48 protein-coding genes (2 of these 48 running past the window's edge) are annotated in these 57,671 nt (G+C 66.2%); 29 read left to right on the forward strand and 19 right to left on the reverse strand.

Translation table 11 applies throughout. The features are described 5' to 3' along the window. The 4 genes in view from LDL21_RS06210 to gatB are tightly spaced (at most 56 nt apart) and all read left to right on the forward strand, a layout consistent with a single transcriptional unit that may run on beyond the window. Positions 1–144: the end of an LPS-assembly lipoprotein LptE gene (locus LDL21_RS06210; RefSeq protein WP_225279122.1), read on the forward strand. The gene continues 744 nt to the left of window position 1, outside the view; only the last 144 of its 888 coding nucleotides appear in the window; its start codon lies off the left edge, out of view; the stop codon is at positions 142–144. Between the two features lie 28 nt (positions 145–172). Beyond that, positions 173–1,207: an ATP-dependent 6-phosphofructokinase gene (locus LDL21_RS06215; RefSeq protein ID WP_067493464.1), complete on the forward strand. Its 1,035-nt coding sequence runs from the start codon at positions 173–175 to the stop codon at positions 1,205–1,207. Between the two features lie 56 nt (positions 1,208–1,263). After that, entirely contained in the window at positions 1,264–2,643 is a 1,380-nt protein-coding gene (locus tag LDL21_RS06220; RefSeq protein ID WP_181698405.1) for an alpha/beta hydrolase family protein, read from the forward strand. Positions 2,644–2,687: 44 nt separating this feature from the next. Beyond that, positions 2,688–4,193, forward strand: coding sequence for an Asp-tRNA(Asn)/Glu-tRNA(Gln) amidotransferase subunit GatB (gene gatB, locus LDL21_RS06225; protein ID WP_181698406.1), 1,506 nt, complete (start codon positions 2,688–2,690; stop codon positions 4,191–4,193). Between the two features lie 126 nt (positions 4,194–4,319). On the opposite strand, the gene LDL21_RS06230 is transcribed toward gatB, so the two are convergent. After that, positions 4,320–5,441, reverse strand: coding sequence for a PQQ-dependent sugar dehydrogenase (locus LDL21_RS06230; protein WP_181698407.1), 1,122 nt, complete (start codon positions 5,439–5,441; stop codon positions 4,320–4,322). A 90-nt stretch (positions 5,442–5,531) separates the two neighbouring features. Here LDL21_RS06230 and LDL21_RS06235 point away from each other — a divergent pair, with 90 nt between their 5' ends. Next, positions 5,532–6,377 carry a DoxX family protein gene (locus LDL21_RS06235; protein WP_225279123.1) on the forward strand — a complete coding sequence of 282 codons (846 nt, stop codon included), beginning with the start codon at positions 5,532–5,534 and terminating at the stop codon, positions 6,375–6,377. 90 nt (positions 6,378–6,467) lie between these two features. On the opposite strand, the gene LDL21_RS06240 is transcribed toward LDL21_RS06235, so the two are convergent. Further along, positions 6,468–7,001, reverse strand: coding sequence for a MarR family winged helix-turn-helix transcriptional regulator (locus tag LDL21_RS06240; protein WP_225279124.1), 534 nt, complete (start codon positions 6,999–7,001; stop codon positions 6,468–6,470). 70 nt (positions 7,002–7,071) lie between these two features. Between LDL21_RS06240 and LDL21_RS06245 the strand changes: the two genes are divergently transcribed. Then, positions 7,072–8,691, forward strand: a complete 1,620-nt coding sequence (locus LDL21_RS06245) for an MFS transporter (RefSeq protein ID WP_225279125.1) — start codon at positions 7,072–7,074, stop codon at positions 8,689–8,691. Positions 8,692–8,746: 55 nt separating this feature from the next. Here LDL21_RS06245 and ilvD read toward each other — a convergent pair whose 3' ends face one another. Both ilvD and LDL21_RS06255 read right to left on the reverse strand, forming a co-directional pair. Next, positions 8,747–10,588, reverse strand: coding sequence for a dihydroxy-acid dehydratase (gene ilvD / locus LDL21_RS06250; protein ID WP_067493257.1), 1,842 nt, complete (start codon positions 10,586–10,588; stop codon positions 8,747–8,749). A 305-nt stretch (positions 10,589–10,893) separates the two neighbouring features. Beyond that, positions 10,894–11,703, reverse strand: a complete 810-nt coding sequence (locus tag LDL21_RS06255) for a PH domain-containing protein (RefSeq protein WP_225279126.1) — start codon at positions 11,701–11,703, stop codon at positions 10,894–10,896. A 304-nt stretch (positions 11,704–12,007) separates the two neighbouring features. On the opposite strand from LDL21_RS06255, the gene LDL21_RS06260 reads away from it, so the two are divergent. The 4 genes from LDL21_RS06260 (at position 12,008) to LDL21_RS06275 (ending at position 17,083) form a co-directional block, all read left to right on the forward strand. Further along, positions 12,008–13,936 (forward strand): acetolactate synthase large subunit, encoded by a 1,929-nt coding sequence (locus LDL21_RS06260; protein WP_181698412.1) that lies wholly within the window; start codon positions 12,008–12,010, stop codon positions 13,934–13,936. 76 nt (positions 13,937–14,012) lie between these two features. Further along, positions 14,013–14,516 (forward strand): acetolactate synthase small subunit, encoded by a 504-nt coding sequence (gene ilvN, locus LDL21_RS06265; protein WP_019048314.1) that lies wholly within the window; start codon positions 14,013–14,015, stop codon positions 14,514–14,516. Between the two features lie 72 nt (positions 14,517–14,588). Beyond that, on the forward strand, positions 14,589–15,590 hold the full coding sequence (ilvC, locus tag LDL21_RS06270; RefSeq protein ID WP_174550273.1) for a ketol-acid reductoisomerase: 1,002 nt from the start codon (positions 14,589–14,591) through the stop codon (positions 15,588–15,590). A 134-nt stretch (positions 15,591–15,724) separates the two neighbouring features. Continuing rightward, the gene (locus LDL21_RS06275; RefSeq protein ID WP_181698413.1) at positions 15,725–17,083 is read left to right on the forward strand and encodes a DUF2252 domain-containing protein; all 1,359 of its coding nucleotides are present in this window, start codon (positions 15,725–15,727) and stop codon (positions 17,081–17,083) included. On the opposite strand, the gene LDL21_RS06280 is transcribed toward LDL21_RS06275, so the two are convergent. After that, complete coding sequence (locus LDL21_RS06280) at positions 17,030–17,722, reverse strand: hypothetical protein (RefSeq protein WP_225279127.1); 693 nt, start codon at positions 17,720–17,722, stop codon at positions 17,030–17,032. The two genes, LDL21_RS06275 and LDL21_RS06280, sit on opposite strands and share 54 nt — an antisense overlap. A gap of 95 nt (positions 17,723–17,817) precedes the next feature. Between LDL21_RS06280 and LDL21_RS06285 the strand changes: the two genes are divergently transcribed. The 3 genes from LDL21_RS06285 to LDL21_RS06295 are packed head-to-tail and all read left to right on the forward strand — an operon-like array spanning position 17,818 to position 20,819. Continuing rightward, complete coding sequence (locus LDL21_RS06285; protein ID WP_225279128.1) at positions 17,818–18,534, forward strand: TetR/AcrR family transcriptional regulator C-terminal domain-containing protein; 717 nt, start codon at positions 17,818–17,820, stop codon at positions 18,532–18,534. A gap of 51 nt (positions 18,535–18,585) precedes the next feature. Next, a complete protein-coding gene (locus LDL21_RS06290; RefSeq protein ID WP_225279129.1) occupies positions 18,586–19,464 on the forward strand; it encodes an AAA family ATPase in 879 nt (292 codons plus the stop codon). Beyond that, positions 19,461–20,819, forward strand: coding sequence for a vWA domain-containing protein (locus tag LDL21_RS06295; protein ID WP_225279130.1), 1,359 nt, complete (start codon positions 19,461–19,463; stop codon positions 20,817–20,819). Before LDL21_RS06290 ends, LDL21_RS06295 begins: the two co-directional genes overlap by 4 nt. On the opposite strand, the gene LDL21_RS06300 is transcribed toward LDL21_RS06295, so the two are convergent. The 3 genes from LDL21_RS06300 to LDL21_RS06310 all read right to left on the reverse strand — a co-directional run bounded on the left by LDL21_RS06300 (position 20,820) and on the right by LDL21_RS06310 (position 22,493). Then, positions 20,820–21,449 (reverse strand): hypothetical protein, encoded by a 630-nt coding sequence (locus tag LDL21_RS06300; protein ID WP_225279131.1) that lies wholly within the window; start codon positions 21,447–21,449, stop codon positions 20,820–20,822. A 115-nt stretch (positions 21,450–21,564) separates the two neighbouring features. Further along, positions 21,565–22,005 (reverse strand): nitroreductase family deazaflavin-dependent oxidoreductase, encoded by a 441-nt coding sequence (locus LDL21_RS06305; protein ID WP_225279132.1) that lies wholly within the window; start codon positions 22,003–22,005, stop codon positions 21,565–21,567. Positions 22,006–22,037: 32 nt separating this feature from the next. Next, positions 22,038–22,493 (reverse strand): carboxymuconolactone decarboxylase family protein, encoded by a 456-nt coding sequence (locus tag LDL21_RS06310; RefSeq protein ID WP_181698420.1) that lies wholly within the window; start codon positions 22,491–22,493, stop codon positions 22,038–22,040. A gap of 175 nt (positions 22,494–22,668) precedes the next feature. Here LDL21_RS06310 and LDL21_RS06315 point away from each other — a divergent pair, with 175 nt between their 5' ends. Then, positions 22,669–25,140: an ATP-binding protein gene (locus tag LDL21_RS06315; protein WP_225279133.1), complete on the forward strand. Its 2,472-nt coding sequence runs from the start codon at positions 22,669–22,671 to the stop codon at positions 25,138–25,140. Here LDL21_RS06315 and LDL21_RS06320 read toward each other — a convergent pair. Continuing rightward, positions 25,124–25,648, reverse strand: a complete 525-nt coding sequence (locus LDL21_RS06320; RefSeq protein ID WP_181698422.1) for a DinB family protein — start codon at positions 25,646–25,648, stop codon at positions 25,124–25,126. The two genes, LDL21_RS06315 and LDL21_RS06320, sit on opposite strands and share 17 nt — an antisense overlap. A gap of 61 nt (positions 25,649–25,709) precedes the next feature. Here LDL21_RS06320 and LDL21_RS06325 point away from each other — a divergent pair, with 61 nt between their 5' ends. After that, complete coding sequence (locus LDL21_RS06325; RefSeq protein ID WP_225279134.1) at positions 25,710–26,690, forward strand: helix-turn-helix transcriptional regulator; 981 nt, start codon at positions 25,710–25,712, stop codon at positions 26,688–26,690. A 34-nt stretch (positions 26,691–26,724) separates the two neighbouring features. Here the strand turns inward: LDL21_RS06325 and LDL21_RS06330 are convergent, their stop codons facing one another. The 3 genes from LDL21_RS06330 to LDL21_RS06340 form a co-directional block, all read right to left on the reverse strand. Next, complete coding sequence (locus tag LDL21_RS06330; protein ID WP_181698424.1) at positions 26,725–26,964, reverse strand: hypothetical protein; 240 nt, start codon at positions 26,962–26,964, stop codon at positions 26,725–26,727. Positions 26,965–27,062: 98 nt separating this feature from the next. Further along, positions 27,063–27,740, reverse strand: coding sequence for a hypothetical protein (locus LDL21_RS06335; protein WP_225279135.1), 678 nt, complete (start codon positions 27,738–27,740; stop codon positions 27,063–27,065). Positions 27,741–27,811: 71 nt separating this feature from the next. Further along, complete coding sequence (locus LDL21_RS06340) at positions 27,812–29,083, reverse strand: hypothetical protein (protein ID WP_225279136.1); 1,272 nt, start codon at positions 29,081–29,083, stop codon at positions 27,812–27,814. Between the two features lie 460 nt (positions 29,084–29,543). On the opposite strand from LDL21_RS06340, the gene LDL21_RS06345 reads away from it, so the two are divergent. The 8 genes from LDL21_RS06345 to LDL21_RS06380 all read left to right on the forward strand — a co-directional run bounded on the left by LDL21_RS06345 (position 29,544) and on the right by LDL21_RS06380 (position 44,350). Continuing rightward, complete coding sequence (locus tag LDL21_RS06345) at positions 29,544–30,572, forward strand: DNA cytosine methyltransferase (protein WP_225279137.1); 1,029 nt, start codon at positions 29,544–29,546, stop codon at positions 30,570–30,572. Positions 30,573–30,617: 45 nt separating this feature from the next. Then, complete coding sequence (locus LDL21_RS06350) at positions 30,618–31,724, forward strand: DNA cytosine methyltransferase (RefSeq protein ID WP_225279138.1); 1,107 nt, start codon at positions 30,618–30,620, stop codon at positions 31,722–31,724. A 227-nt stretch (positions 31,725–31,951) separates the two neighbouring features. Then, positions 31,952–36,661: a DEAD/DEAH box helicase gene (locus LDL21_RS06355; protein WP_225279139.1), complete on the forward strand. Its 4,710-nt coding sequence runs from the start codon at positions 31,952–31,954 to the stop codon at positions 36,659–36,661. A gap of 6 nt (positions 36,662–36,667) precedes the next feature. Continuing rightward, positions 36,668–38,398: a UvrD-helicase domain-containing protein gene (locus LDL21_RS29995; RefSeq protein ID WP_225279140.1), complete on the forward strand. Its 1,731-nt coding sequence runs from the start codon at positions 36,668–36,670 to the stop codon at positions 38,396–38,398. Further along, positions 38,398–41,526, forward strand: coding sequence for a helicase-related protein (locus tag LDL21_RS06365; RefSeq protein WP_225279141.1), 3,129 nt, complete (start codon positions 38,398–38,400; stop codon positions 41,524–41,526). Before LDL21_RS29995 ends, LDL21_RS06365 begins: the two co-directional genes overlap by 1 nt. Before the next feature lie 3 nt (positions 41,527–41,529). Continuing rightward, positions 41,530–43,281, forward strand: a complete 1,752-nt coding sequence (gene drmB / locus LDL21_RS06370; protein ID WP_225279142.1) for a DrmB family protein — start codon at positions 41,530–41,532, stop codon at positions 43,279–43,281. 188 nt (positions 43,282–43,469) lie between these two features. Next, complete coding sequence (locus LDL21_RS06375; RefSeq protein WP_225279143.1) at positions 43,470–43,997, forward strand: nucleotidyltransferase domain-containing protein; 528 nt, start codon at positions 43,470–43,472, stop codon at positions 43,995–43,997. Further along, positions 43,994–44,350: a HepT-like ribonuclease domain-containing protein gene (locus LDL21_RS06380; RefSeq protein WP_225279144.1), complete on the forward strand. Its 357-nt coding sequence runs from the start codon at positions 43,994–43,996 to the stop codon at positions 44,348–44,350. The genes LDL21_RS06375 and LDL21_RS06380 overlap by 4 nt, the downstream gene beginning before the upstream one ends. Before the next feature lie 190 nt (positions 44,351–44,540). Here the strand turns inward: LDL21_RS06380 and LDL21_RS06385 are convergent, their stop codons facing one another. The 3 genes from LDL21_RS06385 to LDL21_RS06395 are packed head-to-tail and all read right to left on the reverse strand — an operon-like array spanning position 44,541 to position 47,217. Beyond that, positions 44,541–45,188 (reverse strand): GNAT family N-acetyltransferase, encoded by a 648-nt coding sequence (locus LDL21_RS06385; protein WP_225279145.1) that lies wholly within the window; start codon positions 45,186–45,188, stop codon positions 44,541–44,543. Between the two features lie 42 nt (positions 45,189–45,230). Beyond that, the gene (locus LDL21_RS06390; protein WP_225279146.1) at positions 45,231–45,869 is read right to left on the reverse strand and encodes a hypothetical protein; all 639 of its coding nucleotides are present in this window, start codon (positions 45,867–45,869) and stop codon (positions 45,231–45,233) included. 40 nt (positions 45,870–45,909) lie between these two features. Beyond that, positions 45,910–47,217, reverse strand: coding sequence for a hypothetical protein (locus LDL21_RS06395; protein ID WP_225279147.1), 1,308 nt, complete (start codon positions 47,215–47,217; stop codon positions 45,910–45,912). Positions 47,218–47,406: 189 nt separating this feature from the next. On the opposite strand from LDL21_RS06395, the gene LDL21_RS06400 reads away from it, so the two are divergent. Then, positions 47,407–47,613 (forward strand): cold-shock protein, encoded by a 207-nt coding sequence (locus LDL21_RS06400; protein WP_067493316.1) that lies wholly within the window; start codon positions 47,407–47,409, stop codon positions 47,611–47,613. Here LDL21_RS06400 and LDL21_RS06405 read toward each other — a convergent pair. Continuing rightward, positions 47,610–48,392 (reverse strand): MHYT domain-containing protein, encoded by a 783-nt coding sequence (locus LDL21_RS06405; RefSeq protein ID WP_067636832.1) that lies wholly within the window; start codon positions 48,390–48,392, stop codon positions 47,610–47,612. The genes LDL21_RS06400 and LDL21_RS06405 overlap by 4 nt on opposite strands. Positions 48,393–48,790: 398 nt before the next feature. Between LDL21_RS06405 and LDL21_RS06410 the strand changes: the two genes are divergently transcribed. Further along, positions 48,791–48,994: a cold-shock protein gene (locus LDL21_RS06410; protein WP_014987157.1), complete on the forward strand. Its 204-nt coding sequence runs from the start codon at positions 48,791–48,793 to the stop codon at positions 48,992–48,994. A gap of 58 nt (positions 48,995–49,052) precedes the next feature. On the opposite strand, the gene LDL21_RS06415 is transcribed toward LDL21_RS06410, so the two are convergent. Continuing rightward, on the reverse strand, positions 49,053–49,856 hold the full coding sequence (locus LDL21_RS06415; RefSeq protein ID WP_225279148.1) for a nucleotidyltransferase domain-containing protein: 804 nt from the start codon (positions 49,854–49,856) through the stop codon (positions 49,053–49,055). 133 nt (positions 49,857–49,989) lie between these two features. Here LDL21_RS06415 and serA point away from each other — a divergent pair, with 133 nt between their 5' ends. Both serA and LDL21_RS06425 read left to right on the forward strand, forming a co-directional pair. Then, positions 49,990–51,588, forward strand: a complete 1,599-nt coding sequence (serA, locus tag LDL21_RS06420; RefSeq protein WP_181698437.1) for a phosphoglycerate dehydrogenase — start codon at positions 49,990–49,992, stop codon at positions 51,586–51,588. 116 nt (positions 51,589–51,704) lie between these two features. Next, positions 51,705–52,712, forward strand: coding sequence for a 3-isopropylmalate dehydrogenase (locus LDL21_RS06425; RefSeq protein WP_225279149.1), 1,008 nt, complete (start codon positions 51,705–51,707; stop codon positions 52,710–52,712). Between the two features lie 187 nt (positions 52,713–52,899). Here the strand turns inward: LDL21_RS06425 and LDL21_RS06430 are convergent, their stop codons facing one another. Then, positions 52,900–54,915, reverse strand: coding sequence for a heavy metal translocating P-type ATPase (locus LDL21_RS06430; protein WP_372462142.1), 2,016 nt, complete (start codon positions 54,913–54,915; stop codon positions 52,900–52,902). 92 nt (positions 54,916–55,007) lie between these two features. On the opposite strand from LDL21_RS06430, the gene LDL21_RS06435 reads away from it, so the two are divergent. Then, positions 55,008–55,367, forward strand: a complete 360-nt coding sequence (locus tag LDL21_RS06435; protein WP_181698439.1) for an ArsR/SmtB family transcription factor — start codon at positions 55,008–55,010, stop codon at positions 55,365–55,367. Positions 55,368–55,450: 83 nt separating this feature from the next. On the opposite strand, the gene LDL21_RS06440 is transcribed toward LDL21_RS06435, so the two are convergent. Continuing rightward, positions 55,451–56,584: an MFS transporter gene (locus LDL21_RS06440; RefSeq protein WP_225279253.1), complete on the reverse strand. Its 1,134-nt coding sequence runs from the start codon at positions 56,582–56,584 to the stop codon at positions 55,451–55,453. Positions 56,585–56,930: 346 nt separating this feature from the next. Here LDL21_RS06440 and LDL21_RS06445 point away from each other — a divergent pair, with 346 nt between their 5' ends. Further along, positions 56,931–57,671, forward strand: partial view of a fumarylacetoacetate hydrolase family protein gene (locus tag LDL21_RS06445; protein WP_225279150.1) — the 5' portion only. Its footprint extends 33 nt past the window's final position; 741 of the gene's 774 nt are visible here — the first part of the coding sequence; the start codon lies at positions 56,931–56,933; its stop codon lies off the right edge, out of view.

A 57,671-nucleotide genomic window follows, 5' to 3' on the forward strand; every position in this document is an offset into this window, starting at 1 on the left:
GATTCGCCCTCGGGCCGCATCGCGGTTGCCTTTGCCGCCAAACCCGATTCGGGCGCTTTCGCCGACGGTATGACCATGCTCGACAAGCTGGCGACCCTGCTCTCGGGTCACCTCGACGAGCTCGCCGGAGGCCACTGCCCCTGATCCGTCCCGGTGCGGCAAGATGAACGCCATGCGCATCGGAGTCTTGACCGGAGGCGGAGACTGTCCAGGGCTGAACGCGGTGATCCGGGCGGTGGTCCGAACCGCGAACGGCCGCTACGGCGACGCGATCGTCGGGTTCCAGGACGGTTGGCGAGGCCTACTCGAGGACCGCAAGATCCGCATCCACAACGACGACCGCACCGACCGGCTGCTCACCAAGGGCGGCACCATGCTCGGTACCGCCCGCACCAACCCCGACGTCCTGCGCGCCGGGTTGCCACGCATCCAGCAGACCCTCGACGACAACGGCATCGAGGCCCTGATCCCGATCGGTGGCGAAGGCACCCTCACCGCGGCCAGCTGGTTGGCCGAGGAGGGCGTGCCGGTGGTCGGCGTGCCCAAGACCATCGACAACGACATCGACTGCACCGATGTCACCTTCGGCCACGACACGGCGCTGTCGATCGCCACCGAGGCCATCGACCGCCTGCACACCACCGCCGAATCGCATCAGCGGGTGATGCTTGTCGAGGTGATGGGACGGCACGCGGGCTGGATCGCCCTGAACTCCGGCATCGCCGCGGGTGCGCACCTGACGCTGGTACCCGAGGAGCCCTTCGATGTCGCGCAGGTGTGCGCGATGATCAAGTCCCGCTTCCAGCGCGGCGAGAAGAGCTTCATCTGTGTCGTCGCCGAAGGCGCCCACCCCGCACCGGATTCCGGGTTCACGCTGCGGGAAGGCGGGATCGACGAATTCGGGCACGAACGGTTCACCGGTGTCGCCCAGCAGTTGGGGTCCGAGATCGAGCGCCGGATCGGCAAAGAAGTCCGCACCACCGTGCTCGGCCACGTCCAGCGCGGCGGCAGCCCCACACCCTACGACCGGATCCTGGCCACCCGCTTCGGCGTGCACGCGGCAGAGGCCGTGCATGCCGGACATTTCGGGATGATGGTCGCGCTGCACGGTACGACCATCGGTCTGGTCCCGCTGTCGGAGGCGACCAAGCAGCTCAAACGGGTTCCGGCCGAACGGCTCAGCGAAGCGCAGGCCTTTTTCGGCTGAGGCTGCCTGGCGAGGCGTTGCGTGGAGTTGTCGGTGGGCGTCGGTACCGTGGTTTCATGCGCACCGGTCGAGTGTTCGTTTCGGTTCTTGCAGTCCTCACCGCCCTCGTCGGCGGATGCTCCGGGTCCACATCGGATTCCGGGGAAACCACCGTGCACGGCAACTGGAACGGCGGGATCGAGGTGCCGGGGCAGACGATCCCGATCGGGGTGAGTTTCGCCGAAGACGGTTCGGCCACCCTCGACATCCCCATCCAGGGTCTGCGTGACGCGCCGCTGAAAGATGTTGTCGCCGAGCCGGATCGAGTCGAGTTCGCCCTCCCCGACGCGCCGGGCGACCCTCGGTTCCGCGGCAAGCTCGAGGGGGAGCAGATCACCGGTGACTGGTCGCAATCGGGCCAGTCGGCGCCACTCACGCTGCGGCGCGGCAAGATCGAGAACGTCGCCCGTCCGCAGGACCCGAAGCCACCGTTTCCCTACCGCAGCGAGGACGTCACCTATCGCAGCGGCGACATCACCATCGCGGGCACGCTGACCGAACCCGAAGGGCCAGGCCCGTTCCCGGCAGTGCTGATGATCACCGGCAGCGGCCCGCAGGACCGCAACGAGGAACTGCTCGGGCACCGCCCGTTCCTGGTGCTCGCCGACACCCTCACCCGCGCGGGCTACGCCGTGCTGCGCACCGACGACCGCGGCGTCGGCGGTACCGGCGGCAAACTCGACGACGCCACCTACGACACCCTCGCCGGTGATGCCGCGGCCGGTGCGGCGTTCCTGCGCGAGCGGCCCGAGATCGACGACGCGAAGGTCGGCCTGTTCGGCCACAGCGAGGGCGGTTACCTCGCACCGCTGGTCGCGGCTCGGCCCGGCAGCGATATCGCGTTCGCGATCCTGATGGCAGGTCCGTCGGTGCCCGGCGCCGACGTGCTGATCGAACAGAACAAGGTCATCATGGCCGCCTCGGGCGCGCCCCAGGACAAGATCGATCAGCAGGTCGACTACCTCACGAAGTGGACCGCGATGCTGCGCGCCGGTGACCTCGAGGGCGCCCAGGTGTACTCCCAGCAGCACAACGAGTCCTTACCCGAGAACGAGCGCGCACCGAAGGAAGCCGTCGACTCGTTCAACACCCCCTACATGACCTCGTTCATGACCTTCGACCCGCAGCCGTCACTGCGTGCGTTGCGCGTGCCGGTGCTCGCCTTCTTCGGCGGCAAGGACCTGCAGGTTCCCGCCGCCCAGAGCGAGGGGCCCATGCGCGAGGCGCTGGCGGGCGCGCCCGACCCGACGGTGCACACCTTCCCCGGCCTCAACCACCTGATGCAGCCCACCGAGACCGGCAACCCCAGCGAATACTCGAGCATCGAAACCACCGTCGATCCGGCCGTTCTCACCTACGTCACCGATTGGCTCACCCGCCGTGTCCCGCCGCGCTAGGACCACCGGCCGCCGCCGTGAGCGGCTTACATAGACTGCTAGGCATGAGCGCACCCACGGTCGAGTTGATGGATTACGCCGATGTCATCTCCCGGTACGAGCCGGTGCTCGGCATGGAGGTCCACGTCGAGTTGTCCACGGCGACCAAGATGTTCTGCGGTTGCCCCACCGAGTTCGGCGCCGAACCCAATACCCAGGTGTGCCCGGTGTGCCTCGGGCTCCCCGGCTCGCTGCCGGTCGTGAACGAGAAGGCCGTCGAGTCGGCCATCCGCATCGGCCTGGCGCTGAACTGTTCGATCACCCCGTGGGGCCGGTTCGCGCGCAAGAACTACTTCTACCCGGATCAGCCGAAGAACTACCAGATCAGCCAGTACGACGAGCCCATCGCCACCGAAGGTTTCCTCGACGTGGTGCTCGACGACGGCAGCACCTTCCGCGTCGACATCGAGCGCGCGCACATGGAGGAGGACACCGGCAAGTCGCTGCACGTGGGCGGTGCCACCGGCCGCATCCACGGCGCGAGCCACTCGCTGCTCGACTTCAACCGGGCGGGTGTGCCGCTGATCGAGATCGTCACCAAGCCGATCACCGGTGCGGGCGAACGCGCCCCCGAGGTGGCTCGCGCCTACGTCACCGCGCTGCGCGAGGTGCTGCGTTCGCTCAACGTGTCCGACGTGAAGATGGAGCAGGGCTCGCTGCGCTGCGACGCCAACGTGTCGCTGATGGCGATCGGTGCCAAGGAATTCGGCACCCGCACCGAGACCAAGAACGTGAACTCGCTCAAGAGCGTCGAGGTCGCGGTGCGCTACGAGATGCGCCGTCAGGCCGCCGTGCTCACCGCGGGCGGGGAGATCGTGCAGGAGACCCGCCACTTCAACGAGGCCGACGGGTCAACGTCGGCGGGTCGCCGCAAGGAAACCGCCGAGGACTACCGCTACTTCCCCGAACCCGACCTCGAGCCCGTCGCCCCGGCCGCCGAGTGGATCGAGGAACTGCGCGCCACCATCCCCGAGTACCCGTGGCTGGTCCGCGCGCGCATCCAGGCCGATTGGGGCCTGTCCGACGAGGTGATGCGCGACCTGGTGAATGCCGGTGCGCTCGACCTGATCATCGCCACCGTCGAGGCTGGTGCCCCGGCCAACGAGGCGCGCTCGTGGTGGGTCGCCTACCTCACCGAGAAGGCGAAGGAACGCGAGGTCGCCCTCGCCGATCTGCCGATCACCCCGGCCCAGGTGGCCGCTGTGATCGCCCTGGTCGAGGCCAAGACGGTGAACAACAAGGTCGCCAAGCAGGTCGTCGACTTCGTGCTGGCCGGCGAGGGCGAACCGGCCCAGATCGTCGAGGCCAAGGGCCTCGGCATGGTCAGCGACGACACCGCCCTGCAGGCCGAGGTCGAAAAGGCCCTCGCCGCCAACCCCGATATCGCCGACAAGATCCGCTCGGGCAAGGTCCAGGCGGCGGGCAAGATCGTCGGCGACGTCATGAAGGCCACCCGTGGCCAGGCCGACGCCGCCAAGGTCCGCGAACTGGTCCTCGCCGCCTGCAGCTGAAAACCGCGGTAGCCCAACTACTCTCACCGTCCAGGTGAGAGGGTTGGGCGCCCTGCCGTCGACCGGGCGCGTGTGTCGCCAGGGCGTGCGGCGTTCGGCGGCACGCCCCGTCGGCTGCGGAACGCTTTAGTCCGGGCCGCCCGCACCGCCCTGCGGCGGTGGGATGCGTACCACGCGATCATCGAATTCGCCCGGGGTGCCGTCGGTTTTGTTGACCGTGCTCACCCACACGCTGCCGTCGGCACCGGCGGTGGCGCCGAGTAGCTTGCCGTACTTGTCCTGGGCGATCAGGGTGGGTGCGGTGGTGACCGCGAAGGTGCTCGGATCGGCGGTGACGGCGGCGAGTGCTTTGCCCTCGGTGAGGGCGACGGCCACGCCGTCGGTGGTCGCCGCGCACCCGCCGACGCCGGGCCGGTCGGGCCAGGTCCACGACACGGTGACGGTGCCGTCGGTGCCGAGATGCTGCAGGCGGTCCTCGGCGGCGGTGCGGTCGGTGACCCACATGCCGTCCTTGCCGTCACGACACAGGTCACCGGCGCTGCCGATGCCCGAGGCGACCACTTGCGGAGTGTTCGCGCCCGAGGACGGTGAGTCCAACCGCAACAGTTTCCCCCCGAGCGAGCCGGGGTCGGCCGCGGCGCCGGGGTTGCCCGCGTCACCGGTGAGGACCAGCAGCTGGTTCGGTGTCGCCCATTCCAGCGCGCCGCGATTACCGGTGGCGCCCTTGGGGATTCCGGTGAGAATCTCCTTCGGCGCGCCGTCGCGGGACAGGCGGACCACCCGGTTGTCGCTGCCGGTGGTGATGTAGGCGTACATCAGCCCGTCCTCGGAGAAGGTGGGCGACAAGGTGATATCGGAGATGCCACCGTCGCCCGACCCGTCGACGGGCAGCACCGCGACCTCCTCCGGCGGCGGCTGCGGAGTGCTCGCGTCGACCGGCGTCACCGACAGGATGCGACCGGTGCGGCGCTCGGCGACCAGCGCGCTGTCACCCACCGCGATCAGCCCGGCGGCCGAATCGAGGCAGGTGCCGATGACATTGGGATCGGGGTCGATACACGGTCCGGTCGGGCGCGGCGCCTGCGAGGGCGAGTCCTGTGGCGGCTTCGGTTCCGCGTTGGCACCGCCGATCGACGGCTCGGTGGTGAACGGGCTCGACGCCGACTCGTCGAAACGGGCACACCCGGCGACCAGAATCGTGCCGAGCGCCAACCCGACTGCCACGCGGCCCGCGAATACCGAACTCATGGTGCAGACGTTACCGGCAGTCGAGCGGGGCTGACACGCCTGATGCGGCGAAGGGCGGCGCACCGCGAGCCCACGTCCTAAGGTGAGACCGTGACCGACAAGTCGAACGACACTTCCCCCGACGACGCGACGGCGCGGGCCGGAGAGGCCGTATCCGCGGCGGGTCGGCCGGTGACCAGCCCCTACGATTCGCCGACCACGCAGATGCGCAAGCCCGACCCCAAGGACGTGCCGCGCACCGACGAGGACCTCGGCCTGGATCCCGGCGACGAGGTCCCCACCGCGAGCAGCGCCAAGACCGGCGCCGACCGCGACGACGACTACGGCTACGCGACGATCCCACCTGCGACGGCCGCATCGGCGGAATCGGTTCGCCTGCAGCGCCGTAACCGCGAGGCCCGGCGCGGCACCCTCGACTTCGGCTTGTTCGTGCTGCGCCTGGTGGTCGGCGGCACCTTCATCTACCACGGTCTGCAGAAGCTGACCGGCTGGTTCCACGGTCCCGGCATCGACGGAACCAAGGACATGATGGCCGGTGGCGGCTGGGACCACCCGTCGCTGGCCACCGCCCTGGTGATCGCCGGTGAACTCGGCGGCGGTGTGCTGCTTGTCCTCGGCCTGGCCACCCCGCTCGCCGCGGGCGCCGTCCTCGCGACCATCTCGAACGCCTGGATGTCGAAGCAGGGCATGATCCCTGGTTTCCAGTACAACGCGGCGACCAAGTCCGGCGTCGAGATAGACACCATCCTCGCGGGCGCCGCTCTCGCGATCATCCTCACCGGCCCGGGGCGCTGGTCTCTCGACCGCACCCGGGGTTGGGCCACCCGCCCGGCCTACGGTTCGTTCGTGGTGGTCCTACTGGCCATCGCCGCCGCCATCGGCACCTACTGGTTCCTCCACGGCGGCAACCCCTTGAAGGGCATCGGCCCCTTCTGAGCTGATACCCCTCGCTGGTCCGCCTCTCCGGCGAATTCGATCCGGACTCAGGTCTGATTCGGTACGCGGTCGGCGGGAGATGCGTGGGAGTCAGCCGGTACCCGGTGAGTTACCCATGTCCTTTCCTGGAGGCGGCGGAGCGGGTTCGGACAGGTGGGCGGTCATGGTGGCGTGGATGTCGGCCAGGAAAGCCTCGAATCGGCGCAGGTCTTCGGGGGAGTACTTTCCCATGACCGATTCTTCGACCTTCGTTCCCAGCGGGCCGAAGAAGTCGTTGGCGAGGGCGTGGATGCGTGGGGTGCTGCGCAGCGTGATGACGCGGCGGTCGTCGTGTTCGCGGCTGCGGACGATGTGACCGGCTTGTTCGAGCCGGTTCAGCAGCGCGGTGGTCGCGCTGTTGGACAACGAGATCCGCTCACTGAGGCGCGCCGGTGACAACGTGCTGCCACGTTCCTCGGCGCTGAGGATTTCGATCAAGGCCTCGGCGTCGGTGGAGTGCAACCCGAGCCAGCCGGCGAAGCGGCGGGTGAACTCGCGATAGTTCGCACCGTACGCTCGCATGCCCTCGTGGATCCGTTCGTACCGGCCGTACGCCTCCGACTGGCTCATGGGTTCCTTTCGCATCGTTTGACATCCTATTGCCCAGAATCTACTTTGATGATGGAAATATTCCATCATGGAAATAGGAGTGACGATGAGTCAGGATTCGTCCGTTCGCCGATGGCTCGGCTTGATCGCCATCGCCCTCGGCGTGGCGTTGATCGTGGTCGACACCACGATCGTGAACGTGATCATCCCGTCGATCATCGAAGACCTGCGGACGGGTTCTGCCGAGGCGCAATGGATTCAGGAGTCCTACGCGATCGTCTTCGCGGCGCTGTTGCTGGTGGTGGGCCGGGTCGCCGACATCGTCGGTGCGCGCAGGATGTTCGTCACCGGTGTGGTGGTGTTCGGTGCGACGAGCATCCTGGCCGGGCTCGCACCGGACGGCGGCCTGCTTGTCGTCGCCCGGTTCCTGCAGGGTGCGGGCGCGGCGATGATCCTGCCCACCTCGCTGGCCCTGCTCAACGCCACCTTCACCGGTAAAGCACGTGGTCAGGCGTTCGCCGTCTGGGGTTCCACGATCGGTGCGGCGGCGGCACTCGGCCCGCTGCTCGGCGGGTGGCTGGCCGAACACGCCTCGTGGCGTTGGGCATTCGGCATCAACGTGCCGCTGGCCGTGCTGATCGTGGTCGGTGTGCTGACGTGTATCGCGCCGTCGCCGAAGGTGGCGGGCCGCCTCGATGTGTTCGGCTCCCTGCTGTCGGTGCTCGGGCTCGGGTTGCTCGCCTTCGGTCTCGTCGAAGGCCGCACCTACGGGTGGATCAGCACCGTGCAGCAGATGGAGATCGGCGGATTCAGCTGGGGCAGCGGTCCTTCGCCCGTTCTGGTCGCACTTGTGCTCAGTGCGCTCGCGCTGGGTGGGTTCGTGGTGCGACAGGTGCTGCTGCGTCGCACCGGCAATGCCGACAAGGCCTTGATGGACCTGAGCCTGTTCTCGCTCGCCTCGTTCCGCAACGGCAATATCGCCACCCTGATCATCGGTCTCGGCGAGTTCGGCATCGTCGCCGTGCTGCCGCTGTGGATGCAATTCACCCTCGGCTACAGCGCGCTGCAAGCCGGACTCGCCCTGGTGCCGATCGCCATCGGCAGCTTCGTCGCCAGCGGCGTGAGCTTCGGCATGGCCGGGTCGGCGTCACCGCTGAACCTGGTCCGGCTCGGCCTCGGACTCGAGGTGGTCGGGCTGGCCGCGCTCGGTTTCTTCGCCGCTACCGACAGTTCGTGGTGGTCGGTCGCGCTGGTGCTGTTCCTGTACGGCATCGGCGTCGGTTTCGCGACGGCCCAGGTGACCAATGTGGTCCTGGCCGACATTCCCGAAGCCGACAATGGTCAGGCCTCCGGCATCCAGAGCGCCTTCCGTCAACTCGGCTCCGCCCTCGGCATCGCCCTGCTGACCACGGTCTTCTTCACCACCCTGAGCGCGCGGGTCGACGACGACCTCACCGCAACCGGCGTGCCCGCGACCGAAGCTCAGCAGTACGCCCACGCCGTCACCGGCAGCGCGGGCGCGGCCATCGAAGGCTTCGCCGCCCAACCGGATACACAGCAGGTGGCCGAAGTCGGTCGCACCGCGATGACCTCGGGCGTGCACACCGGCGCCTACCTCGCGGCGGGCTTCATCCTGCTCGGCCTGGTTGCCACCGCCCTGATCCCCGCCCGAACCGGCCGCGACGACGAGTCACCGACGCAACCGAAACAACCCGCCCTCGCCTAGGATGGGAACGAGTCAGGCCCCTCACGGACTCCGTGAGGGGCCTGACTGGTTTCGGCTACGGCAGCTGGCGGACTGCGCCCTTGTCGGCCGAGGTGGCCAACGCGGCGTATGCGCGCAGAGCGGTGGTGACCGGGCGGTCACGGTTCACCGGCTGCCACGGCCGCTCGGAGGCCTCCATCTTCGCGCGACGTTCGGCGAGCACCTCGTCGGACACCAGCACCTCCAGGGCGCGGGTGTGGACGTCGATGCGGATGCGGTCGCCGTTCTCGATCAGGCCGATGACACCACCGGAGGCGGCCTCGGGGGAGACGTGACCGATCGACAGACCCGAGGTGCCGCCGGAGAAGCGGCCGTCGGTGATCAGCGCGCACACCTTGCCCAGGCCGAGGCCCTTGAGGAACGAGGTGGGGTGCAGCATCTCCTGCATGCCGGGACCACCGGCGGGGCCTTCGTAGCGCACGACGACCACATCGCCGGGCTGGATCTTCTTGCCGAGGATCATCGACACCGCTTCCTCCTGCGACTCGACCACCACGGCCGGTCCCTCGAAGGTGAACAGTTCCTCGTCGATGCCCGCGGTCTTGAGGATCGCGCCGTCGGGGGCGATGTTGCCACGCAGCACACACAGCCCGCCTTCGACGGTGTACGCGTGCTCGATGTCGCGGATGCAGCCACCGGCGGCATCGGTGTCGAGCGAGGACCAGCGGTTGCTGGTGGAGAACGGTTCGACCGTGCGCACCCCGCCGGGGGCGGCGTGGAACAGTTCCAGGGCCTCCTCGGATGCCTTGCCCGAGCGGATGTCCCAGGTGTCGAGGAATTCCTCGTAGCTCGCGGTGTGCACGGTGGTCACGTCCAGCTCGAGCAACCCGCCGCGGCGCAGCTCACCGAGGATGGCGGGGATGCCGCCGGCGCGGTGCACGTCTTCCATGTGGTAGTCGGAGTTGGGCGACACCTTCGACAGGCACGGCACCCGGCGGCTGATCTCGTCGATGGTCTGCAGATCGAAGTCGATCTCGCCTTCCTGAGCGGCAGCGAGGGTGTGCAGCACCGTGTTGGTGGAACCGCCCATCGCCACGTCCAGGGCCATCGCGTTGCGGAAGGCCTTGGCGTTGGCGACGTTTCGGGGCAGCACGGAGGCGTCGTCGTCCTGGTACCAGCGCTTGGCGATATCGACGATCACGGTGCCCGCCCGCTCGAACAGCGCCCGGCGCGCCGCGTGCGTCGCGAGAGTGGAACCGTTGCCGGGCAGTGCGAGGCCGAGCGCCTCGGTGAGGCAGTTCATCGAGTTCGCGGTGAACATGCCCGAACACGAACCACAGGTGGGGCAAGCGGACCGCTCGACCTCGTCGAGGCCTTCGTCGGACACCGCCTGGCTCGCGCTCGCCGAGATCGCGCTCACCAGGTCGAGCGGCGCGTGCGCCACACCGTCGACGACCACGGCCTTACCGGCCTCCATCGGTCCACCGGAGACGAACACGGCGGGGATGTTGAGGCGCATCGCGGCATTGAGCATGCCGGGAGTGATCTTGTCGCAGTTGGAGATACACACCAGCGCGTCGGCGGTGTGCGCGTTGGCCATGTACTCGACCGAGTCGGCGATGATCTCGCGCGACGGCAGCGAGTAGAGCATGCCGCCGTGGCCCATGGCGATGCCGTCGTCGACGGCGATGGTGTGGAATTCACGCGGCACACCACCGGCGGCGCGCACGGCCTCGGCGACGATGTCGCCCATGTTCTTCAGGTGCACGTGGCCGGGCACGAACTGGGTGTAGGAGTTCGCGATCGCGATGATCGGCTTGCCGAAATCGGAGTCGGTCATGCCGGTCGCGCGCCAGAGCGAACGAGCGCCCGCGGCATTGCGGCCGATGGTGGTGGTGCGTGAGCGAAGCGGTGGCATGGGAGTCCTCGTCAAATGTCGCTGGGTGCGCTCGCGGCGAACGCGCAGGGGGCTGACCTGCGCGGCACAGAGCGCGGGCGCGGTGCGTCCGGCAACCCTGCACGTTACTCCGGCGGGCGGTGGTCGCGTCGCGCCGGTCGTCGGTGCTGGGGTGGGGAACCGGGCTCGAGGCGGGAGTGTCGCTCCGGAGGGTGTCGCCGCGGTGGTGCCGTCGGCGCGAGGGTGCCCGGTGCCGTCAGCTTACCGGTGCAACTCTGTGCGGCATCGTGTGGATTCCCACAGTGCTCGCGGTCATACCGCCGACGTCACCGTGGCGCGTCCGGCTCCTCGGGTTCGGCACCGGCCTTCTTCTCGGGCGCGGGGTCGGTGTGGGGCGAAGCCGCCGACTCTGTCGCGGGGGCGACATCCGTCGACGCATCCGCCTCGGCCTGTGCCCGCTCGGCCGCGATCCGCTCGGCCTCGGCCTCCTCGGCCGCCGCGAAGACATCGGGCAGCCGGCCCTCGGATGCCTCGATCAGCTCACGCAACCGGTCGTAACCCACGGCGGGCAGCTTCACCTCGGAGTCGTCGGCGAGCCGGGCCCGGATGTAACCGCGCTTGGGGATGCTGATGCCCTTGACCTGTGCCCAGTCGAGGTGCTTCGAGGAGACCATCGTGGAGAGGTCGAGCCCCGCATCGGAAACCGTTGTGTGCGTGCGCATCACCCACCACACCGCGATCACCGGCGCCAGCAGCAGCCACCACAGGGCGATCGGCCAGCCGACGAACGCGAAGAACACGCAGAACGCCAGCACGAGCACGCCGATGTAGGCGAGCCTCGGCACGCCGATCACGTGCACGCCCGGCATCGGCCCGCTCTCTCTGCGTGGAATCAGCAACCACACGACGACCGCGGTGGGCACGATCAGCCCGATCCGCAGCCCGAGCGACCAGTCCTGGACGGTGCCGACGACAACGAAGATCAGGTACGCCAGTACCACCGCGGCGATGGCCGCGAGCCTGCCGGGACCGGCGGCGCGCAGGCCACCGGGTCGCGCGGGCCGACCCGTCGCGGTCGTCTCGTCGGCGGTGTGGGACGATTTAGCCGGTGGCACGGACTGATGCGGTGATGACACCCCACCATCCTCGCATCTCGGTATACGGACCCACGCAACCACTCGTGTCCCACATAATGGGACACGAAAGGTAGCCTGTTTGACTCATCGGTTCACACACGAATAACGTCGTAGCCGTGAATCGAAGCGAGCTCGTACTCGGCCGGCGCGTCCAGCGTTGAGCCTGACTGCCTGAGTCGAATACGTCAGCTCGCGTTGCGACGCGCCACCCTCGAACAGCCATGCGCTGATCGGGGGCTTTTTTGTGTTCCGGCGAATTCCGCGCCAGTCCGGAGTCAGAACAACACAGTTAGGAACGAAGACGGTGAGTGCACCTACCGCACGACCCGGGCCATCGGCCCGCAGGTCAGCGCCTTCAACGGGAGCCGCTAACCCGGCGACCACCCCCGCCCGTCGCCAGGTCGCGCCCGAGCGCGTCACCGGCGCGCAGTCGGTGGTCCGGTCCCTCGAAGAGCTCGACGTCGACACCGTATTCGGTATTCCGGGCGGTGCGGTCCTTCCCGTCTACGACCCCCTCTTCGACTCGAAGAAGGTCCGCCACGTGCTGGTGCGCCACGAGCAGGGCGCCGGTCACGCGGCGACCGGCTACGCGCAGGCCTCCGGCAAGGTCGGTGTGTGTATGGCCACATCTGGTCCCGGCGCGACCAACCTGGTGACCCCGCTGGCCGACGCCCAGATGGATTCGGTCCCGATCGTGGCGATCACCGGCCAGGTGCCGTCGAGCCTGGTCGGCACCGACGCCTTCCAGGAAGCCGACATCTCCGGCATCACCATGCCGATCACCAAGCACAACTTCCTGGTGAAGGATCCCGCCGACATCCCGCGCATCCTGGCCGAGGCGTTCTATCTGGCCGCCTCCGGTCGTCCGGGCGCGGTGCTTGTCGACATCACCAAGGACGCGCTACAGGCCCAGACCACGTTCTCGTGGCCGCCGGAGATGCGTCTGCCCGGCTACCGTCCGGTCACCAAGCCGCACGGCAAGCAGGTGCGCGAGGCGGCCCGGATGATCCTCGAGTCCAAGCAGCCCGTGCTCTACGTGGGCGGCGGTGTCATCAAGTCCGACGCCTCGGCCGAACTGCTCGAGCTCGCCGAACTGACCGGCATCCCGGTGGTCACCACCCTGATGGCGCGTGGCGCGTTCCCTGACAGCCACACGCTGAACATGGGCATGCCCGGCATGCACGGCACCGTCGGTGCTGTTGCCGCCCTGCAGAAGTCGGACCTGCTGATCACCCTCGGCGCCCGCTTCGACGACCGCGTCACCGGTCAGCTGGACTCCTTCGCGCCCGACGCGAAGGTCATCCACGCCGACATCGACCCGGCCGAGATCGGCAAGAACCGCCACGCCGACGTCCCGATCGTCGGTGACGCGCGCGAGGTCATCATCGAGCTCATCGAGACCCTCAAGGCCGACCCGCAGTCCGGTGCGGCGCCGCTGCTGAACCTCACCGAGTGGTGGGCCTACCTCAGCGACATCCGCGACAACTACCCGCTGGGCTGGAAGACCCCGAGCGACGGTTCGCTGTCGCCGGAATACGTCATCGAGACCCTCGGCCGCCTGGCCGGGCCCGACGCGGTGTACTGCGCCGGCGTCGGTCAGCACCAGATGTGGGCCGCGCAGTTCGTCAAGTACGAGAAGCCGCGCACCTGGCTCAACTCCGGTGGCCTCGGCACCATGGGTTACGCGGTGCCCGCGGCCATGGGCGCCAAGATGGGTGCTCCGGAGAAGGAGGTCTGGGCGGTCGACGGCGACGGCTGCTTCCAGATGACCAACCAGGAGCTGGCCACCTGCGCGGTGGAGGGTGTGCCGATCAAGGTCGCGCTCATCAACAACGGCAACCTCGGCATGGTCCGCCAGTGGCAGACCCTGTTCTACGAACAGCGCTACTCCAACACCGATCTGGGCACGCACACCCTGCGCATCCCCGACTTCGTGAAGCTGGCCGAGGCGCTGGGTTGCGTCGGCATCCGCGTGGAGAAGGAAGACGAGGTCGAGGACGCCATCCGCCAGGCCCAGGCCATCACCGACCGCCCGGTGGTGATCGACTTCATCGTCGGCAAGGACGCCCAGGTGTGGCCGATGGTCGCCGCGGGCACCAGCAACGACGAGATCATGTTCGCCCGCGGTATCCGCCCGCTGTTCGACGACGACGAGCAGGTCTCCGAACCCGCCGTCATCCACGAGGCGATGGAACGTGAGCAGGCGGCATTCGAGAAGGGCACCGAAGCATGAGCGAGCGCAGCGAGCGCCGAATGGGCACAGCCACGATGGTGATCGTGCCGACGCCGAGCGACAGCGAGGTGGCGGCATGAGCACCACCCACACGCTGAGCGTTCTCGTCGAGGACAAGCCGGGCGTGCTGGCGCGTGTCGCGAGCCTGTTCTCGCGCCGCGGCTTCAACATCGAGTCTCTTGCCGTCGGCGGCACCGAGATTCCCGAGATCTCGCGCATGACGATCGTCGTCACCGTCGACGATCTGCCGCTCGAGCAGGTCACCAAGCAGCTCAACAAGCTGATCAACGTCATCAAGATCGTGGAGCAGGACGCCGACGCGTCGGTGGCCCGCGAGCTGATCCTGGTGAAGGTGCGGGCCGACGCCTCGGTGCGCACGCAGGTGATCGAGGCCGTGCAGTTGTTCCGCGCCAAGGTGATCGACGTGTCGCCCGACGCGCTCACCATCGAGGCGACCGGCACTCGTTCCAAGCTCGACGCGCTGCTGCGCATGGTCGAGCCGTACGGGATCCGCGAGATCGTGCAGTCCGGTGTCGTGGCCGTCGGCCGCGGTCCCAAGTCCATCACCGCCACCCGCTGAGCCGACCTCAGCGACCTCCGCGATAACTTTTCTTAACCATCATCAGAAGGGACCAATCAAGTGGCAGTCGAGATGTTCTACGACGACGACGCTGACCTGTCGATCATCCAGGGCCGCAAGGTCGCCGTGATCGGCTACGGCAGCCAGGGTCACGCGCACTCGCTGAGCCTGCGCGACTCGGGTGTCGACGTGCGCGTCGGCCTGGCCGAGGGTTCGAAGTCGCGCCCGAAGGCCGAAGAGGCCGGGCTCACCGTCGGCACCCCCGCCGAGGTTTCCGCGTGGGCCGACGTGATCATGGTCCTGGCGCCCGACACCGCCCAGGCGTCGATCTTCACCAACGACATCGAGCCCAACCTGAAGGACGGCGACGCGCTGTTCTTCGGCCACGGCCTCAACATCCACTTCGGTCTGATCAAGCCCCCGGCCGACGTCACCGTCGCCATGGTCGCCCCGAAGGGCCCCGGCCACCTGGTGCGTCGTCAGTTCGCCGACGGCAAGGGCGTTCCGGCCCTGATCGCCGTCGACCAGGACCCGAAGGGCGAGGGCCAGGCCCTGGCGCTGTCCTACGCCAAGGGCATCGGCGGCACCCGCGCCGGCGTCATCAAGACCACCTTCAAGGAAGAGACCGAGACCGACCTGTTCGGTGAGCAGGCCGTGCTCTGCGGTGGCACCGAGGAACTGGTCAAGACCGGTTTCGAGGTCATGGTCGAGGCGGGCTACGCCCCTGAGATGGCCTACTTCGAGGTGCTGCACGAGCTGAAGCTGATCGTCGACCTCATGTACGAGGGCGGCATCGCCCGCATGAACTACTCGGTCTCCGACACCGCCGAGTTCGGTGGCTACCTGTCGGGCCCGCGTGTCATCGACGCCGGCACCAAGGAGCGCATGAAGGCGATCCTGTCCGATATCCAGGACGGCACCTTCGTCAAGCGCCTGGTCGCCAACGTCGAGAACGGCAACACCGAGCTCGAGGGCCTGCGCAAGGCCAACGCCGAGCACCCCATCGAGGTCACCGGCGCCAAGCTGCGCGGCCTGATGAGCTGGGTCGACCGCCCCATCACCGAAACCGCGTAAGTCGTTTCGTGAAGGGCCCGTCCGCCGAAATGCGGACGGGCCCTTTCGGTTTGCATGAGGTTTGCGGGGTCGAGGATCGAGGTATCGGAGCGCTGGTCCTTGCCGTCGCGGGCAGGTAGCGGCAGACTTGCCCGATGACAACCGTCGAGGAATTCGATCGTGATGCGGTGGAGTTGGGGCGTGCGGCGCGAAAGATGGTTTCGCGGTCGGGGTTGGGGGAGTGGGGTGCGGGGCCGGGGCGGGAGGATCCGGTGACGATTCTGGAGCGGCAGGGGGAGTCGCGGGTGGCGGAGTTGCTGCCGATCCGGTATGCGCGAATGGCCATCTCGCAGTTCACTTTTCTGCGTGGGGCGCCCGCGATCATGGCCGCCGACCTGGCGAGCGGTCCGGATACCGGGCTGACCGTGCAGCTCTGTGGTGACGCGCACCTGTCCAATTTCGGGTTGTACGCCTCGCCGGAACGCAATCTCGTCTTCGACGTGAACGACTTCGACGAAACCCTGCCCGGTCCGTTCGAATGGGATGTCAAACGCTTGGCTGCCAGCGTCGCCGTCGCCGCCCGCGACAACGAGTGCCCGGATCATCAGGCCGGGCGGGCCGCAGAGGCCGCCGCGCGCGGGTACCGGGAGGCGATCGCCGCGATGGCCGAGCTCGATTCGCTGTCCATCTGGTACGAACGCGTCGACGCGGACGAGGTCACCGCGACGATCCCGAAGGAGAAGCGCCGCAAGATCGCGGAGAAGACGATCAAGTCGGCCCGCACCCGCACCAGCCTCGACGCGCTGGAGAAGCTCACCGAACCCGATTCCGACGGCCGCCCTCGGATCAAGAATCAGCCGCCGCTGCTCGTCCCCATCGAGACGCTCACCGAGAAGGACGTCAAGGAGGTCCTCAACGACTACCGCCGCAGCCTGCCCGACGAACGCCGCATCCTGCTCGATCGCCACACGGTGGTCGACATGGCGATGAAGGTGGTCGGCGTCGGCAGCGTCGGTACCCGGTGTTTCATCGTGCTCTTCATGGACAAGGAATCGGGCGCCCCGCTGTTTCTGCAGGTCAAGCAGGCCGAGAAGTCGGTGCTCGCCGCGCATACGAAGCCGAGCAAGTATCAGCACCAGGGCCATCGGGTGGTGGTGGGGCAGCGGCTGATGCAGGCCGCCAGCGACATCTTCCTCGGTTGGGCGACCGGTCCGGCGGGCAACTACTTCTACTGGCGTCAGCTCAAGGACATGAAGGGCTCGGTCGACATCGGCGCCCTCACCCACCACGAGCTCGCCGGGTACGCCGCCCTGTGCGGTGGCGTGCTCGCCCGCGCTCACGCCCGCTCCGGTGACCCCCTCGCCATCAACGCCTATCTCGGCGACAGCGACAAGTTCGACAAGGCGATGAGCGAATTCGCCCTCGCCTACGCCGACCAGACCGCCGCCGACCGCGATTCCCTACTCGCCGCGATCGATTCCGGCCGGGTACCGGCCGCCGCCGACCCGTACTGACTGTCCAGGTCGATCGGCGTCCGTCGACCGCAGCAGTGCGATGCCGATCGCGAGGAACCACAGCGTGATGAGACCACCGACGGTCGCGGTGGTGCCCCACCCGTTGGCTGCGTAGAACTCGGCCGGTGTGTTCCCGAAGTATAACGACGGAACGAAGGCGAAATTCACCGCCGCGAGCGCCCCGCTGACGACGCGACACCAGCGGGGGAGCAACCGCGCGGCCGCGATCGCGAACGCCACCAGGAACAACCCCTCGAGTAGTCGCGAGATGGACCCGTAGAGCACGTAGGTTCCACTGACGGTGATCGTGGGGTCGATCGGGTCGGGAGCCGCGATGACCGCACCTATCTCGAGTCCGGTAGAGACGAGAGCGATTACGAGCCATGCTGTTCCGGCCGCGGCGGCCAGTGATCCGAACCATTCCCGTTCCGGATCGCGCTGCTTGACCAGGTACGCGAATCCGCTCATGAACACCAGGAACAGGGTCGCGCCGATCAGGCCGAGCAGGCACCTGGTGAGCACATTGGCGTCCGGGGGCGCCCCTGAGTAGACGAAATACAGCGGAAGCACGCCCACGGTACATCCCGCGCCGGCGACTGCGGCGGCGCCGGTGATGCGCTGAATTGTCCTGATACCCATAGCTATCCGACCTCACTGCCAGGTCGTATGCCCCGGCCACCACGTTAGTATAAGCCTTAAACTATAAGGCCTATGTTAAATTGGCGGTTGCCCAGATGAATGAGGAGACGGTGACCGGCAAGCCACGACCACGCGTCGGCCGTCCAGCCGAATTGGACGCACCGCGCATCGTCGCGACCGCCATCGCCCTCGCCGACGAGGCGGGTTTGGGTGCTGCGTCGCTGACGAAAGTCGCTGCCGCGCTGGACGTCACCCCGATGTCGCTCTACCGCCACATCGGTTCCAAAGGCGGCCTCACCGACCTGATGGTCGATACCGCGTTCGGCCCGCCGCCGACTATTGCCGGTGACTGGCGTCCGGCCCTGCGAGAGTGGGCGAACGGCCAGCGCACCGTCTTCGCCCGCCACCCCTGGATCACTCGGATCCCCGTTACCGGACCGCCGCGCGGGAGCAACGCGTTGGCCTGGATGAACGCCGGGCTCGCCGCGCTGCGCGACACCGGCCTGGACTGGCGCGCGAAGATCGGGGCGATCACCGTCGTCGGTGGATATGTGCGCCAGGCGTTCGTCACCGACCGGAGCATCGCCGAACGGCGTGGCGCCGACCAGCGCAGCGAGGCACAGGACCTCGACGCCTATCAGCGCGATGTGTCGGCCGTCGACCTGTCCGGTCTGCCCGAGATTGCGGCTCTCTTCACCGCCCAGGCCTTCGCCGATATCCCGCCGGACGACGAATCGGCGGACGACGATTTCACCTTCGGTCTGGAGCTGATCCTCGACGGGATCGCCGCCGCCATCGCCAGGTCGTCGTGACTCCGGGCCGCTGCCGCAGCCGTTGGAAACCCCTCGATATACTCATTACTGATGAGTAACTTCTTTCCCTCGGTGGACCAGGTGACCGACCGGCTGGCAGCGGCCGGCTATCTGCCGTCCCTCGACATCGCGACGGCGGTCTTCCTCGCCGATCATCTCGGCAAGCCCCTGCTGATCGAGGGCCCCGCCGGTGTCGGCAAGACCGAGCTGGCCAAGGCCGTCGCCGCCGCGGCGGGCGCGGATCTGCTGCGGCTGCAGTGCTACGAGGGCATCGATGAGGCACGCGCGCTGTACGAGTGGAATCACGCCAAGCAGCTGTTGCGCATCACCGCCACCTCGGGTGAGGGGTGGGACAGTACGCGCGATCATGTGTTCTCCGAGGAGTTCCTGCTGGCCCGGCCGCTCCTGGCGGCCATCCGCAATCCGGACCCCACCGTCCTGCTCATCGACGAACTCGACAAGGCCGATGTGGAGCTGGAGGGTCTGCTGCTCGAGGTGCTCGGTGATTTCCAGATCTCGATCCCCGAACTGGGCACGGTCAAGGCCGTGCGCCGCCCGTTCGTCGTGCTGACGTCGAACGCCAACCGCGACCTGTCCGAGGCCCTGAAACGGCGCTGCCTGTACCTGCACATCGATTACCCGACCCCGGAGCTGGAGCGTTCGATCGTCCGCTTGAAGGTGCCGGAACTGGACGAGACGTTGGCCGAGCCCGTGGTTCGTACAGTCGCCGCGCTGCGTCAGCTGCCGTTGCGCAAAGCGCCGTCGATCGCCGAAACAGTGGACTGGGCAAAGACATTGGTGGTGTTGCGCACCCGGGAGATCACCTCGTCGGTGGTGCGCTCGACGCTCGGTGTGCTGCTTAAATATCAGTCCGACCATCGCCTCGCCGTCGACCGTCTGGCTCTGGACGGGGAGAGTCCGCGCCCATGACCGCGCCCACCGATCGCCTGGTGGATTTCGTCGGTCTGCTGCGTGAGCACGGCATCTTCGCCGGTCCCAGCGAGACTGTCGACGCCGCCTCGGCGATCGTCGCACTCGGCATGGATGACACCGCGCGCCTGCGGTCGGGCCTCGCTGCCTGCCTGCTGCGCCGCAACGGTCAGCGTTCGGTCTTCGACCAGCTCTTCGACCTGTATTTCCTCGGTACCGACCTCCCCGCGCCGCGTTCGAGCGACGACCAGGAGTCCTTGCGCGACCGCCTGATCGCCACCCTCGTCCAGGGCGCCGATACGGCGGAACTGGCCAGGGAAGCGCTCGACACCTTCGGCGCCTACGGCGGGGCGGGGGAGAGCGCGGGCCGGGTGACGCAGGCGTCGGGTGCGGGTTGGTCGTCGTATCTGACGATGAAATCTCTACGCCCCGACGAGATTTCCGAACAAGTAGCTCAGACAATGGGCGGCACAGGGCAATTCGATGCGGCCGTGCACACCATCGAAGCGCGACGCCGCGTCGACCAGTTCCGGACGGCGGTGCAGAATGAGGCCCGCCTGCGCTCGGCTGAACTGCGCGGCACCGACTACATCGCCCGCCGTGGTGTCGAGAACTCCGCGGACCGAACGGATTTCCTCGGTGCCCGCGAACAGGACCTCGCCGAGATGCGCAGGCTCGTGCACCCGCTGGCCCGCAAACTCGCCACCCGGTTGGCGGTGCGCCGTAAGAAGGCGGTGCGTGGTCAGATCGATCTGCGCCGCACCCTGCGCCGTTCGATGGCGACCGGTGGCGTGCCCGTCGACCCGGTGCTGCGCGCCCGCCGCCACGGTCGTCCCGATCTCGTTGTGCTGGCGGATGTTTCGGGCTCGGTTACCGGGTTCTCAGAGTTCACTCTGCAATTGGTGCAGGCGTTGCAGGACCAGTTCAGCAAGGTCCGCAGTTTCGGTTTCGTCGACACCTGTGCCGAGATCACCCATTTCTTCACCCCCGGCGAGCCCCCGCCGTCCGGTTTCGCGCAGAACATCGTGCGCGAGGGTGGGGTGGCGCGGTTCGGGTCGAGCAACTACGGCGAGGCCTTCCAGGGTTTCGTCGACAGCTATCTCGACGCCCTCGGCCCGCGGACATGCGTCTTGATCCTCGGTGATGCTCGCACCAACCGCACCGACCCGAATCTGGCTGCGCTGGAAGCGATGTCGGAGCGCGCCAAGGCCGTGTACTGGCTGAATCCGGAGCCGTCGAGTTCGTGGTCGACGGGCGATTCGGCCGCCGACACCTACACCGACATCGTCACCATGCACGAGTGCCGCAATGTCCGCCAGCTCACCGAGGTGATCTCCCGATTGCTGCCCGCCTGATCAGCGGTACTTCGTGGTGCCCGCCGGGCCGCGGGAATTGCTGACGAGCTTGGCGAAACATTCGTCGGCCGAGATGGCCATCGCATCGCACCAGGCGTTGGCCGAGTCGGGTTCGGCGAAGGTGGCACCGGCCAGGGTGACCCACCAACCCCGCAGATCGAAGGTGTTCCACTCGTCGCTCCAGATCAGGCGAGTCCCGGGATACTGCTGACGCAGCCGCTGATGCTGGGCGAGGATTTCGGTGTTCGTCCAGGTGACAACCCGTCCGTCGACATCGGGCGCGACAAGTCCGGTGCGTTTGGCCGAGATCTGTGGCACCCATCGTTCGCTCAGATTCGCGCTCACGAACGGCCGGTCGCTGTCGGCGCGGGCGCGCAAGGTGGCGAACGCCGCGGCTTGCGGGTCGACGGCGGCTTCCGGGGGTGCGTTGGTCGCGGCGATCGTCTGCGCGCTCGGGGGTGGGACGGTTGCTGCCTCGGTGTTCTTGTCGCGTTGCGTGACGACGAAGATGCCCGCCGCGATCACGCCGACCGCCAGCGCGGCCACGACCACGAGCGTGCCGAGGATCCACGGCCACGGCGACGGGCGGGGCGGATACGGTCCGCCCGGTGGATATCCTGGATAGCCCACGATCGCCTCCGGCCTCGTGTCACCGGTGCGTCCGTCTCGGGCGCCCGGCCCCGGCCCCTCGATCAGTCTAGAACCGGTCGAAGGGCCGTCGGGGTTTCGTTGCGCAACCGCATCCTCACGCGGTGAGCCGGACGACCGCGTACTCCCGGCCCGCCTTGTCCTGGTATTTGCCGTAGCGCGGCGCAGCGGTGGTGATCGCCGCCCAGGCGCTCGTCCGCTCGGCACCGGTGAGCACGTGCGGTGTGACCGGAATCGGCTGGTCACCGGGCAGTTCGATGGTCGCGTGCTCGGGGTGGGCCATCAGGTTGCGGAACCAGTCGGGGTCGCCGTTCTTGCCGCCGGAGGCCACGAGCAGCCACCCGCCCTCGCCGTCGGCGAACCAGGAGATCGGGGTCTGGCGCGGCTCGCCGCTGCGGCGGCCGACGGTGTGCAGGATGAGCACGTCCATGCCCATGAAGGTGCCGTTGCCGCCACGGATCTTGCGGTTCATACGGGCGTTCATCTTGTGCTGCATCCAACGGGAGAATCCGCTGTGGGTCTGCTGCTTGGTGCTCATGGCAGTGGTCCTTTCGGGTGGTGTGAGGGGGCTCAGCCCCAGGCTCCGGCGATCTGGCGGGTGGTGGCGTTGAGCCGGTTGAACATGTTGGTGATGCCGATCATCAGCACGATGGCGGCGAGCTGGCGCTCGTCGAAGTAGCTGGCGGCGTGGTCCCAGACCTCGTCGGTGACGGCGTCGGGGCGGTCGGCCATCCGGGTGGCGGCCTCGGCCAGTTCCAGTGCGGCGCGTTCCTCGTCGCTGAAGTAGGGCGTTTCCCGCCAGGCGACGACGGTGGCGAGGCGCTCCTCGCTGACACCGGCTTTGCGTGCGGTCTTGGTGCCCGCGTCGACGCAGGAGCTGCAGCCGTTGATCTGGCTGACCCGCAGGTGCACCAGCTCCAGGATCTCGCCCTCCACGCCACCGCTGTTGATCGCGCCGAAGATCTCCTGGATCGGGCCCATCGCGCCGGTCAGGATCATCGCGGGGTTCTGCATACGGGACTGCATGATGTTCTCCTCGGTTTCGCTGCTTTCCGCTGTTCGCGGTGTGTCTCCATAACAGCCCGCCGCGTGCTTCGAAACGAGGTCTGTGGGACACTCTGGGACAGTGGAAAACGGCTCTGACCTTCGGATTTCCGGCGGGAAAATTGTCGTTTCATACCGGGACACGGAGTGCGGAACAGTGGTGGTGCAACAGCGGGCATACCCGCAGGACGAGCTGGCCGCGCGGCTGCGCATGCTCCAGGAGCTTTCCGGGCGCGGGGTGCGGGCGCTGGCGCGCGACACGGGACTGAGTTCGTCGTCGCTGTCGCGCTATCTCAATGGGCAGACCGTGCCGCCGTGGCCTGCCGTGCTGGAACTGTGCCGCTTGGTGAAGCGCGACCCGCGCCCGCTGCGCCCGCTGTGGGAGCGCGCCAACAACCCGCTGCCCGCCCCACCCAAGACGAGCCGCCAGGTGGCCCCGCCCAACCTGCCCGCCGAAGCCGTCCCCCCACGCAACGACCTGCCCCGCGACGTCCCCGACTTCACCGGTCGCGAAGAAGCCCTGGCCGAGGTGCTCGCCGCCGTCCGAACGAACCGGGTGGTGGCCATCGACGGCATGGCCGGTGTCGGCAAATCGTCGCTGGCCGTACACGCCGCACACCAGCTGACCGCCGAATACCCCGATGCCCAGCTGTATCTCGACCTGCACGGCTTCACCGACGGCCGTCAGCCCCTCGATCCCGACGCCGCCGTGCGCGCGCTGCTCTCGGCGCTGCGCGTCCCGTCGGAAAAGGTGCCGCAGGACGGCGGAGTCGAACTGCGCGCGGCGTGCTGGCGTTCGGAACTGGCCGGATTGCGGGCGGTGATCGTGCTCGACAACGCCGCCGACGCCGCCCAGGTGAGCCAATTGCTGCCCGGCGCAGGCGAATCGGTCGCCATCATCACCAGCCGCAACCGCCTGCTCGAACTCGACGAGGTGCCGCCGGTGACCCTCGACGTGCTCACCCCCGAGGAGAGCGCCGAGCTGCTCGCCCGCGCCAGCGGCGATTCGCGGGGCCCCGACGGCAGGCTGGCCAGGGAACCCGAGCAGGCGGCGGAAGTGTTGCGGCTGTGCGGCAATCTGCCCCTGGCCCTGCGGCTCGCGGCAGCCAGATTGCGGCATCGGCCCGGCTGGTCGGTGGGTATCCTGGTCGAGCGAATGGCCGAAGGCGCAACGGAATTCGACACCGCGTTCGGCATGTCGGTGCGTCAGCTCAATCGCGACCAGCGTCGCCTGTTCCGGTTGCTCGGCCTGGTGCCCGGCTCCACCTTCACCGACTACGTCGCCGCGGCGGTGACCGATGTGCCGTTGCGCGCCGCGCGCGACATGCTCGAGGACCTGCTCGACGCCCACCTCGTGGAGCAACCCGCCGAGGGTCGCTACCGGCTGCACGACCTGGTGCGCAGGCACGCCCGCCAGGCAAGCACCGAACACGACACCGACGCCGACCGCGAACGGGCAGTGCGCCGCATCCTCGACTACTACGTGCACACCGCGGCCGCCGCCGACGCCGCCATGCCGTTCCTGTCACCGACCCGTCCCGTGTCGGCCGGTCCCGCCCCGAAAGCGTTGCCGCACTTCCCGAATCGTGACGTCGCCTTCTTCTGGTTCGTCAGCGAGTACACCAATCTGATGGCGGTGTTCTACGCCGCCGTGGAGATCGGCGCCAACGAGCACGTCTGCGAACTGCCACGCTTCCTGCGTACCTTCTTCGCGCGGCGCTGCGGCACCACCCACCTCAATGCCCTGTTCGAGCAATCCCTCAGCGCCGCACAGCAACTCGGTGATCCGCGCCAGCTGGCCGAAGCCCACAGCGATCTGGGATTCGCCCGCTACAACGCCGGCCGCATGGCCGAGGCGGCCGCCGCCTATGCCGCCGCCGCCCCACTGGTCGCCGAGGCGGGCGACCTGCTGCCCCGCGCCGAACTAACCATGCGCTGCGCCCAATTGCGCTGGGACGAAGGCGATGTCACCGAACCGCTCGAACTGTTCCGCCAGGCCTACGACCTGTACACGCGCAGCGGCTGTCCGATGAGCGCCGCCGACGCGCTCGCGGGCGAGGCCTGGGCGATGCTGCAGCTCGGCAAACGCGACGAGGCGGCCGACCTGGCCAGACGCGCGCTCGACATCTCCGCCGACGGCCCGGACCAGCCGCCGTCGCTGCAGGCCCGGATCGCCCTCGGCGTCTCGATCGCCCCCGACGAACCCGACGCGGCCCTGCGGCATCTGGACAGCGCGCTGACCGCCGCCCGCGCCGACGGTCACAAACACAACGAGGCGTGGTGCCTGAACTGTCGCGGTGTCGCCCTGCGGGAAATGGGCCGCTACGACGAGGCCCTCGACAGCCACCGCGAGGCCTTCGCCCTGCTCGACGACCTGTTCGAACCGCACTGGAAGATCCACTTCCTCAACGGTTACGCCGAAACATGCCGACTGGCAGGGCTTTCCGACGAGGCACTACGCCTGTACAACGAAACCCTCGAACTCGCACCACGACTCGGGTACCGGTTCGAGCAGGCCCGAGCGAACCAGGGCATCGCCGAAGTCCTCGACCACACCGATCCGGCTGCCGCGCAAGAGCATCGCGCGGCAGCCGAGGAGTTGCTGAGCGAACTCAGCCCATCGACTTAGCCCCGTCGAGGGCCTCCCGGATGATGTCGGCGTGGCCGGAGTGCTGCGCGGTCTCGGTCATGATGTGCATGAACGTGCGTCGCGCGCTCCACCGCCCGCCGGGTTCGAACCAGGGCGCCTCGGGCAGCGGCTGGGTCGCGTTCAGGTCGGGCAGCGTGCGCACCAGTTCATCGGTGCGGGCCGCGACCTGGTCGTATTCGGCGAGCAGTCCCGCGAGCGTCTCGCCCGGCAGCATGCGGAAGGCATTGCTCCATTCCGCGAGCTGCTCCTCGGTCATCGAGTCGAAACTCGGGCCCGCCGCGGGGCCATCGACGATGAACTTCGCCCAGTTCGCTTCCACCGCGGCCACGTGTTTGATGAGCCCACCCAGGCACAGTTCGCTCACGGTGGTACGCAGCGCGGCCTGTTCGTCGTTGAGGTCGCGCGTGGTGTTGCGCAGGAAGTAGCGGTGCTTGGCCAGCATCTCGAGGAGGTCGGCGCGTTCGGTGTCGAGCACTGTTTCGGTCATGAATCCCAAGGTAGAAGGTATTGCGGTCAGTTTCTGTCCGCAATGGACGGATACTGGAAATATGGCTGATACCAGTGCACGCACCCTGCGGTTGCTGTCGTTGCTGCAGACCCACCGCTACTGGCCGGGCACCGAACTCGCGGCGCGGCTGAAGGTGTCACCGCGCACCCTGCGCCGCGATATCGACCGCCTGCGCGACCTGGGCTACCCCGTGGACGCTCGCCCCGGCATCGAGGGCGGTTACCAGCTCGCCGCGGGCGCGGCCATGCCCCCGCTGGTGCTCGACGACGACGAGGCCGTCGCGATCACCGTCTGTCTACAGGCCGGTTCCGAAGGCGCGGGTGACGGCCTTGCCGAACCGTCCGTGCGTGCTCTCGGAAAACTCGGCACCGTCCTGCCCGCCCGGCTGCGCCGCCGCGTCGATGCCCTGCGCGCCATGACCGTTTCCGCCGGCTGGCACGCCGTCCCGCTCTCCGACGTCGACCCCTCGGTCCTCACCGACCTGGCCCTCACCTGCCGTCGGGAGGAGCGCCTCACCTTCACCTACACCGCCGCCGACGGTCGGACGAGCACCCGCGAAGTGGAACCCCACCGCCTGGTCTCCCTCGGCCGCCGCTGGTATCTCGTCGCCTACGACCTCACCCGCCACGATTGGCGATCCTTCCGCGTGGACCGCCTCACCGACTCCCACGCCACCGGCATCCACTTCCGCTCTCGCGAGCTGCCCGCTCCCGATGCGGCTACTTTCGTTCGCAACGGAATAGGCGGTGCGCGAACGGGTTACACGGTGGTCGCCGAGATAGAAGCGCCCCCCGAGCACGTCCGCTCACGGGTGGGCCGCTGGTGCACCATCACACCTCTGCCGGGCAACCGCACCCGCGTCGAGCAGACCGTCGACTCTCTCGACTGGCCCACCTACCTCCTCGGCCGGGTGGAAGCCGAGTTCACCGTCATCGGACCGCCGGAACTCATTGCCGTCGTGAGCGATTGGGGATCCCGGTTCGTCCGCGCGACAGATCCGGACCGGGCCGGGACGGGATGAGGATCGCGGGTCTTGTCCCACGGATCCCGGTGGGTCAGTCCACGCTGCCGAAGGCACCGTGCGGCAGCAGGTGGTGCAGCAGCTTTCGCAGCGGGTGGTGGCCGAGGTGCAGGCCGTTGTCGTGATGACCGTTCCGATCGACGAATTCGATGGACTGCGAGGGTGTCTCGGGCGCAGCCGAAGCCTGTGCGGTCACGCCGGCCAGGGGAGCGGCGACGAGGGCACCGATCACGGCGACCCGGATCGCGGTGCGGTGCGGAGAACGGGCGAACATGGGCAGATCCTCTCGGGTGAAAGCCTTCGGACCCACTCTCGCCTAGTTCGTCGCCGTTGTCGCGCGATGTTCAGTAGGGTGGACCCGGAATGCGCTCCTTATCGGTATCCGTCCTGCGGCCGCGGCACCTGCGGGTGTCCCTGTGGAGCCCACTGTGCCTGTGGTGGCGCGTATCCGGGCGCATGCGGCATGCCGGGGTGCTGATACGGCATCCGGGGCGCGGCTGGTGCCCAAGTCGGCCGCTGATTTCCTCGTCCGCACCACTTTCGTGTCGACGGCAGGAGAGCGAGCAGGAACGTCACCGCGGGGAACACGAGCAGCAGGATCGGCAGGAACCACGGCAGATCGACGTGCGGTCCGAGCAGCGAGTTCATGGCCGACTGCCCGAACACCACCTCACGGAAGATACGGCTGCCCATATCGAAGTGCCCGAACTGCGCGACGGAGGTGATCACCCCGGCCATGTAGGCGCCGATGACCCCCGCGCAGCCCAACGCCACCATCGTCGGCCCGGACTTCCCGCGCCGGAACAGCATGATCGCACCGATCAACAGCAGCACCGCCGCGACGACGTCGACCACCAACAGCACTGCCGAGACGATGGAAACCCACGCGGGCGCGTACCCCCACGCGAACAGCGGGTAGTCCGACGTCACCATCCGCACCATCGCGGCGATCATCCCGACGACTCCGAGGAGCCCGCCGACCAGCGCCGATATCCCGGCGACGATCGCCGTCCCGCCGCTGGGCGGTCGTTGGACTGGCGCGGGATACATCAGGGTCCTCCTCGAGTCGGCTGCCACCACTCTGACTCATACCCGTCGCGCTGTCGCGCCAGGCATCGCGCTCACCCCCGATGCCGTTGCGTTCGCCGCCGTTCGAAGAACAACTGATCCACCTCAACCGGTTCCACCATCGCCGTGATCTCCGCGAGCCTGCTGTCGTACCGATGCTCGGTGATGCACCGGTGCAGCCGGGCGCGCCGCTCCGGTCCCAGCCCGCCCCACACCTTCCCGAAACGATTCTGCGCCTCGGGCCCCGACGCGGCGACGAGATCGAGTAGCGCGGGCCAGCACCCGGTTTCGGTCGCCCGGGCGGGCAGCTCCGCGACCGCTGTATCCGACAGTGCCGCCAGCGTATTGCCGACCTCGTTCCTGGCCCGCTCGTCCATGCGCGAGGCCAAGGTGAACAGCCCACGCCAACTCTCGACATCGTCGCGGTGTTCCAACATCGACACCACTCGCGCGCCGACGCCCGGCTCGTCGAACACCCGGTTGCCGACCAGCGACCACAACCCGAGCGGTGTCAGATGTCCTACCAGCGTGAGGAATTCGGGGACGGCTCCGACCGTCAGCGCGTTCCGTACCAGCTTGGTGACGTCGGCAGGCTGAGCATTACCGAACAGCACGTCGCCCACTCGGCGCACCACGTCGTCCTCGCAACGCGAAAACACCGACAGCGCGGCATGTTGCAACCCCGGCGGCCCGTTGAGCACCGTCTGCAGCATGCGCGGGATCCGGTGATGCGGCCCGTCGAGTAGCTGGCGCACAACAGCACTCAACACTTCGGCATCGAACGAATACGCCGCCGAGTAGATCAGCCCCGCATCGTCACCCACCCCGGCCTCGACCGCCGCGATCAATTCGGTTGTCGCACAGGACAGGAACGGCCCTGCCGTCACATAGTCACGCCGCCGCAACAACTCGTTGACGATCCGCACCACCGGCCGCGCGGGCGCCTGATCGGCCAGCTGCGCGATGGCGCGAGGATCCAGATACGGGGCACAATCCGCCGCGTAGCTCGTGTCCAGCATCGCCAACGTCTCCACAGCCTTCTGCGGATGCTCGACCCCCACAGCCCCCGCCGCCCGCCCGGTCATCATCGGCGGAACGAGCTTCTGCACCAACGGAATCGAAATCGTCAGCGGAATATACGGCACCAGCGCACTGATCCGCCGAAACGTCGTCGCGTGCTGATCGAACAACACCGCCGACACCTGCGCCTGCAACTCGTGCAACCGCGCCGCCCCCAGATACCGCAGATGATGCACCCGCTGCGGATGCACATGCAACGTCCGCGCCAGCAGAATCAACTGCGCCCGCGTAGTCAGATCCGTCATCGCCCACCGAACATGATCTTCTTGGCCACCCGCCGCAATGGCCGAGGCAACGCCCCCACCAACGAGTCGATCGACCTGTCCATAGTCGCCGCCTCGAACGCCCCCGCCGCCCTGACCAGCTCGAATAAATCCCTGGCCTCGCGCACTGGCAACCGCTGCAGCGCAGGCAACCCAGCCGACCCACCCTCATCATCCCCACGACGGATGGTCATACGAGCTCCCCAATACACAGTCCTAGCAGTTCGAGGATGCGCCTTACCCTGCACGTTGGACAGCATTTCCGTGAATTGCTGTGTGGGGCAATGAAAAGGGTTGTCCAAATACATGTAACCCACGCTCACGAAGAACTCGCTGGGAATGGGTGAAGGGGGTGAAGGTCGGCGATAACGTGCAGGCGTTGTAGGTCGTCGGCCGCTATTCTTGGTCGAGTTGTGGTCACTGTGGCAGCGAGGGGGCATACATGCGGGCTGAACCGGATCGCGATGTGCGCGACCTGCGCCGAAGCGATCGCCTTACCTCGATCGAGTTGTGTGCCGGTGCAGGGGGACTAGCGCTCGGACTGGAGCAAGCCGGGTTCGATCCGATACTTCTACTCGACAACCGTGACGTAGCCTGCGAAACCTTACGGGCGAACCGTCCCACCTGGAATGTGCTGCAAAAGGACCTGCTCCGGTTCGAACCCAGACACGACCTTCCGGCACACCGTGACATCGACGTACTGGCCGCAGGATTGCCGCGGGTGAAGTCGGCAGCGACCGCCTCACGTCCCCGGGGTAGTAGCTGGGAACTGGAACTGTTCGAGACGACCGCGCGGTTGACCGTGGAATTGCGTCCGCGTGCGTTGCTGATCGAAAACGTTCCTGACTTGCTGAAACGGGACGAATATGCGTCGAGTCGCACCCGCGTGGCCAAGCATCTCGAGGATGCCGGGTACGAGTACTGCTGGCTGCTCGTCGACGCGTGCGACTTCGGGGTGCCGCAGCACCGTGAGTACGCGGTCATGGTCGCGCTCCGCGACGGCGCAACCGATACCTTCACCGCGAATCTGTGTCCAATCCCGCCCGCCCCAGGTCTGACAGTCGGATCGGTCCTGCGGGGATCGATGGGCGCACGCGGATGGCCGCAGGCTGCGGATTGGGCAACCATGGCCCATGGGATTTCGCCGACGATCGTAGGAGGGTCGTGGGAACGAGGTGGCGGGGATCTGGGTCCGCAAGGTTCGGTTCGCGCGTGGGCGAAGTTCGGGGTCAATGGGCGTGCACTCGCCGACGATGTCCCCTCGGCCGACTTCGTCTGGGATCCGTCGCTCGGCGTTGACCACATGCTGAAACTCACCGTCGACCAGGTCGCCGCGCTGCAGGGTTTTCCGCCGTACTGGACATTCGAGGGTCGAAAGACGGCCAGGTATCGGCAGGTGGGCAATGCCACGCCGCCGCCGTTCGCGCACGCGCTGGGAGTCGCATTGAGAACAGCCCTCTCAGCCCTTTAACGGTCGGTAGTCTGCCGAACCCCGCGCCGGCTAAGATCTCGTGTCATGCCCACCGACCACGAGCCGCCGCTGCCACGCCGAGCGGACATGGTCGACCTTTTCGCCGGGCCGGGGGGCCTCGATGTCGCCGCCCGATGGTTGGGATTGGACGTGTACGGCTTCGAGTGGGACCGCAACGCGTGCGCGACCAGGGCGGCTGCCGGCCTGAATGAGCGGCCTCACGATGTCCGTGATTTCGGCCCAGCGGACGTGCCGGGTGCGTGGATTCTCACAGGCGGACCACCATGCCAGACCTTCACCGTCGCGGGTTCCGGGGCAGGCCGGAAGGCATTGGACGAAGTGCTGGGATATGTCGACCGGATGGGTGCGGGCGATGATGTATCCGGCGATCTTGCGTGCCTCGAGGACGAGCGGACGGGCCTTGTTCTAGAGCCCTTGCGATGGGCGCTCGAAGCGGACGAACGTGGAAGCCCCTATAAAGTCATTGTGCTCGAACAGGTTCCGGCTGTTCTGCCGATCTGGAAGCGGATGGGCGATGTCCTCGAAGGAATCGGCTACCACGTTGTCGCCGATGTGCTTCGCACCGAACAGTTCGGCGTCCCACAGACGCGTAGGCGCGCCATCCTTATCGCCCGGCTCCGAGGTGAACCCGAACTGCCGACCGCGACACATCGTCCCTACCGCAAAGGCATCGACCGCACGCTGGGCGCAGCGGATCTGCTGCCCTGGGAAACCATGGGCGACGCACTGAATCGCGGCTACGACTTTCAGGTCATCTCCAACTACGGGACCGGAGGCGACCCGAAGTTGCGGGGACGCCGCAGTTCTCGGGAACCTGCGGCGACTGTCACGGGGAAGATCTCGCGAAACCAGATCATCGACAGCACCGGATTCCCCTGCCCACGATTCAGCCCTGGTGAGGCCGGACGCCTCCAGACCTTCCCGCTCGACTACCCCTGGTCGGGCGGCGATATCGCACAGCAGATCGGCAACGCAATCCCGCCGGTGTTGGCATTGCACGTGCTCTCGGCTGCGATGGGCAGTCAGGTGAGCCACGAGGACGCCATGAAGGTCGTCGATCGACCCTGGCTCGACACCTGCGACTCGGCCCCGCTCGACTACTTGCAGCGGGTGGGTTTGCTTTTCAGCTGAGGCTGTAGCGAACCGCAGTTGCCGTCCGATAGCCCTCATCGACCGGGTAACAACTCGCGTACTCACTTCCAACTGGTCGTACCGAGCCGATACTGTTACCCACAACGTGGGGGGCTCAAACCTCCTATCGTCGACCGAAGTGGTTCGTGCGCAGGTGGGAGTTCGGTGACTGATCTGATTGATGGGCAGTACGCGGTGGCAGAGTTGCCCGACGCCTGGAGGGCCCGATGAACACCGCGCCGTGGGCACGCCAGGACCCGACCCTGATCAACCTGGTCAGCAAGTACCACACCACTTGCCTCGAGGTGTATCGAAAAGACCCGGACCGGATCGCCGAGGACGCCGGTAAGGAACGTGGTATCGCAGAAGGTGGCTACGGCCGCAAACAGATCCAGGAGTTGGTTCAGAACGCAGCCGACGCGCTCCCCGAGGCGGGAGGGCGGATCGAGGTTGTCCTCACTCGCGATACGTTGTACGTAGCCAACGAAGGGCACCCGTTCGTCGGCACAGGTGTGCGCGCGCTCCTATACACTCATCTCTCGAACAAGACGGGCGGGGAGATCGGCCGTTTCGGGCTCGGCTTCAAGTCGATCAGTGGGATCTCCGACGGACCCCAGATATTCAGCCAGTCAATCTCCTTCGAGTTCAGCCGGACCGAGTCGGCGAAGCAGCTGGCGGTCGAGACCGGTCGACACTTCGAACCCGCAGATGTTCCATCGCTCCGCCTCGCCCGGGTGCTCGAACCCACAATCGAATTCGCGAGTGACTCGATTCTGAAAGAGCTTTCGCTCTGGGCAGCCACCATCGTGAAGGTTCCACTCAAGGATGGTGCAGCCCCCCAGCTCTCCGAAGAGATTTCGGAGTTCGACCCTTCCTTCAACCTTTTCGCACCTCGCGTCAAACAACTCCGCCTCCGCGATGAACTCGGCAACGCTGATCGGACGATCTCAACAAGACGAACTGGCAAGCGGGTAGTGCTGGCTACAGAAGAAGGTGAGCAGACTTGGCTGGTCGTGTCGAAGCTCCACCATCCATCGCCAGAGGCCCTCGACTCTGCCGGCTACGCTGCACGTCGCGAGGCTGTACCAGTTTCTTGGGCGGTGCCCGCTACCGGCGCGACCGGTGTGGGTCGCCTGTTCGCGTACTTTCCGGTCGATTCAGAAGTTACGCTGAGTGGGCGGCTCAACGCTCCGTGGAAGCTCTCCGATGACCGCATCAACGTCATCGAATGCCCGTTCAACTACGAGATCTTGACCGAGGTCGTGCCTGAACTCGTCGACGCTGCACGCCTAGAACTTGTGCAGGACGGCGCTTACGGCCGCTACATCGACGTCCTTCCCGCCCGCGGCAAGGAGAGTAGGAGTTGGGCGGACACTGTCCTGAATGAGCCTGTGATGCAACGCCTTAGGGAAAGACGGTCGATTCCCACGCTCGACGGCGAGCTGCGATCTCCCTCATCGGTCCAAATGATTCCCGAACCTGCCATGGATTGGGCCAGATCTTGGATGACCGTGACCACTCAACGCGACGCCTGGGTCCACCCCGACTGCCTTACCCGCGAGCGCCGCGCAAAGGTTAGGCGCTTGATGGAGGAGAACCCGCGCGCCGAAGGAAGAGTCCTGGACTGGCTCCATGCAGCGGTTGCCGACAAGACCTCGAAAAGCTCTTCTGTCGCAATCGAGATCGCTGCTCAGATGCCCACGGGAGTGGACGCGAAGTTTCGGGAGAACGTCGCTAGTGACGTGCGTGACTCGCGGATTGTTCTCCTTGAGAACGGCGAGCTCCAGCAGCCACTGCCTGGGCGTTGCTTCATCCGGTCCGATGCAGCCCAAAAAGGCACTGCCTTTATCGACAACGAGGTGACGGCACGCCCGTCGACCGCCTCCGCGTTGCAAGCTTTGGGGATCACTACCTTCGATGACGGTGGCGAGATGCTCCAGCTTCTCACAGACCTGAGAACCAAGGCCAAGGTCGATTTCGATTCTCTATGGATCGCGATGCGCGGTTCTGGCGTCGATGCAGTCGCCGAGGGCTTCGAGCGGATCCTTGAGGGACAGGCACACCGATTGGTCAAGGTGCGCAATGGCAAGGGTGCCTGGGTCTACCCCGAGAATTTGTACATCGCCGCCGGTATCCTCGACGACCGCAAGAGCGACGCCCAATTTCTAGTCGACCGTTCGTACCACGCATCTGATGCTGAAATTCTAGGCTTACTAGGCGTTTACAGTGCTCCGAAACAAAGGACCTTGGAAAATGGCGCACGGAGCGAGGAGTGGTTCGTAAAGTATTGGAAGGTTGCGACCGACGTAATCGGGGATGCGATGGGCCTCGGTCCCCGCCAGCGCGAAGACCTTCAGATTGCCTCGCGCAGTTCTGTTCTGGGGCCTCTCCAGTGTCTTCCAGCGCTCTCGGAAACCAACCGGACCGCGCTCACATATGAGGTTCTGCGAATCGTCGAGGCACCGCTGATCCGTGTGAGCCATCCCTCTGTGGGCAAGCCGGGTCGCTTCATCGCGCCGGAGCTCTGGTGGGTGCGTGAGCACGGGCTTCTCCCTACTGCTCTTGGAGCGGTTCCTGTCAAGCAGGCGTTCGCGCCAGCGGTTGAGGAGCTACACCCAGAGATCAAGGGCCTCCTTCCCGTCTTTTCGGGCGTCGAGGTCGGAGACGACATCATCGAACGTCTTCAACTGTCCGTCGACCTTGAGACCCTTACGAACGATCGCTTCGAGTGGATCGTCAGCAAGCACGTCGAGCGAAAAGACCAATTGATGGTCGGCCGGGCGTATGCATGGTGGGCATACCTGAAACCCGATGATGCCCCTGAGTTACTGTGGTGCCGCCGCGCACAGGGATGGGTGCAGCTACCTGTCGGCGAAATTGCCGTGGCAACTACGTCCGAGAAGCTCCGTGAGTTCTTGACCTTCGGAATCCCGTGCCTTCAGGTAGACACTGCTGAAGATGCGATGATTCTTCGGTCGAACTGGGGCTGCTTGGACCACGACCTACCCGTTACGTATTCTTATGAATCGAGTGCTGAGCCGTCCGGTCTCACTGAACTCTTCGACGTCTTTCGGGAGGACGACCTCGATACCGATCCTGACGACCTCGTCATACAGAAGTGTCTTTCTTTGAACAAGGTTGCAGCGATCGCGGGTCGTCCCGAGGTGCGTATCGCCGTCGAATACGGGCGAGATGGCGATGTGCTGCTCGTCACTGGTTCGAATGACCGCGAGGTTCTGAAACAGTCCCTCGCCAGTCTTGAGCTCGATGATTCCGACGAGGCGGTCGACGCTCGGCTTATGAAACTCGCGGAACGCAAAAACAACAAGAAACTTCTAAAAGTTCGCAGTGCACCGAACGATGCAGCGCGCCTCTTGGAGTTCGCAGGCGAAGAAAGACTTCGAGCTCTGATCCCTGTGGACGCGCTCAATTACCTCGAGCGGAACGGCGAGGTATCACCCCAAGGTGTCGAACTAGCTCAGTTGTGTATCGACATGCTTGGGACAAAAGCACTTGAGCGCGCATGCCGGGTCGACCCGTCGGGACTTCCCATCAGCCCTCCGTCCAGGTGGTCCGGCTCGCACACCACCCGAAATTGGGTGCGGGAACGTGGCTTCAGCGAGGAATGGGCGGGTCAGAAGGCTCCGCTGCGTAACAAGCCGACCGAGTACATCGACGGGCCAGCCGTCCTGTCTGAGCTTCACGACTACCAGGAGACGGTGTCCAAGCGACTCCGCGGATTGATTCGTGGGCTGGATGGTAGCCCGCGCCGCGGAATCATCTCGCTACCCACTGGTGCTGGAAAAACACGCGTGGCCGTTCAGACTGTGATCGAGGCGATCGCCGCGACCAAATTCGGACCCGATGTCGCGGTGCGAGGACCAATCCTGTGGATAGCCGACGGGGAAGAACTCTGCGAGCAGGCCATCGATACGTGGTCGTTCCTCTGGCGGGCGAAGGGACTCCACGACACCCAACTCATCCTCAGTCGATTCTGGGCCAATTACTCCGTGGAGGAGGAACTCGGTGGTATACAGGTCGTCGTCGCATCATGGCAGAAGTTGTTGTTAAATGCACTGGACAATAGTGAATTCGATTGGCTTGCTGACAGTACTCTCGTCATCGTCGACGAGGCACATGGAGCTACAACACGGTCTTACACAAGCATTCTCAACTGGGCAGGTCGAGGAGTTTACGAACGTACGCGGCCGCTCATCGGGCTGACCGCTACGCCATTTCGCGGGCGAGACGACAGCGCTGAAACGCAGCGACTGCTCAACCGATTCGACAACAATCTCCTTGATGAGGGGGTCTTCGGTGACGAAGTACCGCAGCGCCGACTTCAGCGAGACCGTGTCCTCGCGCGCGCACAGCTAGAAATTCTGCATGGTGTCAACATCGATCTGAGCACCTCAGAGCTCGAACAGTTCAGGGATAGGTACTGGCTGCCCATGGATGCGGCACGTAGACTCGGACAGGATGAGGAGCGCACACGGAAGATCGTGGGATCTATCATCGGCAAGCCAAAGGACTGGCCCATTGTCGTCTTCGCTGCATCTGTAGAAAACGCTCAGACCCTGGCAACTCTGCTGACGTTGCAGGGCCGACCGGCGGCATCGATCGATCAGGATACCAGCGCGGACGATCGGCGGATCACGATCGAGCGGTTCAAGAATGGTGATCTCAAGGTCTTGACGAATTACAACGTCCTGTCGCAGGGCTTCGACGCTCCCAAGACACGTGCTGTTTACATAACTCGCCCTACCTCGAGTAAGGCGCGGTACCTCCAGATGGTCGGCCGCGGAATGCGCGGCCCGAAGAATGGAGGCAGCGAGGAGGTCCTCGTCGTAAACGTCCTCGACAACATCGTCGAGTTCGGCGACAGTATCGCCTACGAGTCGTTCGAACGCGACGTGATCAATTCCGAAGAGGACTGATACAGGGTGGAATTCGATGAGTTTCAGCAACGAGTGCTCTCCGGCGACATTGGTGCCCGCCGTATTGTGGTTGCTGGACCCGGTGCAGGAAAGACCGCGACCAGTGTTGGACTGATACAGAAGCTCGACTCCGAGATCGATCCGGACTCGGGTGACCAGATAGTCTTCGTTTCGTTCTCCCGAGCGGCCGTTCGGGCCGCCTTCGATGCGTTTGCGACCGGAGATAACGACTACCGGAGCGAAGTCGCGGCTATGACTCTGGACTCGCTTGCCTGGCAGATTGCAGACGATCCATCTGGCGACTCCGGCTCGGTGCCACCGGATTTCGATGGAAGAATCAGGGCAGCAACTCGGCAATTACGGGATCGCTACGACGGCGAACTCGATCATGTTGTACACCTTATTGTCGACGAAGCACAGGATCTCTCCGCCGTCCGACGCGAACTGTTGTTGACAATCATCGATGCCCTTCCGGCCACCTCGGGCGTAACGATCTTCGGCGACCCTCTCCAATCGATCTATGACTTCCTCGATGAGGAAACAATCGGTGACGAAGTGTCGGCGTGGGATGCGCTCGTCGAGGCGCTTGCGCAGCGGTCGATCGGCGAGACCTTCTTCCTCGAGAACAACTATCGAGCGCAACGGCAGTCTGCACGCGACGTCGTGCGCGCCGAGCGTCTCCTTCGCGGAGCGGACTCGGCGACGAGAACCGTGCTCCTCGATGAACTGGTTTCCGATCTCACCCACGTGGACCTGGACGAGCTGACCCAAAGATTGAGCACGTGGAAGGGGTCGACCGCTGTTCTTGCTCGGACCAACGCCGACGTCGTCTGGCTCTTCGACGTGCTCGGGCGCACCGGACTGCCTTGTACCTGGCTGAGTCCCGGACGAAAACGTAGCGTCGCCCCCTGGGTGGCTGAACTGTGGCAGTTTACATCAGGCAAGCCTTTCACCCGAGACATCTTCAATGAGTTTGTCTCACAGCGTGACTCGCTGGTGGACGGTGTCTTCCGCAGCATCGTGCACGCAACCGACGCTGGTTCGTTCGTCGACTGGCGGTCGCTTGCCCGCGTGCTTTCCCGTGGAATAGACCCGATCGAGCCCTGGTTCAACGCCGAGGACGCGGACTCAGTGGCGGTGTCCACGGTTCACCAATCGAAAGGCCTTGAATTCGACAACGTTGTAGTCGACGGTTCATCGGCCATGCTCAGGCCTGCGAAAGGCACACCGGAGAACGAGTTATTGCTCGTGGCGCTGTCCCGGGGACGACAGAAGGTGGTCGTTCTCAACCAGCAAACCCCTTTCATCCGTAAATTGCCGGGCGCCGGATTGTATTACCGGCCGCACCCCCGGACGCAGAAGGCCATGGCCGTTGCTATCGAACCCCACCATCTGCAGTCGGAGCGACCGGTCGGCGGTGAAGGAGGCCAGAAAGCTCTGCGCATCAGGCGAAGATCCCATCCCGTTACTTTCGAACGGCTGTCGACCGGCGGTGCAGAATGGCCCGCGTACCGCTGCCTCATCGACGGCCATGCCGTTGGCTCGACGACTGAGGAATTCGGACGCAATTTCGCTCGCGTGATTGGAAGGTCAGGCCAAACGAATGGCTGGCCCGACCTCGGCTCGGTACTCCTCGAGGGCACCGAAACCTGTTGGACCACGACCCAGGACACATCGTTCTGGATCAAGCCACGGCCGTTGGGGTTCGCTGCGGTCGAGTGGAAGAAGGAAGACTGATGGACGAGGATCTTTCTCCCTGGTATGAGGCACGCGACAGCCTTGTCGACTCGCTCGAAGAGGAGTTGATGGGCCCGCGAAAACTGGAGCCCTTACTCGAGCCGCCACTCAATCGCATCATTGTCGGCGTGCTGTATCCCCGGGTCGAGAGCCAGGCGGACGATTACAAAGCCGGTCTGGCGGAGGACGCCGCCGGGGAAGCGGGAAGCACCGCAGACGACGCTGCGACCGAAGTCGCTGTTTCGCTCTCTCACGCACACAAACCTTCGTCGGTCGGATTGACATTCACAGTCGATCCTGCGATTACACCTCGGATCGCAATCCACGCTTCCGCGCGGAAATACGCTGAATCCGGACAAGTTTGGACTCCACATGAGGTGGCGACGGGTGAGGATGTCTTGATCGATTGCACCGCTGTGGGGCCGATCGATCGGCCAGTCGCCGAAGGCGAGTTGCTGCGGATCGTCGGTGTGGTTCGCGCCCCTACGGCCGCCGGACACGTGCGAATCTCGGTCTCCCTCGTCAACAGTCACAGCCGCACCGACGCGTCAGGGTCGAGTGACGGATCGTCGTGGTTTCGACCATCGATCATCGTTTCCACTCCAGAAGGAGGGTTTGTTGACCGCAGCATCGACCCCACTCAGTTGAGCGCCGACCCCGATGAGCGCTCCGCACGATTTCTGTATCGCAATGAGCCGATCTTGGCCATTGGGCATGGCTGTGCGGTGGATTGGGACGAGCATTCAACCAGCCCGGGCACGATCTGGACGACGTTTATTCCCAGTCAGCAAGTCCATCTCGCGCGCCCGGCGGGCGGCGACGACCATGATGACTTCGGTCGTTACGACCTGCGAATGGATCAGCTCGCTGAGACCTCGGACCGTGCGCAGCTTCACGCGATGGTGGACGCCTATGAGCGATGGATATCCACGCGTGGCGTCGAGGCCGAAACGATCGATTCGCCCGCACATAGATCTGTGGCGCTCGAACATATGAAAAGAGCGGCGGAGTGTGCCCGGCGAATCCGGGCCGGCATAAGTGCCCTCGACCATCCCCAGGTCGACCGGGCGTTTCGCCTGATGAACCGAGCAATGGTGCACCAGCGCCGTGCTCAGGATCGCTCACGAGGTGAGGTACCCAAGCCTCAACGGTGGCGCCCATTCCAGATGGCGTACATCCTGATGAACCTCCCCGCGCTCGCGGATCCGCGCCACCCCGACCGCGCCGTCGCCGACCTTCTCTGGTTTCCCACCGGTGGTGGCAAAACCGAGGCATACCTGGGCTGCATCGGTTTCACCATCCTCCTTCGGCGTCTCCGAAGGGAAGACAACGGCGGTGTATCTGCGATTATGCGGTACACGCTTCGACTCCTCACCCGGCAACAGTTCGAACGCGCTGGGGGCCTTATCTGCGCTCTGGAGCTCGTGCGCCGCACGGAAATTCCCGAAGCGGCGCCGATCTCGCTTGGTCTGTGGGTGGGCAATGCGGCGACTCCATCCGACACAAAAGAAGCGCAAAGGATTCTTCGGCAGATCGCCGAAGGCGAGCACGTTCAGGGCAGCACCCCCATGCAACTCGTGCGCTGCCCCTGGTGCGGGGTGCAGCTTACTCACAAGCATTACGACGCGTCTGGCGAGTCGATGACCATCGCGTGTGGCGAATCCGGCTGCGACTTCCGAGATGGGCTTCCGTTGTACGTTCTCGATTCCGACATCTACGCGAATCGTCCGTCACTGATCATCAGCACCGTCGACAAGTTCGCTCTGATGACGTGGAAACACGAGGTAGGCCTGCTCCTCAGCGCCGATGGTCCGACGGACTCCCGTCCGGACCTCATCGTTCAGGACGAACTGCACCTGATCTCCGGACCACTCGGCACGATTGTCGGTCTCAACGAAGCAGCGATCGACATGGTATGCACGGGAGAAGGTCGTCCCAAAATCCTTGCATCCACCGCGACTGTCCGCCGTGCCGCAAAGCAGGTTCGTGCTGTATTCGACCGGGGTACAGCGCAATTCCCGCCCCCGGGACTCACACCGTCGGACAACTACTTTGCTGTTGACGCACCTGCGCAGGAGAAAGGTACGCGGCGCTACGTGGGAGTGATGGCGCCCGGCACAAGCCAGTCCACACTGCTTGTCCGCATCTACTCGGTTCTGCTCCAAGCGGTCGGTGATCTGGACGCACCCGATGAGGTACGTGACACCTACTGGACTCTGCTCGGCTACTTCAATGCCCTACGTGTCCTTGGATCTGCATACCTTCAGGTCCTCGACGACGTCCCCGACCGCATGGACGTCGTCGCGGCTCGACGACAACGACCGGTCCGGGAGATCTCTCAGGAACCCGTGGAACTCACATCGCGCGTCGACCAGATGGAGATCCCCAATTCGATGGCTCGGCTCGAAACGAGCTATCCGAACCCCCAGAGCCCTGACGTGGCCCTTGCCACCAACATGATCTCGGTCGGTCTCGATATCGATCGACTCGGTCTCATGGTTGTCGCCGGGCAGCCCCAAAGCACTTCCGAGTACATCCAGTCCACCAGCCGCGTGGGCCGTCGCAACCCCGGGCTTGTGATCGTGGCATTGAACAGCCAGAGATCGCGGGACAGCTCGCATTACGCGTCCTTCATCCCGTTCCATCGTTCGCTGTACCGCGAGGTCGAGTCGACGACGGCGACGCCGTTTGCCCCTCGCGCTCGCGACCGCGCCGGGCATGGTGTGCTCGTGGCCTCTACCCGCCTCATGATTCCACAGCTGAGCACCGACGAATCTGCACAGAATGTCGTCGACTTCTCAAGCGAAATCGACGGTCTGATCGAACGCCTAGTTGCTCGGGCAAAAAGGATAAGCCCAGCGGAAGCAGGACCATTCGCCGAGCAACTGCGTGAACTGCTCGCACGGTGGAAAAACGAAGTCGGTATCGGCGCCGTCCAACGGTACGGGTCGATGCGGCCACCTAACGCGAAGTCGAGAGCGGGCGACAAACCGCTGATCGACCCGGCCGAGGATGTGAACGCCGGGAGCTTTCCAGTCCGTGGCGCTCCATGGCCCACCATGACGAGCATGCGCGATGTCGACGCGGAGACCTCCCTCTACGTCAAATACCTGAAGCGGAAGGACTGACCGGTGCCGCCAGTAACCAATAAACTCAAGGGTGGCAACCCTCCACCGGCCAAAACGACTGTCCGGAGGTCGCAGCTGATCACCACTTTCGGAGTTGGTTCCGTTCTTCCGGTGGAGTCCGAGAGCTTCATGATCGCGGGACTCGATCTGTGGAGTCCCAAGGAGTCCGATCGAATTCACGAGCCACGGCTTAGCCGCTCATTGGGCGCCACCAGCCTCTTTGCGCCGCCCGGGGGTATGGGTATGGTGCCGATGGTCCGATTTCCCGAATGGGTGCACTGCCCGAAATGCTCCCGCCTGGACCGCTTCTGGCGTATCGCCGACAAGGATGGCAAGGGCGACTACCTGAACAAGTGTCGTCACTGCATCACACCGCGGCTTGTCCCGTCCCGATTTGTGGCGTGCTGTATCAACGGCCACATCGAGGACTTCCCCTACGATTCCTGGGCCCATCGCGGAGCATTGCGAGCATCCACCGAGAACCATTCGCTCTCGCTGCGAACGGACTCCCGGAACTCGACCCTCGCCGGCATGACAGTGACGTGTACGTGTGGGGCGTCGCGGACTCTCGAAGGAGCGCTAGGTCGTGGATCGCTCACCAAGCACTGCAGCGGATCGTCCCCCTGGCTGGGGCGCGACGATGATGCATGCTCGGAATCGCTCGTCGGTCTCCAACGCGGCGCGTCCAATGTGTGGTTCGCCGACGTCCGATCTGCGCTCACTCTTGATCACGATGTCAGCCCAGCCGAGGAATTGCTCGAACGGAGCCGCTCTGCCCTCGAGAAGTTGACCGGTGCCGACCTCGAAGCGGTGCTGGAGATACTCGCTCGAACAAACGGCATCGACCTCGACGAATTGAAAGAGGCCGTTCGTCGACAGTCAGAGGACGAACCCAACGGCCGCGAAGCATTTCTACAGCTTCGGCGCGACGAGTACCGGGCACTGGGACGCGAGCACCCAGAGGAAGACGGTTTCGAGACCTTCGTATGTGAGCCTCACGCCGTTGAATCCGACACCGCCGCAGGAAAGATAGTCGGCATCGTCTCGAAGGTGTCGAAGTTGCGCGAGGTCCGAGCACTTCAAGGCTTCTCCAGAGTCAGCGTGTCGACCAGAGAATCGAAGTCGCCACGCGCGAAGCTCTCAACCGAACGGGTCGGATGGCTACCCGCCATCGAAGTGCTCGGGGAAGGGATCTTCCTCCGCCTCGATGAGAGGGCCGTCGTGGAATGGGAGCAGTCGCGATTTGCCGACCGCCGAGCGGCGCTGTTGAACCAGTCGCTTCAAGCCGCTGCTCCCGAGTGGGCGGGCGCTGTCCAACCGGTGTCGTCTCGCGAGCTGCTGATCCATTCGCTCTCGCACGCGGTACTCAATGAGCTCGCGATCGACACCGGCTACCCTGCGTCGTCAATTCGTGAGCGCCTGTACACCGAGCCAGGCCAAGCGGGAATCTTGCTCTACACGGCGACGGCCGACTCAGCCGGCAGTCTAGGTGGCCTGTGTGCGCGGGGGACGGTCGATAACATGCTGGCTGTCATTGAAGCCGCGACCGAACGTTGCCAATGGTGCGCAGCAGACCCTGTCTGTCTGGAATCGCTAGCTACCGGCGCCGGAGCGAGAAACCTTGCGGCATGCCATTCGTGCCTCCTGGTTCCCGAGGTCTCATGCGAACTCATGAACGGCTACCTCGACAGGGCGACGCTCGTAGGCACAGCCACAGATCCAAACCGCGGATTCCTGACCAACCGGTTAGCGTGAGCCCACTGCGCGCAAAGCCTTCGAATAGCGCACACCCTCGATCTGGGGAGTAAGGCAGGGTCGCGCCGGGCGAATGAGGCCATTGGACTCCTGCGGACCGAGAAGCGGGGCTGTTCCTCTGCGAAGGCGCGCCGATGCCGAACAGTCCAGCCATGCCTCCATGATAGCGAATTCGCTATCATGGAGGCATGGCAGCAGCGGAGAGCGTGCATTCGACGGCGGGGAGTCTGGTTCGAGAGGCTCGACGTCGTAGGCGGCTATCTCAGCGCGAGTTGGCTACGCGGGCGGGGGTTGCCCAGTCGACGGTGGCCACGGTGGAGGCGGGGCGGCGGCAGCCTTCATTTGCGATGGTTGAGCAGTTGTTGGGGGCGGCCGGGTTCAGGTTGGGGACTGCGTTGGTGAACGTTGTACGCCCTAGCGTGCTCCTCGACGAGAGTCGGCTCGAGTTCGAAGCTGTCCTGGCGCGCTATCCGGTGACCAACGTGTGGCTGTTCGGTTCGGTTGCCCGAGGTGAAGACCGGCCGGACTCGGACCTGGATCTGCTGGTGGAATTGGCGCCAGGTGCATCGGTGCTCGACATCCTCGACCTGGATTCCGAACTCGCGGAACTCCTCGGTTGTCCGGTCGACGTCGTGACGACGGCCGATCTCGAATCGAACGAGCTGCTTCGTCGGGGCGTCGATCGGAGTCCGAAGCGGCTCGCCTTCGCAGCATGAGCGACGATCGGATCGACGAGCGACTGCTGTATGTCGAAGCCACACTGAACGAGACCGCCGAGCTTGCGGCACGAGGACGCGCCGCATTCGACGCGGATATCGCGGTGGTTCGTGCCTGCCAATACAGCGTTATTCGGCTTGCGGCGGACCTCGAGCGGCTGGGCGAGGAGTGGCTTGCAGATCATCCGAATGTTCCATGGCGCCTCATAAAGGGCATGCGCAATAGGATCGCGCACAGCTATTGGCTAGTTGATGACGACATTGTTTGGGTTGTTGTCGACGTGCACGCAGCGGAGCTGCACAACTCCTTGAGGACGGAGTTCGAAGCAGCCCGAGCGCGGTTAGCGGAGTAGATCTACGGCCGCTTGACCCTCTCGGAGCACCGCGACCACGGCTCTGCGACGTTGCGGTGACGATCTTCCGCAGACGTATCTCCAGTTGAACGAGTATGTGTGCCAACGCTTTCGGGCGCAGTCGAACCACCGCGGCGCTGACTATGCGCACCGACGGTGATCGGTGGTCGAGGGATTTCGTCGACGGTGATCAGGTGGATGTCATCGAGCGGACCATGGTGAGCTGTCGGACTCGTGATCCCTGGTAGCGCAGGCCGGGAACCGCTGCTGGGTCTCCGTGGGCAGTGAAACCCTGACGCTCGAAAAAGCGGACGGCGCGGGGGTTTTCGACGAGGGTTTGTAAGTAGCAGCCGGGGGAGTTGCTCGCGGTCAGATGGTCTAAGAATTGGTGCATCAGTGCGTCGGCGGCGCCTGTTCCGCGGGCGGCTGGGCTGACGTTGATGTGGAGGTGAGAGGGCCAGCGGGGGTCGGTGAGTTCGGTGGCGAGGGGTTGGTGGCGGAGTTTGGCGATGGCGGTGTCGGTGAGGGCGCGGGCGAAGAAGGTGGCGGGCTTGCGGCGGAAGATCAAGCGGTGGTCTCGGATTGCGGATTCGAGGCGGGCTTCTTCGGTCGGAAAGGTGGTGCTGTCGACGCAGCCGGTGAGGTAGCCGACCAGGCGGCCGTCGTCCACTGCGAGGAAGAGGGAGTCGGGGGTGAGGTCCATGTAGGGGGTCAGGTACACGGCTTTCTCGGATTCGGGGTGGCCCCAGAGGCTGGCCGTGGGGGAGCCCTCGCCGACGTGAGAGGCCAGGGCCGTCAGTTCGGGACGGTCGGCCTCGGTGTATCTGCGGATCTCCACTGATCCAATGTACGCACGAAAGACCCTGCGGACTCGGAGGTTTCAGCGAGGTGGGCAGATCTTGATGGCGTCTCGGGAGATGCAGACGTCGTATTCACCGGGGGAGGCGATGACGGCATTTCCGTAGGCGGAGCGGATGAAGGGGGAGGTGTACCAGCGGTTTTCGCGCATGTCTTCGAAGAAGTCGCGGTCGGAGCCGTTGAGGAAGATGTGGGATTGGGTGGTGGGTCGGCCGTCGAGGCGCTGGCCGTAGAGGCGGGTGAGGGTGTAGCCGGAGTGGAAGCCGAGGGCGTTGACCCAGGGTTCCAGTTCCACGATGGCCGCTTGCATCACCCACAGGTCGCCTTCGATGCGGTGGGTGGTGCGGTCGGTGACGGTGCCGTCGGTGTCGAAGGTGGTGACGTCGAGTTCCAGCGATTGGTCTCCGACGGTTTTCGCGATCACGTGGGCGGCTTTGATCTCGCCGGTGAGGCCCAGGTAGGTCTGGAGGAGGGTGGCGATCCAGAGGAGCAGGGTGGCGGCGAGGAGGAGGGCGGTTCCGGGGATCGCGCGGCCCAGAACGGATTTGAGGCCGCGGCGGCGGGTGGTTGGCAGAGCTGCCGCGACGAGCAGGACGAGGCCTACCGCGAGCAGGACGAGCAGGCCGATCTGGGGGAGCCCGAAGGACACCGGGAAACTCATGAACTGGGTATACCCCGAAAGCTGTTGCGGCAGGCCCTGACTAGAGGGACTGGGGGCCCGAATCCGGCAAGGAGGGCTGACGCCGGCGCAGGATCAGGGCGACGATGGCCGTGCACACGAGCGCGATGATCACCGCGACGGTGCCGGGCACGGGTCCACGGTCCACCTCGGCGGTGCGGTACCAGGCCGAGGAGTAGGCGAGGTGGCCGAATTCGGTGTCGCTCAGTGCGACTCCGAGGGATGGGACGAACAGTACGCAGAAGCCGACGACCGCCGACGAGGAGTTGACCGGAACCGCGCTGCCCACGCCGTAACCGCAGATGGCGCCGAGCGCGAGGCAGCCCACGGCGGCGGTGAGGGTCGCCGGGGGTGCGGTTATGTCGGCGGCGAGGGTGAGGCCGGCCAGCGCCACGATCCAGAGGGCGGCGGCGAGGGGGCGTGGGCGGTGCATGCCGAGGCCGAGACCGATGGCGATGGCGACGAGGGTGCCCAGATCCACCCAGCCGTTGCGGGGCAGGGTGATGACCAGGCTGCCCGCCACCGAGAACGACGACATCAACACCGTGAGCACGCCGTCGCGCTCGGGCAGCACGAAAGCGGCGGCCGCGGTGGCGGCGAGCACGATGATCGAGGCGATCACCACGTGCCGCAGGCTGGTCTTGTGGTGCGACACGTTCAGCGAGGTGAAGATGATCGCCGAGTAGACGAAAACGGCGGCGAGCACCGGCGCGAGCGGGATCGCGGAATCGGTGTGTGCCGGGGCGGGCGTGGCGCTGGTGACCGCGAAATACGCGAGCGCGAGCACGCTGCCCCCGATGAACCACAGCGGCAGGGAGCCCGCGAGCGCCCCGTCGAAACCGCCGGTGGTGTCGTCGGTCGGTGTCTGGGTGAGGTCACCGAGGACCGTGGCGCCGATCGCGGCGAACAGGTACGCGATGCGCAGCCTCGGCTCGTTCCACACCGCCACCGCGGTGGCGCCGAGCGCCATCCCGGCCAGCAGCGCATCGACGAAGTTCAGGGTCGCCAGGGACACACCGCTGTCGAGACGGCCGTCGCTGCTGTCGCCCGCGGCGAGTAGGTGGCTCAGCAGAATCCCGGCGAGCGCGAGCAGTGCGGTCCAGCGGGCGGTGCGCACACTGCCCACCGCCACGGTGACCGCAGCGGTGATGACCGCGATGAACGCGCCGCCGGTCATCGCGCGCGGGATGTTGAACACCAGCAGATCGTCGTGGGCGGATTCGCCCAGATCGGCGAAGCTGATCGGCATCATGATCGCGAGCACCGCCACAGAGGTGGCGACGACGACCGTGAGTGCCTCGGCGGCGGGCCTCGCCGCGACGCGGATCATGAGCAGCCGTGTCGGAGTGGGGGTCGCGCAGGATGGTGAGACACCGGATCTCCGTTCTCGCGGACGAGCCTGGCTGGAGTTTATCCAGCTCGGGTGCGTCGACCGGTCCGTGTGCTTTCGTGTCGCGCTCGACGGCATGCGACCATGAACGAATCGGCATGTCAGGCAAATGATTAGGAAGGTCGGTGGATGACCGGCGGCGTGGTGAGCTGGTTCGACGGCGGCAAGGGGTTCGGTTTCATCACCCCGGACGCGGGCGGGCCGGAGGTGTTCGTGGAGTACACCGAACTCGTCGGCGAAGGATTCCGGACACTGCGGGCCGGTCAGCGCGTGGAATTCGCGGTGCACGAGACGCGGCGCGGTCCCGAGGCGCAGCGGGTGCGTGTCGTCGATTAGTTCTGGCCGCTCGGCCAGAAACGGCTGGCGCGTTGCCCGTGGATCGGGCGGGTCAGGTTCGGATCCTCGGCCTCGGTGATGCCGACCTGCATGAGCAGGATCATGGTGACCATGCTGATCGCCACGATCAGCGGTGTGAGCAGCTGTGACGCGGTGGCGCCCGTGGCATGGGCGACGTGCGCGCTGGTGTGGGCGCTCATGGAGAACATGCCGGTGTAGTGCATGCCCGTGACGGCGACGCCCATCAGCAGGGCCGCGCCGATGGTGGCGAGGAAACCGTGGATGTGCAGGGCGAACCAGAGGGCGGCGGTGGCGGCGACCACGGCGATCACCAGTGAGGCGACCACGACGGTCGGCTCGTAGACGATCTCGATGTCGGTTTTCATCGCGTACATCCCGGCGTAGTGCATGGCTGCCACGCCGAGACCGGTGATCGCGCCGCCCACCGGAAGCGCGGCGGTGTCCCAGCTGCGGCGCACGACGATCGACAAGCCGAGCCACACCACGGCCATGGCGACAGCGGCGCTGAACAGCGTGATCGGCACGTTGTAGCGGATGGTCGCGCCCTGCACGGAGAAACCGAGCATGGCGATGAAGTGCATAACCCAGATGCCGGTTCCGCCGAGTGCGATGGCGGCCGCGGTGAGCCATCCGCCGTGGATGCCGGAGGCGCGCGAGCGAACCATGCAACGCAGTGCCAGCATCGAGCCGAGGACCGACATGAGATAGGCGAGCAACGGGGTCAGCCAGCCGTAAGTGAAATGGTTGATGTTCAGCACGCTCAGCTCCTTGCGCGTTTTCTCGTCCGGGATGTGTGCACCCTCACGAAACGGAAAATACGCTGGTAGGGAATTTGCCGTACTGGTTTTATCGAAAATGTATAGGGTCGCTGACGGTGGTCGGTCACCGCGCAATAGGGTTATCGATGGTGATGCGTGCCAGTCGGTTCGGTTCGTGTTCCGGACAATTCACCGCATCCCTGCGGCAACCGCATCGGCATCCACGCAGCATCCACCTCGCCGACTATGTGACAGCACCAACTGGCAGCTACGAGGGTTGGCTTGCTCACAGCGCCCCGGTGGAGGTGTGGAGGAATTTCCGAAACCGTGGCATTGTTGAACAGTGAGACCGGGACCGGACTATTAGGACCTGGCTCGTCTACAGGAAAGTTTTTGAAATGGCTCAGGGCATTGTGAAGTGGTTCAACAGCGAGAAGGGCTTCGGCTTCATCGCGCAAGACGGCGGAGGCCCCGACGTCTTCGTGCATTACTCGGCTGTCAGTGGCTCGGGCTTCCGCTCCCTCGATGAGGGTCAGCGTGTGGAGTTCGAGATCGGCCAGGGTCAGAAGGGCCCCCAGGCTCAGGACGTCCGCGTCCTCTGATTCTGCGCGAACCAGCGTACGAACGTGAAGCTCCGCACCGGATGGTGCGGAGTTTCTGCTATTTCAGGGCCTCCGCGCGGAAGAATTCGTCGGTCACCGCCCGCGCCGTGCTGAGGTCGCGGGGCATGCGTGCGGTGAACTCTGTTGCGGCCCTGGCGAACTCGTCGTCGATGAAGGCCGGGATCAGGGCAGGCGGTGCACCGGCCCCCATCTCGCGGGTGCGCGACTTCAGGTCGGTGAGTTCGGTGATGGCCGCGACCAGATCGGCGGGCAGGTCGCACTGGGCCATCAATGTCGGCAGGTGCATGGGCGCCACCGCCGCGCCGGGATGCTCGCGCAACCAGCGCAGCGCCATCGCCGGGCGCAGCGAGTAGAACACCTTCTTCAGCCCGCCGTTGCGCGCGTAGAGCCCCCACTGGCGGGCACCCAGATGCAGATAGTGACGGGCAATGCGGTCGCGATCGGCCACCTGAACTGCGACTTCACGCAGCCGGGCGCGGAAATCCTCGTCGCCGCGGTACACGATGGGTGACATCAACCACTCCACGAGCACCGCGTTGCCCTGCACCAATAGACGCAGCGCCTTGGCCAGATCCCAGCCGTTCACATCGAGCAGGCCGGCCGGCGGCGTCTCGATCACATCGCGGGTACGCCACGGCGACAGATACGTCTCCAGGCCCGCGACATAGACGAAACGGCAGTCGTAATCGGAATCGGGCGAGGGGAAACCCCAAGCGCGGCTGCCGCTTTCGATGGCCAGGCGGATGCGCACACCGTGCTCGGCAGCGACCCGGTCGAGCTCGGCGTCGACGGCGGCCACCACGGCCGGATCCATCGACTCGGGGACGGTGCGCAGCGACATGCGGTGATGTTAAGGGGCACGGCTCCCAGGGTTCACCCGGTTTTCGGGCAGGGGGGTAAGGGGACCCGAACCCCGGCGACTATTCTGGGCCGCGGTAACTGCCGACCCCTTTCTTCCCCAGGAGTACCCCACAGTGAGCCAAGCAGGCCGTCCTGTAGTTCTGATCGCCGACAAGCTCGCCCAGTCGACCGTCGACGCGCTCGGTGACGGTGTCGAGGTTCGCTGGGTCGACGGCCCCGACCGCCCGGCGCTGCTCGCCGCGGTCCCCGAGGCCGACGCGCTGCTCGTGCGTTCCGCCACCACCGTCGACGCCGAGGTGCTCGACGCGGGCAAGAAGCTCCAGATCGTCGCCCGTGCCGGCGTCGGCCTCGACAACGTCGATGTGCCCGCCGCCACCGAGCGTGGCGTGATGGTCGTGAACGCGCCCACCTCCAACATCCACACCGCCGCCGAGCACGCGGTCACCCTGCTGCTCGCCGCCGCCCGCCAGATCCCGGCGGCGGACGCGACGCTGCGTGAGAAGACCTGGCAGCGCAGCAAGTTCAACGGTGTCGAGATCTTCGGCAAGACCGTCGGCGTGATCGGCCTCGGCCGCATCGGTCAGCTGTTCGCCGCCCGCCTGGCCGCGTTCGAGACCAAGATCGTCGCCTACGACCCCTACGTGTCGCCGGCCAAGGCCGCGCAGCTCGGTATCGAGCTGCTCTCGCTCGACGAGGTGCTCCAGCGCGCCGACTTCATCTCGGTGCACCTGCCCAAGACCCCCGAGACCAAGGGCCTGCTCAACGCCGAGCGTCTCGCGCTGACCAAGCCGGGCGTCGTCATCGTCAACGCCGCGCGCGGTGGGCTGATCGACGAGCAGGCGCTGGCCGACGCCATCACCAAGGGTCACGTGCGTGCCGCGGGCCTCGACGTGTTCGAGACCGAGCCGTGCACCGACTCGCCGCTGTTCGACCTGCCGCAGGTCGTCGTGACCCCGCACCTCGGTGCGTCCACCTCGGAGGCGCAGGACCGCGCGGGCACCGATGTCGCCAAGTCGGTGCTGCTCGCGCTTGCCGGTGAGTTCGTGCCCGGCGCCGTGAACGTCACCGGTGGTGCCGTGAACGACGAGGTCGCCCCCTGGCTCGACGTCGTCCGCAAGCAGGGCGCGCTGCTCGGCGCCATCGCCAGCGAGCTGCCCGTCAGCATCGAGGTGCAGGTGCGCGGCGAGCTGGCCGCCCAGGACGTGGCCGTGCTCGAGCTGTCGGCGCTGCGCGGTGTGTTCTCGGCGCTGGTCGAGGACCAGGTCACCTTCGTCAACGCGCCGTCGCTGGCCAAGGAGCGTGGCATCACCGCCACCGTCACCACCGCCACCGAGAGCCCCAACCACCGCAGCATGGTCGACCTGCGCGCCGTGTTCGGCGACGGCTCCACCCTGAACGTGGCCGGGTCGCTCACCGAGCCCGCCCAGGTGGAGAAGATCGTCAACATCAACGGCCGCAACTACGACATGCGCGCCGAGGGCCTGAACCTGGCCGTGCTGAACTACGGCGACAAGCCGGGCGCGCTCGGCAAGATCGGCACCCTGCTCGGTGAGGCCGAGATCGATATCCTGGCCGCTCAGCTGAGCCAGGACGTGGATGCCGAAGGCGCAACCGTCGTGCTGCGCGTCAACCGCGAGGTGCCCGCCGAGGTGCAGACCGCGATCGGCGAAGCCGTCGGTGCGTCCAAGGTCGTGCTGGTAGACCTGGCCTGAGTTGTGACGTCCCGGCACCGCCGGGACATCGGCAGCTGCGCGCCGTCACCCCACGGTGGCGGCGCGCACTCGTATCCCGGTGGCGAACCGCCCCGGCTTCGAAACGGAGCTTGTTCATGAAACTCGCAGTCATCGCCGGTGACGGCATCGGTCCCGAGGTCATCGCCGAGGCGCTCAAGGTGCTCGACGTGGTGTCGCCCGGTGTCGAGAAGACCGAATACGACCTGGGTGCCGCCCGCTACCACCGCACCGGCGAGATCCTGCCGGAGTCGGTGCTGCCGGAGCTGAAGCAGCACGACGCGATCCTGCTCGGCGCGATCGGTGACCCGTCGGTGCCCAGCGGTGTGCTCGAGCGTGGGCTGCTGCTGAAGACCCGGTTCGCGCTGGACCATCACGTGAATCTGCGTCCCTCGAAGCTGTACCCGGGTGTCACCAGCCCCCTCAGCGGCAACCCGGACATCGACTTCGTTGTCGTGCGTGAGGGCACCGAAGGCCCGTACACCGGTACCGGTGGCGCGATCCGCGTCGGCACCCCGCACGAGGTGGCGACCGAGGTCTCCAACAACACCCGCTTCGGCATCGAGCGCGTGGTGCGCTACGCCTTCGCCGCCGCGCAGGCCCGCCGCAAGCACCTCACCCTGGTGCACAAGAACAACGTGCTCACCTTCGCCGGGTCGCTGTGGCAGCGCACCGTCGACGAGGTCGGCGCCGAATTCCCCGATGTGGCAACGGCTTACCAGCACATCGACGCCGCGACCATCCACATGGTGAACGATCCGGGTCGCTTCGATGTGATCGTCACCGACAACCTGTTCGGCGACATCATCACCGACCTCGCCGCCGCCGTGAGCGGTGGCATCGGTCTGGCCGCCTCGGGCAATATCGACGCCTCGGGTGCGAACCCGTCGATGTTCGAACCGGTCCACGGCAGCGCCCCCGACATCGCGGGCCAGTCCAAGGCCGACCCGACCGCCGCGATCCTCTCGGTGGCCCTGCTGCTCAACCACCTGGGCAACACCGAAGGCGCCGCCCGCATCGAATCCGCCGTCGCCAAGGATCTGGCCGCCCGCACGGGCACCGCCTCCACCGTGGAGATCGGCGACCGCATCGCCGCCACCGTCTGAGGTCACCACCCACGAAAGGCCCGCCCCGGCACTCCTGGGGCGGGCCTTTCTCTGTACTCGTCGCTCGGACGATGGTGCTCTCGACCGCGGGACCTTCCTGGTCGCACCTGCGATCGCGCGGACGGCTACGGCGGCGCGTTGACCATGAGGGCGGTAGGCGGCGGTGGAATCTCGCTGATCGTCGACGCTACGAGCGACCCGACTGGGCGCGGCGCCAGGCTGAGGAGCTCAGGAGGCGGAGGCCGTTGAGGGCGACGATGATTGTCGAGCCTTCGTGGCCTGCCACGCCGAGGGGGAGGGGGAGGTGGCCCAGGAGGTCCCAGGTGACCAGGACCGCGATGAAGGTGGCGGCGATGGTCAGGTTGGCGATCACCAGGCGGCGGGCTCGGCGGGACAGGGCGATGACGGTGGGGATGGTGGTGAGGTCGTCGCGGACCACGACGGCATCGGCTGTTTGCAGGGTGAGGTCGGACGCGGTGCCGCCCATGGCGATTCCGACGTGGGCGGTGGCGAGGGCGGGGGCGTCGTTGATGCCGTCGCCGACCATGGTGATGCGCTCACCCTCGGACTGCAGGGCGCGGATGGCGGTTACCTTGTCCTCGGGGAGGAGATCTGTTCGCAGGTCGGTGATTCCGACGCGGTCGGCCAGGCGGCTCGTGGTGATGTGACTGTCACCGGTGAGCAGAACCGGTGGGGTGCCGGTCATCCGGGTGAGGTCGGCGACAGTGGCGGCCGATTCCTGGCGGTCACGGTCGGTGATGCCGAGCACGGCGACGGGCGCGCCGTCACAGACGACGACCACAGCGGTTCGGCCGCGCGACTGCTGGTCGGCGACCGCGTCACCGAGACGGGCGGACGAATCACGAGCGTGGTCCGAATCGCTCTGAGAAGTTGCCTCCCCCTGCGACGCCTTCGCACCGAGTAGCGCTGTGGGTGAACCGATTCGGACCGCACGCCCCTCGACAGTGGCGAAAACACCACGTCCCGGTTCGGCCGTGAAGTCCTCGGCTTCGGGCAGCGGAAGATCACGCTGACGAGCCGCGCGCACGATGGCCTCGGCCAGTGGATGTTCGCTGCCGTGCTCGGTCGCCGCGGCCAACCGCAGGACCGCATCCTCGGTGAAAGCCGTGCCGGGCAGCACGTGGATCTCGGCCACCTCGGGGGTGCCGCGGGTGAGCGTGCCGGTCTTGTCGAACGCCACCCGGGTGGTGGTCCCGAGCTGTTCCATCACCGCGGCGGACTTCACCAGCACACCGTGGCGACCCGCCGTGGCGATCGCGGCCAACAGCGGCGGCATGGTCGCGAGCACCACGGCGCAGGGGGAGGCGACGATCATGAAAGTCATGGCACGCAAGAGGGATTCGCGAACCGCCTCACCCCACAGCAGTGGCACGACGAACACGGCGATGGTGGCGGCCACCATGCCGATCGAATAGCGCTGCTCGATCTTCTCGATGAACAGCTGGGTGCCCGCCTTGGTGCGCACGGCCTCGTCGACCAGGCCGGCGATCCGCGCGACCACCCAGTCACTCGCCCGCCGGTCCACCCGGATCCGCAGCGTGCCGGTGCCGTTGAGGGTGCCCGCGAAAACCTCGTCACCGACGGTCCGGTCGACGGGCAGCGGTTCGCCCGTGATGGTGGCCTGGTCGACCTCGCTCGCCCCACCGACCACGGTCCCGTCCGCTGCGATGCGGTCGCCCGGGCGGACCAATACCACGTCACCGATGACGAGATCTGTTGCGTCCACCGTCTGTTCGTCGCCGTCGCGCAGGACGACGGCGGCATCGGGGGTGAGGTCGAGCAGTCCGCGCACGGAGTCCTCGGTCCGCGCGGTGGCCAGCGCCTCCATCGCGCCGGAGGTCGCGAAGATGACGATCAGCAGCGCACCGTCGGTCACCTGTCCGATCGACATGGCGCCGATCGCCGCGACAACCATCAGCAGATCGACATCGAGAGTCTTCTCCCACAATGCCTGCAACCCGCCGAGCGCGGGCTCCCAACCGCCCGTGACGGCACACGCCAGATACAGCGCCCACCACGACCACGACGGCGCCCCGGACAGCTGCGCGGCCAGACCGACCAGGAACAGCACGAGAGAGGCGGCCGCCCAGCGGATTTCGGCGATCTCGAACAGCCGGGTCCGTCGCGCACGCGGGGGAGCGGCGGCGCCGGTGCGTGCCGCGACGGCGGTGGGCATGGCCACGGGAAACCTCCGTGAGACGGGAACAGAACAACCCGAGAATAACAGAACATATGAAGAGGTCTTCATTTCAACGGGTCGGTTAGACTCCTGCCATGGGACACGGTGTGGAGGGCCGCGACCGGCCGACCACCCGGCTGGACGCCGATACGGCCGCGCACGTCGCGACCACCCTGCAGGCCCTCGCCACCCCGAGCAGGCTGCTGATCCTGTCCGAACTACGGCAGGGCCCGCGCCCGGTGACCGAACTGGCCGAGGCGGTGGGAATGGAACAGTCGGCCGTCTCCCACCAGTTGCGCCTGCTGCGCAACCTCGGCCTCGTCGTCGGCACCCGCGCGGGCCGCAGCATCGTCTACAGCCTGCACGACAACCACGTCGCCCAACTGCTCGACGAAGCCGTCTACCACAGCGAACACCTGCGCCTCGGCCTGTCCGACCGCTCCGGCACCGCCTGATCCGGAGACCGAGCGCCGAGCCTCCAGTCCGGCGCGGGCCGCGGGTCACAGGCGCCGATCCGCGCCGGAGCTGTTGCGGGTGACTACCTTCCGGTGCCCCTCGGTACCAATGGCACCGCCGCCATCGCCATGACGGCCGCGAACGCGAACGCCGTCGGATACCCGCTCACCGTGATCAGCGCGCCGAATGCCGGTGGGATGGCGGCCAATACGAGGTTCTGGCCTGTGTTCTGAATGCCGAGACCACGTCCGCTCCAGAACGGTCCCGCGATCTCGGCGACCGCGGTGAACGCCAATCCGTTGTCCGACACCGAGATCACCGACGCCGCGACCATCAGTGGCACGGCGATCCACCCCCAGCCCGTCCCCGCGGCGACCGCAAGTGCGACCATCGACAACACCGCGGCGACGGCGACCTGACGCAGCGGCCCGAGCCGGTTGCCGGCCCGATCCGACCACGCGCCCGCGCCGATTCGTCCAGCGGCGCCCAGCAATTGGGTGACCGTCATCAGTACGCCCGCCGCCACCGGCGACCAGCCCAGATCGCGGTGCAACCACATCAGCCCGAACGTCCACAGGGTGGCCTGAGGGAAGACCAGCAGGATGGACACCGCGTGAATGCGCCACAGCGTGGAGTCGCCACGGTAGGGGTTGGTCCGGTCGGCAGCTTTCGTGGGCGGCCGGGGCGGATCGACAATGCCTGCCAGGCAACCGATCGCGCCCGCAGCGGCCAGCAGCGCGGGCACCAGCAGGGCGGCGGCGATGCCGTACCGGTCGGCGACCCACGGGATGGTCAGCGCGCCCACGCCGACACCGAGGGGCTGGGCGGTCTGGCGAATGCCCATGGCCAGCCCGCGCCGGTCCGGCGGGAACCAGCCGACGATCACCCGCCCGCTCGCACCGTTGGAACTGGCCGCGCCGACACCGCCGAGGAACAGCAGCACGCCGAAGGCGATCGGATCCTCGACCAGGGCGGCGCCGACGCCGGCGGCGAACATCAGTGTGGTACCCGCGACCAGCACGATCCGCTCACCGATGCGGTCGACGACATAACCCCACGCGATCAGCGTGCACACCAGGCCGACGGTCGGCAGGGCGACCAGCGCGCCCGCGGCGGCCAGCGAATCACCGCGATCGGTGAGCGCGGGCAACAGGAAGGGGGTGCCGTGCACGAAGGTGGCACTCGACGTCTGCGCGAGCACACCGAGAGCGAGCATCGACCAGCGTCTGCCGTTGCTGATCTGGGATACCCCGGCCGTCGGCCGCGCCTTCGTCACGATACTCGCCTCGCCGAATTGCACGATTGCATCTCATTATTTGAGATCGATGTCTCATCTTGTGAACATCGAAGATCACGCTACACCGGTGACCCCGGGTTCCGGTGCCTGGCGTCGGTGTCTGACGGATCACATCCGGCGGCGACTGTGCGTAATGCGAATCACGAACGCGGGCAGCAGGTTCGAAATCACACGAATGTGACTTCGCTCGCCCTACCGGTTCGGCCGCGCGAGGCGATCACGGGCGCGTTCGGGCAGGTGGGCCCGCCTCGATAGACTCCCGGGCATGCGCTTAGGTCGAGTTGCCAGTCCCGATGGAGTCGCGTTCGTCAGCATCGAAGGCGACGGAAGCGACGCCGTCGCCAAGGAGATCGCCGAACACCCGTTCGGCACGCCGACGTTCACCGGGCGGAGCTGGCCGCTGGCCGACATCCGCCTGCTGGCGCCGATCCTGGCCAGCAAGGTGATCTGCATCGGCAAGAACTACGCCGCCCACGCGGCCGAAATGGGTGGTGAGGCGCCGAAGGATCCGGTGATCTTCATCAAGCCGAACACCTCGATCGTCGGGCCGAACGCCCCGATCATCCTGCCGCCCAGCTCCTCTCAGGTCGACTTCGAGGGCGAGCTGGCCGTGGTGATCGGCCGCCCCTGCAAGGACGTGCCCGCCGCCAAGGCCGCCGATGTGATCCTCGGCTACACCGTGGCCAACGACGTCACCGCGCGCGACCAGCAGCGCCACGACGGGCAGTGGACGAGGGCCAAGGGCTACGACACGTTCTGCCCGCTCGGCCCGTGGATCGAAACCGCCATCGACCCAAGCGATCTGGAGATCACCACCGAGCTGGACGGCGAAGTCCGCCAGCGCAGCCGCACGTCGCTGTTCCTGCACGACATCCCGAAGATCATCGAATGCATCAGCTCGGTGATGACGCTGCTGCCCGGCGACGTGATCCTCACCGGCACACCGGAAGGCGTCGGCCCGCTGGCGGCCGGGCAGAACGTGTCGGTGACCGTCGAGGGCATCGGC

This window comes from Nocardia rosealba, assembly GCF_020216065.1.
GTDB lineage: Bacteria > Actinomycetota > Actinomycetes > Mycobacteriales > Mycobacteriaceae > Nocardia > Nocardia rosealba.

Bases quoted from the DNA above. Each gene is read 5' to 3' on its own strand.
- LDL21_RS06215 (WP_067493464.1), top strand. From the start codon at position 173: ATGCGCATCGGAGTCTTGACCGGAGGCGGAGACTGTCCAGGGCTGAAC.
- LDL21_RS06220 (WP_181698405.1), top strand. From the start codon at position 1,264: ATGCGCACCGGTCGAGTGTTCGTTTCGGTTCTTGCAGTCCTCACCGCC.
- gatB (WP_181698406.1), top strand. From the start codon at position 2,688: ATGAGCGCACCCACGGTCGAGTTGATGGATTACGCCGATGTCATCTCC.
- LDL21_RS06230 (WP_181698407.1), bottom strand. From the start codon at position 5,441: ATGAGTTCGGTATTCGCGGGCCGCGTGGCAGTCGGGTTGGCGCTCGGC.
- LDL21_RS06240 (WP_225279124.1), bottom strand. From the start codon at position 7,001: ATGCGAAAGGAACCCATGAGCCAGTCGGAGGCGTACGGCCGGTACGAA.
- LDL21_RS06245 (WP_225279125.1), top strand. From the start codon at position 7,072: ATGAGTCAGGATTCGTCCGTTCGCCGATGGCTCGGCTTGATCGCCATC.
- ilvD (WP_067493257.1), bottom strand. From the start codon at position 10,588: ATGCCACCGCTTCGCTCACGCACCACCACCATCGGCCGCAATGCCGCG.
- ilvN (WP_019048314.1), top strand. From the start codon at position 14,013: ATGAGCACCACCCACACGCTGAGCGTTCTCGTCGAGGACAAGCCGGGC.
- ilvC (WP_174550273.1), top strand. From the start codon at position 14,589: ATGTTCTACGACGACGACGCTGACCTGTCGATCATCCAGGGCCGCAAG.
- LDL21_RS06275 (WP_181698413.1), top strand. From the start codon at position 15,725: ATGACAACCGTCGAGGAATTCGATCGTGATGCGGTGGAGTTGGGGCGT.
- LDL21_RS06280 (WP_225279127.1), bottom strand. From the start codon at position 17,722: ATGGGTATCAGGACAATTCAGCGCATCACCGGCGCCGCCGCAGTCGCC.
- LDL21_RS06285 (WP_225279128.1), top strand. From the start codon at position 17,818: ATGAATGAGGAGACGGTGACCGGCAAGCCACGACCACGCGTCGGCCGT.
- LDL21_RS06290 (WP_225279129.1), top strand. From the start codon at position 18,586: ATGAGTAACTTCTTTCCCTCGGTGGACCAGGTGACCGACCGGCTGGCA.
- LDL21_RS06295 (WP_225279130.1), top strand. From the start codon at position 19,461: ATGACCGCGCCCACCGATCGCCTGGTGGATTTCGTCGGTCTGCTGCGT.
- LDL21_RS06305 (WP_225279132.1), bottom strand. From the start codon at position 22,005: ATGAGCACCAAGCAGCAGACCCACAGCGGATTCTCCCGTTGGATGCAG.
- LDL21_RS06310 (WP_181698420.1), bottom strand. From the start codon at position 22,493: ATGCAGTCCCGTATGCAGAACCCCGCGATGATCCTGACCGGCGCGATG.
- LDL21_RS06320 (WP_181698422.1), bottom strand. From the start codon at position 25,648: ATGACCGAAACAGTGCTCGACACCGAACGCGCCGACCTCCTCGAGATG.
- LDL21_RS06325 (WP_225279134.1), top strand. From the start codon at position 25,710: ATGGCTGATACCAGTGCACGCACCCTGCGGTTGCTGTCGTTGCTGCAG.
- LDL21_RS06330 (WP_181698424.1), bottom strand. From the start codon at position 26,964: ATGTTCGCCCGTTCTCCGCACCGCACCGCGATCCGGGTCGCCGTGATC.
- LDL21_RS06335 (WP_225279135.1), bottom strand. From the start codon at position 27,740: ATGTATCCCGCGCCAGTCCAACGACCGCCCAGCGGCGGGACGGCGATC.
- LDL21_RS06340 (WP_225279136.1), bottom strand. From the start codon at position 29,083: ATGACGGATCTGACTACGCGGGCGCAGTTGATTCTGCTGGCGCGGACG.
- LDL21_RS06345 (WP_225279137.1), top strand. From the start codon at position 29,544: ATGCGGGCTGAACCGGATCGCGATGTGCGCGACCTGCGCCGAAGCGAT.
- LDL21_RS06350 (WP_225279138.1), top strand. From the start codon at position 30,618: ATGCCCACCGACCACGAGCCGCCGCTGCCACGCCGAGCGGACATGGTC.
- LDL21_RS06355 (WP_225279139.1), top strand. From the start codon at position 31,952: ATGAACACCGCGCCGTGGGCACGCCAGGACCCGACCCTGATCAACCTG.
- LDL21_RS06365 (WP_225279141.1), top strand. From the start codon at position 38,398: ATGGACGAGGATCTTTCTCCCTGGTATGAGGCACGCGACAGCCTTGTC.
- LDL21_RS06375 (WP_225279143.1), top strand. From the start codon at position 43,470: ATGGCAGCAGCGGAGAGCGTGCATTCGACGGCGGGGAGTCTGGTTCGA.
- LDL21_RS06380 (WP_225279144.1), top strand. From the start codon at position 43,994: ATGAGCGACGATCGGATCGACGAGCGACTGCTGTATGTCGAAGCCACA.
- LDL21_RS06390 (WP_225279146.1), bottom strand. From the start codon at position 45,869: ATGAGTTTCCCGGTGTCCTTCGGGCTCCCCCAGATCGGCCTGCTCGTC.
- LDL21_RS06395 (WP_225279147.1), bottom strand. From the start codon at position 47,217: ATGATCCGCGTCGCGGCGAGGCCCGCCGCCGAGGCACTCACGGTCGTC.
- LDL21_RS06400 (WP_067493316.1), top strand. From the start codon at position 47,407: ATGACCGGCGGCGTGGTGAGCTGGTTCGACGGCGGCAAGGGGTTCGGT.
- LDL21_RS06410 (WP_014987157.1), top strand. From the start codon at position 48,791: ATGGCTCAGGGCATTGTGAAGTGGTTCAACAGCGAGAAGGGCTTCGGC.
- LDL21_RS06415 (WP_225279148.1), bottom strand. From the start codon at position 49,856: ATGTCGCTGCGCACCGTCCCCGAGTCGATGGATCCGGCCGTGGTGGCC.
- LDL21_RS06425 (WP_225279149.1), top strand. From the start codon at position 51,705: ATGAAACTCGCAGTCATCGCCGGTGACGGCATCGGTCCCGAGGTCATC.
- LDL21_RS06435 (WP_181698439.1), top strand. From the start codon at position 55,008: ATGGGACACGGTGTGGAGGGCCGCGACCGGCCGACCACCCGGCTGGAC.
- LDL21_RS06440 (WP_225279253.1), bottom strand. From the start codon at position 56,584: ATGCTCGCTCTCGGTGTGCTCGCGCAGACGTCGAGTGCCACCTTCGTG.